Genomic DNA, 54,856 nt, shown 5'->3' on the forward strand with positions numbered 1-54,856 from the left:
TGGCCTCGATCTCGACGATGGCGTAGTCGCCGCCCAGGTCCAGGGTGTCCACGATGTTGGGCGTGGCAATCTGCCGCGCGAGGCGCACGCCCATGTCGTGCTCGGGCCGGATCACCAGGTCGGCCCCGATGCGCTCCAGCACCCGCCGCGCCATCTCGTCGATGGCCTTGGTCACCACATAGGGCGCGCCCAGGCTCTTGGCGTTCATGGTGGCGAGGATATTCGCCTGCACGTCGGTGCCGATAGCGACCACCACCACGTCGAACTCGGCCACCCCGATGGAGCGCAGGGCGCGTTCGTCGCTGGCATCCGCGACGGCGGCGTGCGTGACCAGGTTCATCACCCGCTCCACGTTCTCCTCGTTGTGGTCGATGGCGACGACCTCGTGGCCCATCTCGTAGAGGGTGGTGGCGACGGCGGTGCCGAAGCGGCCCAGCCCGATCACCAGGCATTGTTTGGTCTTCATGCGGGGGTCCTCTTTTCGTGGGAAGGGGCGGGCAGTGTCGAGGGTGGAGTGATGAGTGATGAGGGGGTGGAGTGGGGGTGCTTTTCCTCATCCCTCGTTGCTCATCACCCCACCCTGCCCTACCCGATCAGGATGTCCTTTTCGGCCGGATAGCGCACCAGATCGCCCGCCTCGCGCCGGTTGAAGGCGACGGCGAAGGTCAGCGGCCCGATGCGCCCCAGGTACATCAGCAGGATGATGACGATCTGCTGCTCCGGATTGAGCAGCGGCGTGGTGTTCATGCTCAGGCCCACGGTCCCGAAGGCGCTCACCGCCTCGAAAAAGAGCTGCACGAACAGCACCTGCGAATTCGTGTTCATCAGCAGCAGCAGGATGAACATCGTGTTCACCAGGCCAATGCTCAGTAGCCCGACCGTCATGGCGCGCAGCACCGTTTCCTGATCGATGCGGCGCTCGAACACGGTGGCGTCGCGGTGGCCGCGCACCATGCTCCAGGCGGAGGCCATCATCACGTAAAAGGTGCTGGTCTTGATGCCGCCGCCGGTGCTGCCGGGATTGGCCCCGATGAACATCAGGATGATGGTGATGAAAATGGTGCCCATCCCCATCGCGCCGTAGTCCAGGCTGTTGAAGCCCGCCGTGCGGGTGGTCACGCTCTGAAAGAAGCTGGCGAGCAGCTTGGTCCCGAAGGGCAGCGGGGCCAGCGTGCGCGGGTTGTTCCACTCCAGGATCAGGTAGGCCAGGGTGCCCAGCAGCAGCAGCGCGCCCATCATGGTCAGCACCAGCTTGGAGTGGACCAGCAACCGGTTGCGCCGGGGACTCAGCAGGTGCGCCACCACGTTCAGTTGCACCAGAAAGCCCATGCCGCCCAGAATGATCAGCAGCGCAATGACGCCGCTCACGATGGGATCGCCCACGAAGCCGATCAGGTTGTCGCTGTAGAGCGCGAAGCCCGAGTTGTTAAAGGCGCTGACCGAGTGGAACACGGCGTAGAAGAGGCCCCGCCCCCAGCCCTCCAGCGGCACGAAGCGGAAGGCCAGCACCGCGGCCCCGGCAGCCTCAATGACAAAGGTATACAGGAAGATATTGCGGATGAGGGGCACCACGTCGCCGGCGCTGAAGGCGCTGACCTGCTGCGCCAGCCGGATGCGCTCGCTGTAGTTCACCCGGCGGCGCGTGATCAGCGCGAAGACGGTGCCGAACGTGATGATGCCCAGCCCCCCCACCTGAATCAGCGCCATGATGATGATCTGCCCCAGCCGGTTGAAATCCTTGCTGGGGTCCAGCACGTTCAGGCCGGTCACGCACAGGGCGCTGGTGGCGGTGAACAGGGCCTGGAGAAAGTTGACGTGGCGGCCCGCCCCGTGGGTCAGCGGCAGCGCCAGCAGCAGCCCGCCCACCAGAATCGCTGCGGCGAACGACAGGGCGATCAGTTGCGGGGGGCTGATGCGCGCCAGCAGGGGTTTGCGGACCCGCGGCGCAGACGGGGGCGGGCCGGACGGGGGCGGAAGGGGAGGGCGCGTCATAGGAAACGCGCGATTCTACCACCGCCTTCTGCCGTCCCCGCCCGCCCGGCCGCTATACTGCCCTGCTATGCCGCGCCCCGCCCGCCCGAACAGCTCCCCGCCCCAGCGCCCCCGCAAACCCCGCGGCGACCACCGCACCCGCCAGCCCGCCCACGAGTATGTGCTGGAGGTGCTGCCCGGCCTGGAAGCCGTCGCGGAGGGAGAACTGGGGGCCGTGCCGCTGGCGCGCGACATCCGGGGCCTGCGCTTCTGGTATCCGGGCGACCCCGAGCGCCTGACGCGGCTGCGGAGCGTGGTGGCCGCCTACCGCGTGCGCGCCTGGGACGTGCCGCGCCCCCGCGGCCTGCTGGGGCACCAGCAGCTCGGGGAACTCACCGCGTTTCTGGCGGAGGTGGTGCGCTTCGGCGGGCACCGCTCCTTCCGCCTCGCCGCGGCGGGCCGCGAATCGAGCGTGATGGCCCGCCTGGCCGACGAACTCCAGGCCGCCCTGAATCTCCCCCATGACCCCGAGGAGGGCGAACTCCTGATCCGGCTGCGGCCCCAGGAGGACGGCCCCGGCTGGGAGGTGCTGGCCCGCCTGACCCCCCGACCCCTCAGCGCCCGCGCGTGGCGGGTGTGCAACCGGGGCGGCGGCCTGAACGCCACCATCGCCTACGCCCTGCACAAGCTGGCCGGCCAGCGCGACGAGGACCGCATCTTCAATCCCATGAGCGGCAGCGGCACCCTGCTGGTCGAGCGCGCCCTGCTGGGACCCTATGACGCGATGGTCGGCGTGGACCTCGATCCCGCCGCCGTCGCCTGTGCCCGTGCCAACCTCCAGGCCGCCCGCCGTGAGGTGGAGGTCGCTCAGGTGGACGCCCTGCACACAGGGTTGCCCGCCCGCTCCTTCGACCTGATTGTCAGCGACCTGCCCTGGGGCGACGCCATCGGCACCCACGGCGGCAACGCCGAGCTGTACCCCGCCTTCCTGAGCGAGATGCACCGCCTGCTGAGCCGCCAGGGCCGCCTGGTGGTCCTGACCCACGAGCTGAGGCTCTTCGAGCGCCTGCTGCGCGAACAGGACCGCTGGCACGCCCGCGAACTCTTCCAGGTCTATAGCGGCGGCCACCACCCCAAGGCGTACCTGCTGGGCAAACGCTGAGGGCAGGGCGCTGAGGCTGAACCCCGCGTCAGCCCGCCCTCACGCGGCCGGGCTTGCGAGGGGCGAGGCTGAAGCGTGCCCCGCTTGCTCCCGACCGCTGCCCTGCTCGCCCTGGGCCTGACCGCCGCTGCCGTTGCCGTACAACCCGCCTGGACGCTGAAGAAGACCTCGTTCCTGGGCTTTACGGATCGTGGCGAGGTGGTCACCCGTGCGGGGGCCGCGCCGGTGCTGGAGCGCCGCGACCCCCGCACGGGTGAGGTTCTGGGAACCGTCGTCTTTCCGGAGGCGGGGAATGACCTGGGCCTCCTTGCCTTCACGCCGGACCGGAAGACCCAGGCGTGGCTGAACCGGGCGGGCGACCGGCTGACCGTCCGCACCCCGGCAGGGCGCTGGGAGGCCAGCCTTCCGGGGGTGCGCGGTACCCAAGCGCTGGTCTTCAGCCCTGACGGGCGGACCCTGGCCGCCATGAACGCCTATGGCTATGTCCAACTGTGGGACGTGGCGGGGGGCAAGCGCCGCGCCACCCTGCGGCTGCACTCGCAACCGCGCAGCCTGACTTTCCATCCGTCGCGGCCCCTGCTGGCGGTGAACGAGGCTCTGGGGGCAGGCAGCGTCACCCTCTGGAACACGGACACCGGCCATCAGGTGCTGACCGTGCCGGGCCTGTCGGGCGTCCTGCACCCCTTCCAGTTCGCGCCTGACGGTACCCTGCTGGCGGGTGTGGGCTACAGCGCCGGGTTTCTCCAGCTCGGTCTGGATCGGCTGGGGCAGGGGGACTGGGGCGTGAGCCTGCGGAAGCTCCCCACCTACACCGAACCCTGCCCACCGCGCAGCCTGGCGAAGGTCTGCGCTCGCGGCGTGCGCTCCGCCAGCTTCAACGCCGACGGAAGCCGGGTGCTGCTGAACATTTCCCGCACCGTGCAGAACATCCCGGCAGCCCTGCTGTACGACAGCAAGACCGGTAGGCTTCTGAAGACGATAGACGGCACCGATGCCTGGGCCACCCTCACCCCCGACGGCCGGGGCCTGATCCTGAACAACTGGGAGGGCAAGGTCCAGGGCGCGCCCCTGCCCTGACCCCTGATAAGGCTTCCGGTTGATCAGTTATGAAATAACTGGTTAACCCGACCGGAGGGAGAAGGAAAAACGGTGACGGATAGGAGTGGAGGTCCCGCAGCGTAGCGGAGGGGCCGTAACGGATTATCCGGAATCTGTATAGCTCCCTGGTTACTCCACCCCCAGCGCCGCCAGTTCCTCCCGGAGCTGCGCGGCGTTCTCGTACCGCACGGCGTGCATTCCCACCGAGCGGGCGGCCTCGGCGTTCTGCGGGCGGTCGTCGATCATCACGGCCTCGTCGGGGCGGACGTGGGCGAGGTCCAGCGCCAGGCGGTACATCGCGGGGTTGGGCTTGAGCAGGCCCAGGTAGCAGGAGGTGAAAAAGGCCAGCAGGAACCCGTCCAGCCCGTAGGTGCGGACGCGGTACTCGTTCAGGTCGCGGCCCTCGTTGTTCAGGGCGTACATCCGGTGCCGCTGCCCCAGGTCGCGCGCCAGGGCCAGGGCTTCCGCCTGCGGCTGGCTCTCGGCCTCCATCGCCGCCCGGAATTCTTCGGGTGTAAAGGCGCGCGGCGTGTGGAAGATGGTCTGGTCCAGGTACTCCGCGAGGCTCATGCGGCCCCGTTCCAGTTCCGGCACCGCCAGCTTGTGCCGCTCGGCAAAGTCCTCCGCGTCCAGCCCGAAGCGCGCCACCAGCCCCGCCCGCTGCTCGCGGTCCCAGCCGTTGGTGAGCAGCACGCCGCCGATATCCCAGAACACTGCGCGAATGGTCATGCCTGAGCGTATCCCAGCAGTCAGCTCTGAGCCATGAGCTGTGAAAAAGAGGGTTAGAGCCTGGGGCGGCCAGCTCATGGTTCACTGCTCAGGACATACGCGATTCAAAAGACGAGTACGTGTGGGAGAGTTTTTCAGCCCCTCTCCCCTTGCGGGGGACTTGTAAAGCTGCGGAGCAGGGGGGTTGGGGAGGGGGGTGGACGGCGCAGCCGTCCCAGAACAGGAAACTGCAACTTCTCTCGGCCGCAGAGAACCACGTTTCGCGTAAGTCCTAGGGCGGCGCTCCGTTGCGTTGCCGCAGGTCTCAGGCGTCCACTCCACTGCGCGCCGCCCTTTTTGCGTGACTCGCTTCGCTCGGAAAGGTTGCCAAAAGGCGGCAACCTTTCTGCGCCCCGCCCTAAGCTCGCGGCTCATCGCCCTTCACTTCGTGTCGTACCAGTTCGGCCCGGTGCCGACCTCCACCGCGAGCGGTACGCTGAGCTGCGCCGCACCCTCCATCACCTCGCGGGTCAGCCCCGCGATGGCGTCAGCCCGGTCCTCCGGCGCTTCAATCAGCAGTTCGTCGTGGACCTGAAGCAGCAGCCGCCCGCCCAGGGCGTCGAGTTCCTGGTCGAGGCGCACCATCGCGATCTTGATGATGTCGGCGGCGGTGCCCTGAATCGGCATGTTGTAGGCCAGGCGCTCGCCCGCCTCGCGCAGGGTGCGGTTTTGCGACTTCAGTTCGGGCACGTAGCGGCGGCGGCCATACAGCGTCTCGACGTAGCCGTGTTCGCGCCCGAAGGCGAGGGTCTGATCGATGTAGCGCCGGATGCCGGGATAGGTGCTGAAGTACACGTCGATGAAGTGGGCGGCCTCGCCGTAGGGGATGCTCAACTCGTTGCTGAGGCGGTGGGCGCTCATGCCGTACAGCACGCCGAAATTGACCGTCTTGGCGGCGCGGCGCTGGTTGGCGCTGATGGCGTCTTCTGCCAGCCCCAGCACCTGCGCGGCGGTGCGGCGGTGAATGTCCGCCCCCTCGCGGAAGGCCTGCTGCATCAGCGGATCGTCCGCGATGGCCGCCAGCAGCCGCAGCTCGATCTGCGAGTAGTCGGCGCTGATCAGGCAGTAGCCCTCGTCCGCGATGAAGCCCTTGCGAATCTCGCGGCCCGTCTCCGAGCGGATGGGGATGTTCTGGAGGTTGGGGTTCAGGCTGCTCAGGCGGCCCGTCGCCACCGCCGTCTGCGCGAAGGTGGTGTGCAGGCGGCCCGTGCGCGGGTTCACCAGATTGGGCAGGGGGTCGAGGTAGGTGCCGCGCAGTTTTTCCAGCTCGCGGTACTCCAGCAGCGCGGGGATAATGGGATGCTCGTCGCGCAGGGGTTCCAGGGCGCTGACGGCGGTGGAGCGCTTGCCGGTCAGCTTGGTCTTCTTGCCGCTCGCCAGCCCCAGCTCGTCGTACAGCACCGCTTCGAGCTGATCGCGGCTGCGGATGCTGAACTCGCGGCCCGCGTGGCGGTGAATCTCGGCCTCCAGACTGGCGATGCGCCCCGCCGTCGCCTCCGACAGCCCGCGCAGGTAGTCCGCGTCCAGGCGCACGCCGCGCACCTCCATGCGCTTCAGCACGGCGGCGAGCGGCTTTTCCACGTCCTCGTACAGCTTGCGGCGGGCGTCGTCGAGCTGCGGCGGGAGGTCTTTCAGCAGGCGGTCGGTGATGGCCGCGCGGGTCGCCGCGTCGTCCGGCCAGGTGGTGCGGAGGTAACGCTCCGCAACGACGGGCATGTTGGTGTTCGCGGGGTCGAGCAGGTAGGCGACCAGCAGCGGGTCTTCTCCCGGCTCCACCACCGTGCCGCGCACGCTGAGGTGGGCCGCCAGCGCCTTCGCCCCCGCCGCCGTCACCGTCCGCTGCCCCACGAACTCCGCCTCGTTCACGGTAGGGGGAAAGAGGGCGGCCTGGCGTTCGGCGGCCTTCTGCGCGGCCCGGGCGGCCTTCTCGGCGGCCTGCTGCTCCTTTTTGGTGAGCTTTTTGGAGCTTTCGTCCGGCGCGAGGTCGGTGAAGAGGGGGCCTTCCGGCGACGCGGCGTCCAGCACGGCCACGGCCGCCGCCGTACTGCCCGGACGTTCCTCCACCGGGGCCACCCGCGCCACCTTCCCGTCGAAGGTCGCCGCTGCGATCAGGTCGGCGGTCAGGTCGTCCTCGCGCGAGAGCACGTAGCCCCAGGTCATGCCGGGGCCGGGGGTGCGCCACTCGGCGAGTTCGGGCGTCTGGAAGGTGTCCGGGCCGGAAATGGCCTCCGCCTCTGCCTCCGGTGCCCCTTTGGTCAGCCCCAGCACGTCCTTTTTGAGGGAGGCGAGTTCCAGTTCGTCCAGCAACGCCTCCAGCCGCTCGGGGTCGCCCGCGCCGCGCGGCACGCCGAGTTCCACCTTCAGCGGCAGGTCGGTCACCATGCACGACAGCTCGCGGCTGAACAGCACGTCGGCCTCGGAGGCCAGCAGCTTCTCGCGGGTGCCCTTCGGTTCCAGGGTCCCCGCCTTCGCTGCCGCCAGCGCCGCGTCCAGCGTGCCGTACTCCTGAAGCAGCTTGGCCGCCGTCTTGGGGCCGATGCCCTTGGCCCCCGGAATGTTGTCGCTGGCGTCGCCGGTCAGGGCGCGGTAGTCCACCCACTGCCCCACCGTCACGCCGTATTTGGCGAGCACGTCCTCTGGCCCAATCAGCGAGAAGTCGCTGCTCAGGACGCGCACGTGGTCGTCGAGTAGCTGGTAGGCGTCGCGGTCGCTGGTGACGATGCGGACCTGAAAGCCGCGCCCCTCGGCCATCTTGGTGAGGGTGGCGATCACGTCGTCGGCCTCGTAGCCGGGTTCCTCCAGCCGGGGCCACCCCAGCGCGTCCACGATGTCGCGCACCCGGTTGATCTGCGCGGGCAGGTCGTCGGGCGTCTGCGCGCGGCCCGACTTGTAGCCGTCGTACTGCTCGTGGCGAAAGGTCTTGACCGGCGGGTCGAACACCACGATCACCTGATTGGACGCCTGCCGGGCCAGCCGCAGCGTGTGGCGCAGGAAGCCCAGAATCGCGTGCGTCGCCTCGCCCCGGCTGTTGTGCAGCGGGGGCAACGCGAAGTACGAACGGTACGCCAGCGCGTGCCCGTCGATCAGCACCAGCGTGTCGGGAGAGGAGGCAGTCATGGGAGGATTCTACTGTGGGCGTAACGCCTGGCCCGGAGAGGCGAGGGGGCCGGGGGGCAAGGAACAGGGAGCCGCGTGCATATGCTGCGGCTCCCTGTTGCTGTATGGCTGTGAAAGAGGCGGCTCCCGCTCAGGGGTTGATGATGCCGTCGGGCGTGATCAGGCGCTCCTTGATTTCCATGCCCAGCGACTGCGCGGCCACGTTGGGAATGGTGTAGGTGTCGGCGGCGGCGTAGTTGACGGTGTAACCCAGATCGGCCAGCGCGCCCAGCGTGATCTTGCTCATGGGCATGCCGCTGCGGCTGGCAAAGCCGGTCATCAGCTCGGTCTGGAACACCGATTCCTTCCAGTGGCCGCACTTGGTGCCTGTGCCGTACTGGTCCTCGACAGGTACGCCCGCCGCCTGGCCGCCCAGGTTCCGGTACTCGCGCAGGCCGTTGGTGCCGCCGTACTGCACCTTGGTGGCGCTGGTGCAGGGCGAGGCGTCGGCGTTCAGGAACTTGTTCCACAGCGTGCCGATGCCCAGCACGTGGCCCATCTCGTGCAAGATCACGCCCTGAAGGGTACCGTTCGCCTCCATGCTCGCCAGGTCCGCCGTGTCGAACTGCATCTCGCCCCACAGCGGCAGGGTGGTGCCGCCGCGCACCTGACGGGGGCCAGCCTGCCCCAGCACGTTTCCGGCCCCGTCGATATCGGCCCCGCTGGCGACAATCGCCACGTCATCCACCGTGATCGTCTCGCCCGTGGAAATCCGCACGTTCGGCACGTCGGGCAGGCCCGCGGCGATGGCCTGCGACCAGCGGTTCGCCGCGCTGGTGAAGGCGGCCTTCTGTCCCTCGGTCAGCTTGCTGTCGGTCGGGAAGATCACCGTGATGTTGAAGGTGTCGCCGCCGGGGGTCGGCGTAGGCGTGGGCGTAGGCGTGGGCGTCGGGGTGGGCGTGGGCGTTGGGGTGGGGGCCGGGCTGGTGACGGTCACGGTCAGGCTGGCCTTCTTGCTGGTGTCCTGCACGCTGGTGGCCGTGATGGTGGCCGTGCCCGCGGCGACGGCGGTCACGCGGCCCGCGCCGTCCACCGTGGCGACCCCGCTGTTGCTGCTGCTCCAGGTCACGGCCTGGTTGACGCTGCCGGTGCCCTGCACGCTGGCGGTCACGCTCTGGCTGGCCCCGGCGGTCAGGCTGAGGCTGCTGCTGCTCAGCGTCACGCCCGTGACGACAGAGGTCGCGCCGCCGGTCACGGTGACCTTCATCTCGGCGTAGCTGCTGCTGCTGGTGCGGGCGCGCACGTAGGCGGTGCCCGCCGACACGCCCGTCACCGTGAAGCGGCCGGTGCTCGTCGCCGTCACGCGCGCCACCGCCGCGTTCGTGCTGGTCCAGGTGGCCCCGGCGACGTAGGTGCCGCTGACACTCTCGCCCACCGCCAGGCTGAGGTTGTACCCGTCATAGCGGTAGGCGCTCGTCGCCGTGGTGTCGGTGGGGGCCAGCGGAATGCTGGCGCTGCTGCCGCCACCACTGGGCGTCGTGCTGCTGCTGGGCGAAGTGGTACCGCAGGCCACCAGGCCGAGCGTCAGGGCGAGGGTGAGGCCGAGGGCTTTTTTCACATTCTGCATATGTCTCCTTGAGGGCACCGAGAAACCCCGCTCCTGCACAGGGAACCTGCGTTGTGGCTATGAAGTGAAGATAAAATGAAGGCCTTCCTGAAGCATAAGTTTTCTATGAGTTATCTAAGAACTCCTTAAGCCCTGCTTGAAGCCGTCTCTAAAAAGGCGAGAAATACGTACGATATTTCACTCCAAGCCTATAAGATTTTTCACATTTATAAAGAGTGGCTGGTGAGGGACGGTGTCTGCCAGCCTGTTTTCAGATACTGTGGGGAAAGCACAATACTTCTGGTACTATGGCGGCCCTCCGGATGACTGTCTAGACAGCCCGGGAGCTGGGTGTCGGCCTCCTGGCTGAACGGGAGGGCCGGGGTGTAAGGCTGGCGCTGCTGCGGCTTCGGGAGGCGAGGGGGTACGAAAAAGGCGGGGAGGCCGTTTCACCTGACCCCGCTCCCCGCCGCCTGTCATGCTGTAGTCGCGTGCCGCGCCCTCTGTTCAGGCCCCGACCTTGCCCCGTTCCTCCACCACTGCGGCCAGTTGCGCGGCCACCTCGTGAATCTCGGCCTCGTCGGGACCCTCGACCATCACGCGGATGAGGTTCTCGGTGCCGCTGGGGCGCAGGTTGACGCGGCCGCGGCCGTTCAGGCGCACCTCGGCCTGACGCACGGCGGCCTGTACCGCCTCGTCCTGGGCAATGGCCTTCTTGTCGCCCACGCGCACGTTCACCAGGGTCTGCGGGAACATCACCAGTTCGTCGTGCAGGGCGTCCAGGGTGGTGCCGAGCTGCTTCATCGCGCCCAGGGTCAGCAGCGCGGTCAGCACGCCGTCGCCGGTGGGAGCCACGTCGAGGAACAGCACGTGGCCGCTCTGCTCGCCGCCCAGGGTCAGGCCCTGCTGGTGCAGGCGCTCATGCACGTAGCGGTCACCTACAGCGGTGCGTTCCAGCGGGATGCCCGCCTCGCGCAGCTTCACCTCCAGGGCCATGTTCGCCATGATGGTCGTCACCACCGCGCGGTCCTGGCGGGCGCGGGCGTTCAGCAGCAGCATGTGGTCGCCCTGCACCACGTTGCCGCGCGAGTCCACGAACAGCGCGCGGTCGGCGTCGCCGTCAAAGGCCACGCCCAGGTCGTAGTCGCCCTCACGCACGATGCGCTGGAGGTGCTCCAGGTGCGTACTGCCGCAGCCCCGGTTGATGTTGCGCCCGTCGGGCGTGGTGTAGACCGCGAACACGTCCGTGCCCGCCGCCTGGAAGACCTTGGGGCCGACCCGGTACGCCGCACCGTTCGCACAGTCCAGCGCCACCTTCAGCCCGGTCAGGTCCGGCGCGTGCCCCAGCAGGAAGTTGATGTACAGCCGCTCGGCTTCCGTGTAGTTGGTCACCGACCCCAGGTCCACGCCCGTCACCGGGGTGAAGTGCGGCACCTCGTCGATCGCGGCCTCGATCTCCAGTTCGGTCGCGTCGCTGAGCTTCTGGCCGTCTGCCCCGAAGAACTTGATGCCGTTGTCCTGATAGGGGTTATGCGAGGCGCTGATCACCACGCCCGCGCCTGCCCCCAGGTGCCGGGTGAGGTAACTGACGCCGGGGGTGGGCAGCACGCCCACGTGAATCACGGTCACGCCCCGGCTGGTCAGGCCCGCCGCCAGGGCCGCCTCCAGCATGTCGCCGCTCTGGCGGGTGTCCTTGCCGATCACCACGCTGGGCCGCTCGCTCTGCCTTTTCAGGACCTCGCCTGCCGCCGCCCCGAGGTTCAGCACCCACCCGGCGGTCAGCGGAAACTCGCCCGCCACCGCGCGCACGCCGTCGGTCCCGAAATACTTCCGTTCGCTCATGATGCGGCCATCATACCCGCGTGAGTCAGGTGTGCATGTTGCTCATGTTTTGGGGACCGGGAACCCGCGGCGCGTGACCCGCGTAACAACAGGCATGAGCGGATTTTCCGGCGGTTCCTTCTCGTTCGGTCACAGTCACAGCCACCGGCGCGGGCGTGGGCGTTCCGGCTACCGGGGCCACAGCCACAGCAGTGGGCACCGGGGCGGGTTCCTCGGCGGCGTGATGGGGCACAGCCACAGCAGCGGCCAGCGCGGGCACTACGGGCGCGGGGGGCATTACCGGCAGGTGTCCCAGCGGCGCGGGCTGGGCTGCCTGGGGGCGTTCGTGGCGGGCGCGGCCCTGGTGGGCGGCTCGCTGGCCGGTCTGGTTTCGCTGCTCGCTTGAGCCTGTTCCGCTTCGCGGACGGCTGGGACGCACTGCGCGGGCGGGGGCCTGCCCTCTCTTCCCACCTCTGGCCGCGGGAGCTGCGCGCCGCCTTTCCCGGCCCCCGTCGTCGCGTGGAGGCCTGGGTGGGGGAGGGGGCCGCCTTTGCCCGCTACGCGACGCCCCACGGCCCCCTCTTTCTGAAGTACCTCCCGGCGGGCTGGCGGGACGAACGCGCCTTCCGCCGCCTGGCCCGCGAGGCCGCCTATCTGCGGGACCTCGCGCCGCTCTCGCCGGTGCCCCACGCGCCGCTGCTGCACGCCGCCCTCGACCCCGGCCCCCCTGACCGCCGCCACTTCCGCGCACACCTCGTGACCCGCGACCTGACGGACGAGACGACGGGGTGGGGGGCCTTCGGGGCGGACGCGGAGCGGGAAGCTGCCCTGCTGGAGGTCGCGCGCCTGCTCGCCCGGCACCACGCGTTCTGGCACGGTCGCCCCGAACTGGTGGGCGAGTGGGGCTGGGACGCGGCGCAGGCCGTTCGCCGCGCCCACCGGACGGCCGCCGCGCCGGGCTGGACCTCCGACGACGGGCAGGCCGTGCGTGAGGCCGCCCACGCGCTGCCCGCGCTGCTGGAGGAGACGCGGGGCGTGACGCTGGCGCACGGGGATATTCACGCGGGGCAGGTGCTGTGGCCGGTCGGGGGCGGCCCGCCCATCCTGATTGACTACGGCCAGGCCCACGCCGCTCCCCTGGGAGAGGACCTCGCCCACCTGCTGTCTGTCCGTCTGGACGCCCCTGACCGCGCCCGCCTCGGCCCCGGCCTGCGGGAAGCGTACCGGGCGGAACTCGCCGCGCACGGCCATCCCCTCACGCCCGCGCAGCTTGCTGCCGAGGAACGCGCGGGCCTGGCCCTCAACCTGCTGACCACCGCCCGGCAGGCCCGGCGGGAGGCCGGCAGCGCCGTGCGGGCGGCGCTGCAGCGGGTGGCCGGGGCGTGGAAGGAAGGCGTGAGGGATTAGGGATTAGGTGTTAAGGGCTTGCCCTGTCCAGGCCCAGGAACCTCCGGTAGCGTTCCAATTCCGTCTCCACCCCTTTCTTCAGTGCTGCCGTCTGGCGCACCCCCGGCACGAACTGCACGTCTGCACCCAACTCGCCGCCCTCCACCTTCATGTTGGCCCAGCCCACCGCGCGCTCGGCCTGAAAGACGGGCAGGGCGTAGTAGCCGAACTGCCGTTTCGCGGCGGGGGTGTAGGCCTCGAAGCGGTAGGTCCAGCCGTGCAGGTGGGCGAAGCGGCGGCGGTCCCAGACCAGCGGGTCGAAGGGGCCGACCATCCGCACGCCGCGCACGGTGGGGAGGGCGTCCGCGTCCCACTCGGCCGGCCACACGTAGCGCACGCCGTCCACCCGCGCGCCCGTCAATTCCTCCCGCAGCGCCGCCCGGTACGCCCCGCGCAACTCGGCGTGCAGGTGCGGCAGCCCGAAGCGCGAGAGGCCGACGAGGTAGCCCAGGCTAGCTTCCGGGAGGGGGCCGTAGAGGGAAGCCAGCAGATGCACCGCGCCGCGCACCCGCTCCGGGGTGGGGAGCGGCGCGGCCCGCAGGGCGGCCAGATGCGGGGCTGGGCCATACAGCCGCACGCCGCCCACCCGCCGCGTCACCCGAACCTCGCCCCGGCGGTGCAGGGCGTCCAGTGCGCGGGTCGTGGCCGCCGACTGCCCTCCCCAGGCATTCACCACCCGGCCCCGCCCCACCGCCGCCGCCACTTCACGCGGGTGAACCTCCGGCCCCGCCTCCACCAGGGCGCGTACCTCGGCCAGCAGGCCCGGATGTTCCCGCTCCACCCGCGTCTCGCCGGGTTCGCGCGGATGCAGCAGCGCCTGCACCGGCCGCGTCACGAAGCCGTAGTTCGGCAGCATGTCCTCCTCGGCATTCAGCGTGGGATAGAGCCGTTCGAGGTCGCCCGCCCGGTAGCCGCGCACCCGCCCCATCAGCGTGAGGTCCTGCGCCCGCGCCGGGGCACGGATCGGGTCGGCCTGCACGAAGCCCAGGCTGTCCAGCGCCTCCTGAAGCGAGGGCCGCCGTTCCAGCGTCCGGAAGGCAAAGGCGCGCAGGGCAGCGGGGGTGAGGGGCGCGGGGTGGTCGGGCATGGGGGGAGGGTAGCGTGGGGGCGGTCAGCTTTCAGCGATCAGCGGTCAGCAGCGGCTTTTCGTCCCTCATGCGGAATGAAAATGAGTCCTCTGCATCTGTGAGGCGTGCAAGCTGCCCCGTCGCCCCCTCTCCCCAGCCCTCTGCTGGGCAGCTCTACGAGTCACTCGCAAGGGGAGAGGGGGCAGGCCATCCATCTTGATGTCAACGAATCAACTTCATCCCGTAGCACTCTGCTCCTTCGCCTGACTCCCGAGGCCTCCGGAACCCCCATCCAGCCCCCTCCTGGGCTGATGGCTGAAGGCTGAGTGCTGAAAGCTCTCTAAAGCTCCATGCTCGGCACCCCCGGCGACACCCAGGGACTGCCGCGCAGCAGAAAGCGCCAGGGCAGGTTGCGGCCTTCCTTGATGCCGACGCGGGCGGTGATGAGCACGGCCTCGTCGGGCACGGGCGCGGCGGGTGGAAGCAGATGCAGCGCGGGGCTGTCCACCCGTGTATGTGCCACCTCCGCCGGATTCAGGCCCAGGGCGTAGACGAGCTTGGCGGGGCCGCTGGTGAGGTCGCGTTCGCGGGTCACGGGGCGGTGCGTGAGCATGGTGCCCAGGCCCGTCAGCGGCTCCAGTGCCCGGATCAGGACGCTGGCCGACACGCCCTCCTCGCGGCAGGCCACCTGGAGGAGCGGGTGGCCGTGGGCCATCCAGAACAGCCAGTGGCCCGGCGCAATCGCCATCTCGGCGCTGCGGGCGGCGTGAAAGCGTCCGGCGGTGCAGGCAGGGTCGCGCGGGCAGTCGTAGGCCTCGACCTCCACCACCCGGCCCGAGAGCACCTCGCCGCCCGGCAGCGTGCGCACCAGCGTGCCGCCCAGCACCTTGCGGGCCACGCGCACCGGGTCGCGGGCAAAGAAGGCGGGGGAGAGGGGTGAGGGCATGGGGCAGAGATTAGCGCCGCTGCCGGAAACTCAGCAGGGAAACGAGCGCACCCGCGCCTGCCAGCAGGAGCAGAGGTAGCCACAGCACCGAACCCTCCCGCAACACCGGGCCAATGTTGTTTGCCATAACCAGCAGACCCATGCCCCGGACCACCAGCGAGGTTGCCTGTGCCTCGCGGCCCTGCCAGTCTCGCAGGACGCCCAGGCCAGCCACGGCCACAGCCAGGAGGTCCAGCACCACGGCGGGCCAGATGGGAGGCGTGGGGGTTCGGTCCAGCAGGAATAGCAGGCTGAGGGCCACGACGCCCAGGCCCAGCAGCGTCCAGACACTGCCCCATCCCCACCTGCTTCGCCGCGCCCCCCGCACCTGTGGATCGCCATCCAGGCCAAAGGCTCCCTGTTCGCTCATGCCTCAGCTTATGGCTTGCGGGCGGCTGCGGGTTCACACCCCGTCACCTGAAGGAACTTTTATACTTCTCACCTGTGCGTCTGCTGTCCCTCGTTCTGACCCTGCTGTCCCTGCTGGTCCTGACCCTGCCTTTCCCGGCGCGGGCGGGGAACCTGACCCTGGTCTATCACCAGATCGGCGGCCAGGGCGGGGTGACGCTGGGGGTGCAGGCCGACACCCTGCGGCGGCGGGTGCTGGAGCTGCGGGCGCGGGGGTATGTCTTCGTGACCAGCAGCGAGGTACTGACGTATCCGCGCCACGTCAAGACCGCCTCCTTCCGCTTCGACGACGGCTTCGAGAGCGTCTACCGGGTGGCCTTTCCGGTGCTGCGCGAGCTGGGGGTGCGGGCCACCGTCTACCCGATCCTGGACCTGATCGGGCAGCCCGGCCACATGACGCAGGCGGAACTGAACGAGCTGCGCGCCGCCGGGTGGGAGGTCGGCTCGCACACGCGCACGCACGCGGCCCTGATCGACCTGGCCCCCCACCGCCTCGCCTGGGAGCTGGCCCCGCACGACGCGGACGTGCCGGGGTGCGTGGCCTACCCCTTTTACCTGCAAGACGCGCGGGTGCGGCGGGTCGCCCGGCACACTTTTGCCTGTGGCGCGGGGGGGGCCTTTGGTGTGCGGGGCGAACAGTATGCGCTGCCCGGCCCGCTGGCCTCCCCGTGGGACGACTGGCTGCTGCCGCTGCGGGCGGGGGCGGGCCTCGACCTGCGGGTGCCGGTCCTGCTGGGGCTGGGGGGCAACGTGCTGCTGGGTTCGCCCGACGCCGAGTCGGCCGCCCCACCGCTGTGGAATCCCGCCGCCTTTGAACTGGTCGGGTCGGGGGCGCTGGGGTTCGTCTGGCAGGAGGGCGTGCGCGATACGCGCCTGCTGGTGCGCCAGCGTGACCTGATGCTGGGGCTGAACTTCCTGCGGGGCCGCGAGACGTACAGCGGCGCGACCCTGGCCTATAACCTCGCCCCGGTCACGCTGGCCGTGGGCTACGGCACGCGCGGCCCAGTGGCGGGGGTGTCCGTGGCGCTCGGCGGGTACGGGGAGGTCTGGGGCCGCTATCTGGAGGGCGCGCCTGCGGTGGGAGCCGAACTGATTCCGCTGAACTACCTGCGGCTCAGGGCCGAATACACCCTGGCCCCGGCCCGGCCCCTCACGGGGGGCACGCTGCGGGGCGAGGCCCAGTACGCGCTTCCCCTGTTGCCCGGCGAGGGCCGTCCCGTGCGCGTGCTGCTGGGCTACGACCGGGGCTGGTACGGGGGCGGTACCGTCCGACTGGGGGCGCACTCCGCCTCCCTGACTTCCCGCCTGGACCGCCTGAGCTTCGGCGTGCGGGTGCAGACCCTGTGGTGAGACGGGTCAGCGCCGCCTGAGCGGTTGCCAGGCGGACCACAGATACCACACAGCCAGCAGCAGCGGCAGGAGCCGGAGCGGTTGCCCCAGCAACCAGGCCTGAAGATTGCGGCCCAGCAGCATCAGCAGCAACCCGGCGCTGGCCCACAGGTTGGCCCGGCGGTCCTGTCCGCGCCAGCCGCACCAGAGGCCCCAACCTGCCAGCACGGCACCCAGCAGGGTGGCCCCCCGCTCCAAAGAACCATCTGCCAGCAGGAACAGGAATCCTCCCAGGCACAGGACGGTGAGGCTCCAGAGCAGGCCCCAGCCCTCCATGAACACCCTCCGCCGCCCCTTCCGCACCCGCGGGTCGCCTTCCAAGCCAGCAGGCCGCTCCTCGTGCATAGCTCAGCTTACGGTCCCCAGCCACCCTTCCCCAGCCAGCCGCCTGAAACGTCAGCGAAGCCTCAACGCGGGCTGTCCTTTGGAAGGTGGCTGGGCAGTACGCTGCACGGTGGACAGCACTTACCTTGCACCCCAGGAGGAACCTCACATGATGGACATCTTCAACATGCTCGGCGGGATGGGTCAGGCCCAGCAGACGGTCAGCAGCCAGCTCGGCACCTCGCCCCAGCAGACGGAGGCCGCGCTGGAAGCCGCCGTGCCGCTGTTGCTCGGCGCGATGACGCGCAACGCCCAGGAGCCGCAGGGCGCGCAGGCCCTCGCGGGAGCGCTCGACGGGCACGACGGGCAGGCGCTCGACCTCTTCGGCCAGGGCCAGGTGCCCAACATGCAGGAAGGGCAGCAGATTCTGGGCCACGTGTTCGGGGGGCAGCAGCAGGCCGCCGCCAATGCGGTCAGCCGCCGCGCGGGGATCGACCCGCAGCTCGCCATGCAGCTTCTGGCGATGGTCGCGCCGCTGGTGCTGGGCTACCTCAGTCGCCGCCGTCAGGGAGGCGGAACCTGGGGTGGGCAGGCCGGGAGCCAGACGGGCAGCCAGACCGGGGGCATGGGCGGCATCGACATCGGCAGCGTCCTCGGCGGCCTGCTGGGTGGGGGCGGCCTGGCCGGCATGTTCGGGGGCAGCCAGCCCCAGACCCCCCAGCCCCAGCAGATGCCCACCCAGGGCGGTGTGCTGGGCGGCGGCTCGGTCCTGCCCGGCTATCCCCAGAATGAGTATTCCCAGAATGCGGAAGTGCAGAACCCGGTCGGTCAGCCGGGCCACGCCGGAACAGGGCAGATGGGCGGCAATCTGGGTGGCATGATCGGCACGCTGAACAGCGCCCTCGACCGCGACGGCGACGGGAATGCCCTCAACGACCTGATTGGGATGTTCGGGGGGCGGCGCAGGTAGGGGAGCGGTCAGCGTTCAGCCGTCAGCGGTCAGAACGGGAGAAAGGGCCGCCCGGCAAAATCGGTGCGGCCCTCTGGCTTGGGGCGGTGCTCAGTGAAGTTGCCGCCCAGGACATACAACGACATAACAAAGCACCGCCCTATTTCTGTGCGGCCTCCAGCTTCTCGCGCGAGTAGGGCCGGTAGCCCGGCGGGGTGCCGGTCTGCTGGTCGTCATACAGACTGGTCGTCAGGTAACGCGCGCCCGTATCCACCGCGATGGTCACCACGCGCCGACCCGGCCCCAGGCGGCGGGCGACTTCCAGGGCGGCCCAGACCATCGCCCCGCTGCTCATGCCCACGAAGATGCCTTCCTCGCGGGCCAGGCGGCGGGCCAGGGGGTAGGCGTCCTCCTCCCAGACGGGGATCACCTCGTCGATCACGCTGCGGTCGAGGTTGTCGGGGATGAAGCCCGGCCCCATGCCCTGAAAGCCGTGTTCGCCGCGTTCGCCGCCCGAGAGGACGTTGCTGCGGGCGGGTTCCACCGCGATCACCCGGATGTCCGGGTCCTGCCGCTTGAGGTAACGGCCCACCCCGCTGATAGTGCCGCCCGTCCCGGTTCCGTACACGAAGGCGTCGATGCGCCCGTCCATCTGCGCCCACAGTTCGGGGCCGGTGGTGCGCTCGTGGGCGGCGGGGTTGGCCGGGTTGCTGAACTGCCCCAGCATCACCGCGCCTTCTTCCCGCGCGATACGCTCGGCTTCCTCGATGGCGGCCAGCATCCGGCGCTCCGGGTCGGTCAGGACCAGCTCGGCCCCGTAGGCGGTCAGGGTGCGTTTGCGTTCCTCGCTCATCTGGGCGGGCATGCACAGAATCAGGCGGTAGCCGCGGGCCGCCGCCACCTGCGCCAGCCCGATGCCGGTGTTGCCGCTGGTCGGCTCCACGATGGTGCCGCCGGGCTTCAGAAGCCCCCGGCGCTCGGCGTCCTCGACCAGCCCCAGGGCGGTGCGGTCCTTGATGCTGCCGCCGGGATTCTGGCCCTCCAGCTTCACGAACACGTCCGCCATCTCCGGCGTAACCACCCTTCGGAGCTGCACGAGCGGCGTGTTTCCTACCAGCGCGTCAATCATGGGAAGAAGCATAGAGCGGGCAGCCGTCAGCGGTCAGCGTTCAGCCGTCCATTTCCCTGATCGCTGATGGCTGATACCGACTTGCTCTGATTCCAGAACATCCGGGAAAGCACCAGATGTTCTCCAGGGGCCGGAGGCTCAGGGGCGGCCCCTCGCCTTTCTTGCTGGGAACCCTGTAGGCTGACCCGCTCATGGTCCATCGCCGCCAGCCGGTATTTTTTGCTGCTCGCTCTGCTGCGCAGCTTTGCAAGTCCGCTCGGTTGATTCTTGCGAATCAACGCAATTTGGTATGAAAGCTGCCTGCTCCCCTAGAATGCGCCCCGTGCGCCTGGCCCTGATCGCCGACATCCACGGAAATGCTGACGCCCTGGGGGCCGTGCTGGCCGACGTGGACGCGCAGGGGGTGGACCGCATCATCGTGAACGGTGACGTGGTGAACCGGGGGCCGGATTCGGTGGAGGCGCTGGAGCTGCTGCTGGCGCGCGGCGACGTGACCTTTACCCTGGGCAACCACGACGATCTGGTGCGGCTGTGGCACGCACGCAGCGACACCCTGCCGGGGGACTGGTTCACCGATCCCTTCTGGGGCGCGACCGACTGGAGTGCGGCGCAGTTGGGCCGAGCGGGGCTGCTGCACGTGCCGCAGGACTGGCCCATGACCCTCACGCTGAGCGAGCCGGGCCTGCCCGACGTGCTGGTCGCGCACGGCACGCCTGCCCACTACCGCGAGAGCCTCAGCGAACGCACCGACCCCGCACGGGTGGCGGAACTGGCGGGCGGCGCGGGCGTGCTGGTCGGCTCGCACATCCACCGTCCGGCGCAGGCGACCCGCGGCGGCGTGCTGGTGCTGAACACCGGGGCCGTCGGCGCGCCCGCCAATGGGGACCCCCGTGCGCAGTACCTCCTGCTGACGGCCACGCCCGTCGGGTGGGTGCCTGAGTTCCGCGCCGTCCCCTATGACCGCTCGGGCGTCCTGAGCCGTTTTGAGAGCAGCGGTCTGCTGGACACCGGCCTGAGCGCCGAGATCTTCCGCGACGAGATTCGCAGCGCCCGCAGCCTCTACACGCCTTACTGGATGTGGACCGAGGCGAACGCCCATCCCCGCAACGCCGACACCTGGGCGGCCTTCCAGCGCGAACATCTGCTGCCGCGCGGCTGAGCCGGCGAATGATGAGGGCAGTGCTCCGTTCGACAACCTTCCTGAGCCGAACGGAGCACCACTCTCGCTTCCCCATAGATCAGAAAACCGCCCGCAAGGGGCGGACGGTCTCTGGCGAAAGGGAGGCTTAGCGGGCGGGGGGCATCAGCACGGTGTCAATCACGTACAGCGTGCCGTTGCCCGTATCGATGCTCGAACCACCGGTGATGATCGCGTTGCCGATCATGTTGCGCTCGGGGTTGTTGGTGCGCGTCAGCGCGAGGGCACCACCCTGCACACTGGTCAGTTGCGGGCTGCTCGCCAGCGCGGTTCCCGTGATACGCCCCTGAACCACGTGGTACAGCAGGACCTGGCGCAGGCGGGCTGGGTCGGCGCTCAGGGCCGTCAGATCCGCCGGGGCCACCTTGTTGAAGGCCTCGTTGGTCGGGGCAAAGATGGTGTACTCACCGCTGGCAAGGGTGTCGGCCAGCCCGGCCTGACGGACCAGTTGGGCCAGGGTGGTGAAGCGCGGGTCGCTGGCGATCAGCGTGGCCAACGTGGTGTTGTTGGCCGAAGTGGTGCCGCTGGTCGAAGTGCTGCCCGTCACGGGAGGCGTCGTGGTAGTCATTGCCGCCGTCCCGGTTGTGGTGGTCGTGCCGGTCGTCGCAGTGCCCGTCGCAGGAGTGGTCGTCGTGGTACCGGTAGCAGCCGTTCCCGTCGCGGGGGTTGTCGTCGTGGTGCTCGTTCCCGCTGCGGGCGTCGTGGTCGTCGTTGCCGCCGTGGTGGCCGGAGCCGCCGTGCTGGACGAGGTCATGCCAGCCGGCATCAGCACAGTGTCAATCACGTACAGCGTGCCGTTGCCCGTATCGATGCTCGAACCACCGGTGATGATCGCGTTGCCGATCATGGTGCGCTCGGGGTTGTTGCTGCGGGTCAGCGTCAGGGCACCGCCCTGCACGCTGGTCAGTTGCGGGCTGCCTGCGAGCGCCGTGCCCGTGATACGTCCCTGGACCACGTGGTACAGGAGGACCTGCCGCAGGCGGGCGGGGTCGGCACTCAGGGCCGCCAGATCCGCCGGGGCCACCTTGTTGAAGGCCTCGTTGGTGGGGGCAAAGATGGTGTATTCACCACTGGCGAGGGTATCGGCCAGTCCAGCCTGACGGACCAGTTGGGCCAGCGTGGTAAAGCGCGGGTCGCTGGCAATCAGCGTGGCCAGCGTGGTGTTGTTGGCCGAGGTGGTGCCGCTGGTCGAAGTGCTGCCCGTCACGGGAGGCGTCGTGGTGGTCGTTGCCGTCGCCGTGCCCGTAGCGGGGGTGGTGGTTGCGGGCGTGGCAGTGGTCACCGTAGCCGTGGTTGTCGTCGTGGTGGTAGCGGTGCCCGTCGCCGCCGTACTGGTATCTGCCGGGGTCGTGCTGGTGGAGGTCTCCGTCGTGGCTGCGGGCAGAGTCAGGCCGGGGGGCATCAGCACCTGGTTGATGACGTAGATGGTGCCGTTGCTGGCCGTGGTGACCGTTCCCGTCACGCCAGCCGTGCCGATCATCTGCATGTTGCCGTTCATGCTGGTGGGAAGGGCACCGCCCGCCATAGCGTTGAGGGACGTGCCGCTCGCAAGCTGGCCCGCGCTGACGCGGCCCTGCACGATGTGGTAGGACAGCACCTGCCGTAGCAGCTCGGGGTTGGCTTCCAGCGTCGCCAGGGTGCCTTCGGGCAGCGCGTCAAAGGCCTCGTTGGTGGGTGCGAAGATGGTGTAATCGCCGTCAGTCAGCGTCTCGGTCAAGCCCGCGTCGCTCAGCAGGTCGCGGAAGGTGCTGAAGCGGTCGTCCGCCACGATCACGTCGTACAGCGTGTTTTCCTGAACCGTCGTCGTGGCCTGGGCCGTGGTGTCGGTGGTAGCGGTCGCCGTGTCCGTGGCCGTCCCAGTGGTGGTATCGGTGGTCGTAGTGGCCGTCGTCGCGGTGCCCGTTGTCGTGGTGCTGGTCGCCGCGGTTCCGGTGGTCATCGTCGTACCGGTCGTGGTGGTCCCCGTAATGGTGGTGCCCACCGTGCTGCCGCTGACCGTCGCGCCGCTGAGCGGAAGGGCGGGAATCCGGCTGATGTCGGTGCCCATGGGCGCGGTGGGGGCCGCCGGAGCAGGAGCCGCCGGAGCCGGGGTGGTCGCCGTGGGGGCCGGGGCAGGGGTCATCGGCATGGGGGCCGTCGCCATCATGGCGGGGGGCACCAGAACCGCGTCGATCACGTGGATCACGCCGTTGCAGGCGGTGATGTCGGCGCGCGTCACGTTGGCACTGCCCACCATCACGCGGCTGCCGTTCATGCGGACGGCCAGGTTCGCGCCCTGCGAGGTCTTGATGTTCTTCACGCCCATCACCTGACGGGCGGTGACCTTGCCGGGAACCACGTGGTAGAGCAGCACGCTGCCCAGCATGTCCGGGTCGTTGAGCACCTGGGCCAGCGTGTCGCTGGGCAACTTGGCAAAGGCCGCGTTGGTCGGGGCAAACAGGGTGTACTGCCCGCCCATCAGGGCCTGGGTCAGGCCCGCGGCCTCCACGGCAGTCCGCAGCGTGCTGAACTGCGGGTCGGTCATGACGATCTGCGCGATGCTGCGGCAGGTGGCCGGGGTCGTCGCGCGGGGAGCGGGCGCACCCGCGCCGCCAGCAAGAGCGGGCGTGGCGAGCATCAGGCTGAGCGTGATCAAGCTGGTCTGCTTCTTCATGAAATCACCTCTGGGTTGAACTGTCCGCTTCCCAATCTCTACCAAGGCTTCCCGGAAAGCAACCTGCGCCGCGATTCGGACAGAAGACCTAAACAATCCCCCGATTCGACTTGGGTTTCGGCTCATAGAAGGCTCATTGGAGAGGAGGTGACGGCCGTACCGCCAAAAGAGCAGCGGCGAGCCACCTTGCGGGGGCCGCCGGGCTGGAAGTCAGTGTCTCTGGAAGCTGGCCCTACCGGCCGAAGTATTCCGGCAGGTCGGCTTCCGTGATCAGCACCTCGCGCGGCTTGCTGCCCTGGTGCTTGGAGACGATGCCCATCGCCTCCAGCATGTCCATCAGCTTGCCCGCCCGCGCGTGGCCGACCGAGAGGCGGCGCTGGAGCCGCGACACGCTGCCCTGGCCCTCCTCGATGCAGATCAGCGCGGCCTGACGCAGGTGGGGGTCGCTGAAGTCCATGTTGCCCTTGTCGAGGCTGGGGCCGCTCGCCTCCACCATGCCGTCGAAGTCGGTGCCGTAGGCTTCCCCGAAGGCGTCGTCGAACACCTGCCGCCGCAGCTCGTCGGTGATGCGCGCCGACTCGACCTCGGAGATGTAAGGCCCCTGGAGGCGCAGCGGCTTGATCAGGCCCGGCTGATAGAACAGCATGTCGCCCATGCCGGTCAGGCGCTCGGCCCCCACGCTGTCCAGAATGGTGCGAGAGTCGTGGCTGGAGCTGACCGCAAAGGCGATGCGCGCGGGCACGTTCACCTTGATCAAAGAGGTGAGGATGTCCACGCTGGGCCGCTGGGTGGCGAGGACGAGGTGCATCCCGGTCGCGCGGGCCATCTGCGCCAGGCGCATGATCGCCGACTCAACCTCCTTGGGCGAGGTGATCATCAGGTCCGCCAACTCGTCGATGATGATGACGAGGTGCGGGAGTTCCGGCTCGCCCACCTGGCGCATCTTGGCGTTGAACTGCTCCAGGTTCTTCGCGCCGACCTGGGACATCATTTTGTAGCGGCGCTCCATGTGGGCCACCGCGCCCAGCAGCACGCCCGCCGCGTCCATCGGGTTGGTCACGACCGGGCGCACCAGATGCGGAATGCCGTCGTAGGGCGTGAGTTCCACCATCTTGGGGTCCACCATCAGGAAGCGCAGCTCCGTGGGCAGGTAGCGGTACAGCAGGCTGGTGATCAGCGTGTTCACGCAGACCGACTTGCCCGACCCCGTGCTGCCCGCGATCAGCAGGTGCGGCATCTTGGCGAGGTCGCCCACCATCAGCTCGCCGTCGATGCTCTTGCCCAGGATGATCGGCAGCCGGGCGCGCGTGTTCCGAAAGGAGGGGGCCGCCGCCGCCTGGTGGAACGTGACCGGCTCGCGCTCGGCGTTGGGCACCTCCAGGCCGATCACGCTCTTGCCGGGCACTGGGGCCTCCACACGCACGCCGCCCACGGCCAGGGCGCGGGCCAGGTCATTGCTGAGGCTGGCGATGCGGCTGATCTTCTCGCCGGGCGCGGGTTCGATCTCGTAGCGGGTCACGGTCGGCCCCCGCGCGAAATCCACCACCTTCGCCTGGAGGTTGAAATGCCGCAGCGTCTGGTCGATCACCGCCGCCCGCTGCCGCGCCGCCACGTCGAGCTGCGCGGTATTCATGGCCGCCGCCGGAACCGGGTCCAGCAGGTCATAGCCCGGCAGCGCGAGGTCCACCGCACCCTGGGTGGGGCGGCGGCGCTCCGGCTGGGCGCTTTCCCAGGGGGCGGCCTGGTCGGCAGCGTGGTCGTCCTCGTCCTGCGTCTTCAGGGTGGCCTGGGCCGTGCTGGTCTGGGTGGCCGGACGGCTGGGCGCGCTGGCCTGCACCCCGCCCGTGCCCAGCAGCGGCTCGGGAGTCGGCGCGACCGCGGTGAGGACCGTGGCCGGGGCAGGGGGGACAGAGGGGAGGGGAGAGGCCTCCGCGTGCCGGGCTTCCTCCGCGGTGCCCGCTTCCGGCAGGTCAGAACTGGCGGTGAAGTCGAAGTCGAGGGCGGGGACCGCTTCCTCGCCTGAGGGCATGGCCGGGGACTGGACGGCCATCGCCTGGGCACGTTCCAGCGCCTCCTTCTGCGCGCGTTCCAGGCGGGCGCGCCACTCTTCCTGGGCGCTCAGGGTGCCGTCCGGGTCGGCGGCGAGGGCCTCGGCCAGCGCGGCGGCCAGCTCGGTCGGGGCGCGGTCGAAGGCGGCGGCGAGATCGGGCCAGCCGGGATAGTGCTGCTCGCGGCCCCGCCAGCTCGTGAAGTCCTCGGCCAGGTCGCGCCAGGCCTTTTCGCGCTCGCGGTGGGCGGGGAGTTCGCGGGCCAGCACGCCCGCGTCGGGTTTGGCGAGGGCCTTTTCGGCGGCCTGGCGTTCGCGTTCCAGCTTGCCCGCCCGCGCGGCCAGGCGTTGCAGGTCGGTGACCATGCCGCGGCGCAGCCGCTCCAGCGCGGCGCTCGCCAGCGTGCTGGCCAGTTCCACCCGCAGCTCGTGACGTCCGGCACGGACCTCGTTCGCCACGGCCTCGGCGTTCGCGCCCGCACCCGCGGCCTCGGCGGCCACCTGGTCGCGCAGGTCGCGGGCCGCGTGGCTGGTGAAGGTGGCGGTGGCCTCGCGCCAGGCGGCCAGGTCGCGCTCCAGATGCTTCAGGCCCGTCTCGTCCAGGCCGCGCAGCTCGCGCCCGGCCCCGCGGAGTTCCTCCTGCTGCACCTTCAGCTCGCGGGCGTCGGGGTAGAGCCTGCGAAGCTGCTCCAGGTCGCGGGTATGCGCCGCGAGGCCCTGGCGCAGCGGCTGCCGCGCCCGGGCCGAATCACGCCCGTCCTGCCGCGCCTCGATGGCCCCCTGCACCTGGGAGGTGGCCCCGCCCAGCAGCACGCTCAGGCCCCGGAACAGGGCCTTGAGCAGCGTGAAGGCCGGGTAGCGCAGCATGATTTCCAGCCCCAGCGTGAGGGTCACGAGGGGCAGCAGCGCCGCCGCGTAGCTCAGGGCCGCCGTCAGCGGGGCCATCGCCCGCGCGGCCCCCTCGCCCGCCGCCCCCGGCACGAAGACCTCGTGCAGCGCCAGCAGCGACGCCACCACGACCACGCCGCCCAGCACCCGCCGGGTCAGCCCGGCCAGATCGCGGCCCAGAAACACCAGCACGCCGTACGCGACCGGCAGGACCGGCAGCAGGTACGCGGCCCAGCCCAGCCAGCCGATCAGCGCCGCGCGCGCCTGCGCCATAAAGCCGCCCTCCGTGAACTGCGGCAGGGTCAGGGTCACCGCCAGGAAGATGCCCAGCGCGAACAGCACCAGCCCCAGCGCCTCCCCATCGAAGCGGTTCACGGGTGGAGCTACCTTTGCACGAGCCTTCGCCATGCCGCCCAGTGTACCTGAACCGCCGTCCCTGCTGGTCCGGTTGCTCCGCGCCCAGCGCGGTTTTCTGGGAAGTTGCCTCCGCCTCTCCCGGCCCCTCTGCGCGCCGCCTTCATCACGGTTTCTCACTCTGTTCGGCCTAGAAAGGCGCGGCAACCTTTCTGCGCCCCGCCCTAGAGTGAGGGCGTGGCCCTGTTCCTGCCCTCCGTGCTGGTGACTGCCCTGTGGGCACATGCCGAACGTGAAGCTCCCCGCGAGTGTGTGGGGGCGCTGGGCGGGCACCCGGCCGGCGGGGAAGCGGCCGAAGCCGTCGCCCTGTACCCCCTCGCCAACCTGTCCCCCGACCCCGAGCGCACCTACCTGGCCGACCCCGGCCACCTGCTGCGCGCGCTGCGGGCGATGGAGGCGGGCGGCCTCACCCTGGTGGGCCTGTACCACAGCCACCCGCGCGGCCCGGCCTGGCCCAGCCCCACCGATGCCCGGCTGGCCGCGTACCCGGTGCCCTACGTGATTGCCGACCTGCGCACCCGCATGCTGCGGGCCTACCGCCTGCCCGAGGGAACGCCGGTGCCGCTCCGGCTGGAAGGCCCCCATGCCTGAGGCGCGCATTCACGCCCTGCACGGCTTTATCGGCAGTGGCAAGACCACCTTCGCGCGGCGGCTGGAGCGTGAGGTGCCGGGCCTGCGCCTGACCAGCGACGAGTGGATGGTCGCCCTGTATGGCCAGGACCCACCCGCCGAGCTGTTCCCGGTCTACCACGCCCGCGTGATGGCGGTCATGGAGGCGCAGTGGACCCGCGCCCTGGAACTCGGCGTGCCCGTGATTCTGGACCACGGCTTCTGGACGCGGGAGAGCCGGGACGCGCTGCGGGCGAAGGCGGCGGCGCTGGGGGTGCCCCTCACCCTCTACGCCCTGACGCTGCCGGAGGAGGAGGCGCGGCGGCGGGTGCGGGAACGAAACGAGCAGGTAGGGACGCTCTATATCGCGGACGCGACCTTTGAGCTGTTTCGCGCCCGCTTCGAGCCGCTGGGGGCGGAGGAGGAAGCGGTCCCGATCCCGTCTCCACGCTTCTCCCTTGAGATGGGTGATGCGGGTAGCCCTCCCATGTAAGAAAAGTGCGATGTGCACGGCTTTTTCTCCCGCAAGGGGAGAGGGGTGCCCGCCGCCAGGCTGCCCTCAGCCAGCAATCGGTCAGCTCTTGGCCCGAAGCCCGCCCCGCTGTCGGACTCTCCGCTCAGGGCAACCGCCCCAGCCGTTCCAGCAGCAGCTCGAAGAAGGCCGCGTCATCCACCCGCATCCCCACCTGCACGTTCGCGGGCTGGTCCGTCACGCCGTACAGGTCGCACACCGTCCGCCCGAAGTTCAGGCCCTCCTGCGTTTCCACCTGCACGTTCATGGGCTGCATCTGAAAGAGGTCAGGGCGCAGGACGGCGGCGACGGCGGCGGGGTCGTGGAGTGCCCCGCCCGGGAGGCCGTAGCGCTGGCGGTAGAAGCCCGCGTAGAAGGTGAGCAGTTCGGCACTGACGGTTCCCGCGCGGTTGCCCAGCGTCCGCAACCTCTCCACCCGCTCGGGCGTGGCGATGGCCTGCATGGTCACGTTCAGGCCGAACATCCGTACCCTGGCCCCCGCCTCCAGCACGACCCTCGCTGCGTGCGGGTCGGCCAGCGCGTTGAACTCGGCCGCAGGGGTGCGGTTGCCCTGCGCGGTGCCGCCGCCCATCCACACGACCTCGCGCAGCAGGCCCGGCAGATCGGGGGCCAGGCGGAAGGCCAGCGCCACGTTCGTGAGCGGCCCGGTCGCCACCAGCGTCACCTCGCCGGGCCGCTCGCGCACCGTGCGGATGATGAAATTCACCCCGTGTTCCGCCTCCGGGGCGCGCTCCGGTTCGGGCAGGTCGGAGGCGGGCAGGCCGCTGTCGCCGTGAACCTCCGGTGCTGTCAGGGGCACGCGGACGAGGGGGCGGTCGGCTCCGGCAAAGACGGGTACCTCTGCCCCCGCCTCACCCGCCAGCGCCAGCGTCACCCCGGCGTTGTGCGTGGTGAGCTGTAAGCCCACGTTGCCATGCACGGTCGTGACGCCCAGCACCTGCACCTCCTCCGGGCTGGCGAGCGCGAGCAGCCAGGCGATGGCGTCGTCGAGGCCGGGGTCGCCGTCCAGAATCACGGGGAGGGGAGCGGGGGTCATGGCGGGCATTCTAGGGCGGCGCTCCGTTGCGTTGCCGCATGTCTCATACGGGATAAAGTTGATTCGCTGATATCAAGATAGCTTGCCTGCCCCCTCTCCCCCTGCGGGTGACTCGTAGAGCTGCGCAGCAGAGGGCTGGGGAGAGGGGGCGACCGGGCAGCTTGCACGCTTCCTGGATGCCAAGGACTCATTTTAATCCCGTCTCAGGCGTCCACTCCACTGCGCGCCGCCCTTTTTGCGTAACTCGCTTCGCTCGGAAAGGTTGCCAAAAGGCGGCAACCTTTCTGCGCCCCGCCCTAGGCTTCCCGCTCGCGGTAGCCGTGGGGCGGGATGCCACCCGCGGGCACATCCAGCAGGTTGAAGGTGCCGCGCGTGAAGTGCGTGACCGTGCCGCCGAAACTCTGGGTGAGGGTCCGGGGGCGTTCGGGCGTGCTGAGGCGCAGGCTGGCCCGCAGCAGCTCCAGTCCTGGCCCGTCCAGCAGTTCGATCGGGTCGCTGCTCGCGCGCAGGCCGCCCACCGTGTCCAGCAGGCCCAGCAGGGTATGGCGCTCGGTGTGCCCCAGCAGGCTGAGTTCGCGGCGGGCGATCATCACGTCGGGGTCGGGCTGATACCAGGCGTGCTGATACCAGCGCGCGAGGCTGGTGTGGACCGCGTTGCGCGTGCTCGGCCCGCTCGCGTCGCCCAGCCAGAGGCGGCGGGATTCGTCGTCCCACAGGGGCGCGACGTCCGGCCCGGTCCGCATGGCGTCCACCAGACCGATGCTGGCGGCCAGCGGTGCGCCGCAGCCCAGCAGGAAGGCGTCCTCGCCCGCTCCTTCCCGCAGCGCCGTCAGCCCATTGCGATATGCCTGCGCCCGCCCCACGCTGGGGTCATGGCGCACCCCCGGCAGCGCCGCCCCGTACAGGAAATCCAGCTTGAGGTACGGGAAGCCCCAGCCCCGCACGGTCCGCGCCAGGTCACGCAGCCAGTCCAGCACCTCCGGGCGGGTCGTATCCAGCGTGAAGTACGGCCCGCCCCAGTTGTGGCCGACGGGGAGAGGGGAGCCGTCCTCGCCGCGCAGCATCCAGTCCGGGTGGTCCCGGAAGAGGCGCGAGGTGGGGGCGGCCAGAAAGGGGGCCAGCCACAGCCCCGGCGTGAAGCCCAGCTCCGCCAGCCGCGCGGGGAGATCCTGCACGTGGCCGCCGAAGGAGAGGCGCGGCTCCAGCCAGTCGCCCAGGTCGGCCTGGAAGCCGTCGTCGAGCTGAAACACGTCGAAGGGGAGGTCCAGCTCGCGGGCCAGCCGGGCGTTGTCCAGCACGGCGTCCAGCGTCACGTTCCGGTAATACGAGTACCAGGAGCACCAGACCCGCAGCGGTGCGGGCGTGCGGGCGTTCATGCGGCGGCCCAGGTCGGCGCTCAGGCGTTCCACCGCCCCGATGACGTCCGGTGTCTCCTCCCAGGCGACCTCCACGGGCGGTCCCTCTAGGGTGCAGGTCACGCGCACGCCGTTCCCGTCCGCGCGGGCCTCCCAGTGCGTGAAGGTGGAGGCGGCATCCAGTGCGCAGCCCACCCAGCCGCCCCCGTCCGGGCGAATCAGGGCCAGCAGCGTATGGCTGCGCCACACCCCCGCCTCGCCGCTGGGCAGAAAGGCCGGGTCGTGTCCCTGCTGCCAGCGCCAGGGCATCAGCGGCACCGACTGGCGGTCGAGCAGGGGCCGCAGTTCCGCCTCGCTCCACGACTGGTAGCCGCTCACCAGCACGCGCAGGTCGGTGGGGGAGCTGGGAAGGGTCCATTCGGGCATGGCCCAGCGTGGCACAGCGGCGTGGGGCGGGGGGCCGTGAATGCCGCTTCACGCCCGGCACATGTGCCCCGCCGCCGCCACGCCTACCCTCCTGCCATGACCGGACGCCGTGATGACGAACAGACCGACGTGGCCCTGCCCCAGCGCGCCACCGACTCCGAGAGTGCCACCGAGTCGACCTTTCCCACCCCGCAACAGAGCAGCGTCGTGCAGGACAGCCCCGGCAACCCCAACGTGACGCTGGAGGGCGGGAGCATGCTCGACGATCAGGGCAACTACCAGACCGGGGACGACATCGTCGACGACGAGGACGGCAGCGGCCAGAACAGCTGAGGGCAGAACGGCTGAGGGTGGCTGCTCTAGCAGCGCCCCGCTCCGGACTCCGGGCGGGGCGCTGCTTTCTGGCTTTTTGTGCGGGACTTCAGGCCCAGGGCGTCAGCGCACGTCCATCAGTTCCACGTCGAAGATGAGGGTGGCGTTCGGCGGAATCACGCCGGGCACCCCCGCCGCCCCGTAGGCGAGGTGGCCGGGGATGGTCAGGCGGGCCTTGTCGCCCACGCGCAGCCCCGCAATTCCCTGGTCCCAGCCGGGGATGACGTACCCGACGCCCAGCGGAAACTCGATGGGTTCGCCGCGGTCGCGGCTGGAGTCGAACTTCTGCCCGTTCTCCAGCGTGCCGGTGTAGTGGACGCGCACCATCTTGCCCGCCTGGGCGGGCGTGCCGCTCCCCTCGTGATACTTGTCGACCTTCAGTTCCTGAGCCGTCATGCGGCCCAGCCTACTCGCTGCCCCGCGCTCTTCCCCCTGAGTCTGAAGCGTGGGTGAAGGTGGGCGGGCCGGGCTGCTACCATGCCCCGCGTGAGGTGGTTGCCGTCCAATCCGTTATCAAATCGGGAAAGCGCCGATTCGATAACTCCTTTCCCGGCGACCGTTTCTTTCCTGCTCGCTCTGCTCGGGTTGAACAGTTTTGTCACTGTTCAACCGGAGTTCATATGACCCATGCGCCCGCCCCGCCAGCCCGTGACCCCGGCGGGTTCCGTGCGTTCTGGCGGGTGTGGGTGCTGGGTGCCCTGCTGCCGGTGTGGCTGCTGACCACCTTCGTGGCGACCTTCGCGCGGGTGGACGGCAACAGCATGAATCCCACCCTCCAGAGTGGCGACCTGCTGCTGCTGCTGAAATACCCGCGCTGGCTGCGCGCCTGGGGCCTGCCCACGCCCTACCCGCGCCGCGGCGACCTGCTGATTTTCAAGGCCCCGGCAGACAGCCCCTACAGCTACGAGACTCTCTACGGCGTGCGCCACCGTCCCTACAACGTCAAGCGTGTGCTGGCCCTGCCCGGCGAGACGGTCGCCATCGAGGACGGTCGCGTGGTGGTGGACGGGCGACCCCTGGCCGAGAGTTACGTGAATGACGGCGTGCTGAGCGACCAGCCGCCCCAGCGCGTGCCCCCCGGCAAGGTCTGGGTGCAGGGCGACAACCGCCTGGTGGGCGAGAGCCTGGACTCGCGCACCTACGGCCCGGTGGACCTGCGGGACGCCGCTGGCCCGGCCAACCTGCGCCTGTGGCCGAATCCGGGTCTGGTCGGTCGCTGAGGGAGCTTCTGGCCTTGTGCCGTTGGCAGCCCCAGGCTTACGGCTCCGGGCGTTCCTCCGGCAGCCGCTCGCCTGCCCGCACCGGCGGCGTGAGCCAGTTCTCGCGGGGGGGTAGCGGGCAGGTCCAGCCCTCGCCGTAAGCGCAGTAGGGATGGTAGGCGAGGTTGAAGTCGAGGTGGGCTTCCAGGCCACCTGGCGTCTGCGTCAGCGGCGCGTCCAGATAGCGGCCCGCCCCGTAGGTTTCCGGGCCGCTCGTCGCGTCACGAAAGGGCACGAACACGCGCGCCGGGGCCTCGTCGCCGGGGGGGGCGTAGAGGGTGAGGGTCTGCGGGCCGTCCGGCAGGTCCACCCGGACCGTCCCGAAGCGGGCCATCGGGCGCTCCTCGCCGGTGTTCGTGCTCAGCGTGACCTCCGCGCCGCCTACCCGCTCCACCGGCACCGTGAAGGTCCAGGCCGGGTCGGGCGGGTAGTAGCTCAGGCCCCGGAAGCCCTCCAGCGCACTGGCCGGGAGTGGCCCATGTCCGGCCCTGAAATGCTCGTCCTTGCGCCGCCGGAAGTCGGTGATGGCCTCCGCGTACCCGGCCGCCTGGCCCCCCGAGCCGCTCACCAGTCCACCCGCACGCGCTCGCCCGCGTACTCCACCACGTCGCCCCGCCGCAGCTTCTTGCGCCGCCGCGTCTCGACCACGCCGTTCAGCCGGACCTCGCCGCCCTGCACCCGGAACTTTGCCTCCCCGCCCGTCTCGACCAGCCCGCGCAGCTTCAGGAAGTCTTGCAGGTCGATGGTGTCGCGTTCGTCGCTTGTCATGGGGGCAGGGTAGCGCCTGGCGCGCCTGCGGCGCAGTCTGAAGGTCAAACCGTCTGACCGTCCAACCGCTTTGGCTTCCCAGGCGGTTAGATGGTCAGACTTTTAGACGGTTTGACCGGGCCGCCAGGCCCCTACGGCCGGTACTGCGTGCTGAACAGCCGCAGGTCGGCGTCGTCCACCTTGCGGTCCTGGTTGAGGTCGCCCACGGTCACGCCGCTCTTGCCGTAGTTGTTCATCAGCAGGGCGAGGTCGGTCAGGTCGATTTTGCCGTCGCCGTTCAGGTCGGCCCCGCTGAGGCGCAAGCGGGCGGCGGTCGGGGTCCAGTCCTTCAGGCCGAGTTCCTGGGCGAGGGCGTCGCGCACGGCCTGCGCCAGCGGCACCGGCCCCTGCGGGTTGAACTCGATGCGGCGCTCGCTCCCCGCGCTCAGGGTCCGGGCCACCACGTCCGGGCTGAAGGGCACGGCGGTGGCCCCGCTGCCCCCCAGCGTCAGAAGGGGGCCGCTGCTGGTGTCCAGCGTGACGGGCGTCTCCTTGGTGCTGATGGCCGCCAGCGCCTGCTGCACCAGCCGGGTGAGTTCCGGACCCTGGGGCCGCAGCTTGACGGTCGCCGCCTGCGCGCCCCCCAGCAGCGCGAGGGCCAGCAGTGCCCCCCACGACAGGCGCTTCATTTCGCCCCCCGCGCGGCGCGCAGGGCGTCACGGAACTTCGCCGGGTCGCTGAGGGGGTCGTCGGTGGCGGGGGCTGTGGCCGGGGAGGCGGCCGGATTCGCCGCACTGCCGGTTCCGGGGGTGCTGGCCGGGCTGGAGTTGCTGGGGGTGCTGGCTGAAGTGGGAGTGCCGGTCGCCCCAGGTGTGGCCGGGGTCGGGGAGGTGGATGTGGAAGGCAGCAGCGGTGGTGTGGTCACGCCGGGGGACGCCGGGGTGGTGGCCGGACTGGTCGTGCCCGCCGGGGCGGCTGGGCCAGAGGCGGGAGCCGTCAGGGGCGGCGAGGTCACGACCGGGGAAGCCGGAGTGGTCGCTGTGGCCGTTGCGGTGCCGGGAGTGGGTGGAGTCGTGGCCGTGCCGGGCGATATACCCGTGGGCGCGGCCGAAGTGGTCGTGATATCCGCGGCAGCAGTCGTGGTGGCTGCCCCGCCGGGCCGCACGACCTTCCCGTTCTCGATGGGGTAGAGGCCCTGGTTGAAGCCCACAATGGGGCTGTCGAGCCGCTTGCTGTAGAGCAGCAGAAAGGCTTCCTGTCCGGCGCGCAGATCGGGCAGGCCCTCCAGACCGGGCAGCACATACAGCACCGGCTGTCCGGCCTGCTGCGGCAAGCTGGCCGCGTCCCCGGCCACGGTTTCGGTGACCGTCAGGGGATAGACCAGCCACGTCACCTCGCCCTCCTTCACGTTGCTGGGCGTCCCGATTTTGGCGCGCACGATCACGTCGGCCTTCTGCGCCTGCTGCGTCAGCGTGAGCGTCGGGGCAGTGGTCGCGTGGGCCGACAGCGGCGCGGTACTCAGAGCCAGCGCGGCCAGAATCGCGAGCGCCCGCCTCACGACCCGCCTCCGGGGGCAGGTGGGGTGGGCGTCGGCGTCACCGGGGGCGTGGGGGCCGGGGTGCCCGGATTCGCCGGGTCAGCCGGGGGCGTGGTAGGCGTCCCCGGCGTGGTTCCGGGGGTGGTGGGCGCGGCCGCAGGCGTCGCCGGGGTCCCCGCCGGGGTGGGGCTGGCCGGGGCTGTCGTGGCGGGGGTCGTGGGGGCCGGAGCTGCTTTGGCCGGGGCGGGCGGTGCGGGGGGTTCGGGCAGCTTGACTTCCGCGAGCATCTTGCCCTCGCCGTCGCGGGCCTCGTAGGCAAAGCGGGCGGTGTCGAGGGTCACGACCTTCTGCGGCTTGAGGCTGACCAGGGCCACGCGCGTCCCCGAGCGCGGCACGGCCTTGAAGCCCAGGTCCACCGTCAGGGTGCGCCCCGCCTGCTTCCAGAACAGCACGCCGCCCGCGTCGGCCGGCTGCACCCGCGTGACGCTCACGCCCTCGGGCAGGTCCCAGGTCACGCGCGCCGCCCGCACGGTCCGGGGCGCGACGATGTTCAGCGGAATGCGCGTCTCGCCGCGAATCTCGCCGCCCGGCAGTTGCGGCTTCAGGGCCAGCGGCGGCAGTTCGTTCACGTTCAGCGTGTACGGCTGGACCTTGCTGCTGAGGTTGGCGTCGGAGGCTTCCAGCGTGAAGGTGTAGGTGCCCGTCTTGGTGGGCGTGCCCACGAGGTGCAGGTTGCGCAGGCTCAGGCCGGGGGGCAGGCTGCCCGCCGCGAGCCGCACGCCATACGGCCCCGTGCCGCCCGCCACCGTCACGGGCGCGTCGTAGTTCTCGGAGAGATACCCGACCGGCAGATTGGTGGTCGTGAAGTACAGGGCGTCACGGGCACTGGTCGTCCCGTTCGCGGTGGTGGGGGTGCTGCCGCACGAGACGAGCAGCGCCAGGCCAGCCAGCAGTGCCCCTCCGGGGAAGGCTTGTCGCATGCCCAGCAGTCTAGCGGCCTCTCATGAGGGAGAGGGGGGAGCGATGAGCCATGAGCTATGAAAAAGATGGCTGACGCCAGAAGCAGAAGCTCGCGGGTGCCCGTTCATAGCTCATCGCTCAAAGCCCGGAACCTCCCCGCGTTAGACTTCCCCCCATGACCACCACCGAACGCCTTCCCGCGCTGCCCGCCGCTGGTGACCGGCTGGGCCGCTACACCGTCGAACGTGTGGAGGCCCTGCCGGAGATGCAGGGCACGCTGGTGCTGCTGCGCCACGACCTCGGCGCGCGCCATGCCCACGTGAGCCGCGACGACGACAACCTCGCCTTCGGCGTGACCTTTCCGACCGTGCCGCAGGACAGCACCGGCGTGGCGCACATCCTCGAACACGTCGTGCTGATGGGCAGCCAGAAGTACCCGGTGGCCGACCCCTTCTTCGCCATGATCCCGCGCTCGCTGAACACCTTCATGAACGCGATGACGGCGAGCGACTGGACCACCTACCCCTTTTCCACCCGGAATGAAAAGGACTTCTACAACCTGCTGGGCGTGTACCTCGACGCTGCCTTCTTTCCGCTGCTGCGCTACGAGAGCTTCCGCCAGGACGGCCACCGCTTCGAGTTCGAGACGCCCGACGACCCCAGTACGCCCCTGAAGCTCCAGGGCGTCGTCTACAACGAGATGAAGGGCGGCATGGCCTCAGCCGGCGCGGTGATGTGGCGCGCGTTCGGCAAGGCGCTGTACCCCGACCTCACCTACGCCAACAACTCCGGCGGCTCGCCCGAGGACATCCCCAACCTCACCTACGAGGGGCTGCGGGCCTTCCATGCCGCGCACTATCACCCCAGCAACGCCTTTTTCTACACCTACGGGCGGCTCGACCTGCCCCGCGTGCTGGACGAAATCGAGACGCACGTGATGAGCAAGTTCAGCCCGCAGACGCTGGACGTGAGCATCCCCGACCAGCCCGACTTCGCCCAGCCGCGCCGGGTGGACGTGACCTACCCCGGCAGCGACGTGGAGCGCGGCGGACAGGTCAGCGTGGCCTGGAAGCTGGGCCACACCACCGACCCCGACGGGAACCTGCGCTGGAGCGTGCTGAGCGACGTGCTGCTGGGCAACCCCGCCGCGCCCCTCACCCGCCCGCTGATCGAGTCGGGCATCGGGAGCGCGCTGGCCGACCTCTCCGGCTACCGAGACAACTTCCGTGAGGGGGCCTTCGCGGTGGGCCTCAAGGGCCTGAGCGCCGGGAAGGCCGCCGAGGTGCAGAGCCTGGTGCTGGACACCCTGGCCGCCATCGTGCGTGACGGCATCGACCCCGAGCTGATCGAGAGCAGCCTGCACCAGTTCGAGATCGGGCAGCGCGAGGTGTCCAACAGCGGCTATCCCTACGGCCTGCAAGTGATGTTCCGCCTGCTGGGGCCGTGGCTCTACGGCGGCGACCCGGTGACGGGCCTGCGCCTGGACGCCGAACTGGATCGCCTGCGCGCCGACCTCAAGGCCGGGCGGGTCTTCGAGCCGATGCTTCAGCGTGACTTGCTGGACAACCCCCACCGCGTCACGCTGGTGCTGGCCCCCGACCCCGACCTCGCCGCCCGCACCGAGCAGGCCGAGCGCGAACTGGTGCAGCGCCTGAGCGAGGGCTTCACCGACGAGGACCGCGCCCGCATCGTCCGCGAGAGCCTGCAACTCCAGTCGCTCCAGGGCCAGGAGAGCAGCCCCGACGTGCTGCCTACCCTGACCCTGGCCGACGTGCCGCCCACCGTGCCCCGCGTGCCCTACACCACCGAGGAGGCGGGCCGCGCGCTGATCGGCCGCGTGCCCCAGCCCACCGGCGGCCTGACGTACCTGGACGTGCAGGTGCGGCTGCCCGAGCTTCCCGCCGACCTGCTGGACACGCTGCCGCTGTACGCCTATGCGGTGACTCGCAGCGGCGCGGCCGGGCAGGATTACCTCGCCCTGGCCCGCCGCATCGAGGCCGTGACGGGCGGCGTGAGCGCGAGCGTGGGCGTGGGCGGCAAGCCCGACGACCTCGACACCCTGCGCCTGTCCCTCACCTTCAGCGGCAAGGCGCTGGCCCGCAACGGGGGTGCGCTGGTGGAGGTGCTGCGCGACATCATCGCCGCGCCCGAGTTCACCCGCGAGCGGCTGGAGCAACTGCTCAAGCAGCGCCTGGCGGGCCTCAAGGCCAGCGTGGTGAACGCCGGGAACGCCTACGCCGAGCGCCTCGCCGCCGCCCAGGTCAGCCCCGCCGGAAATATCGAGGAACACTTCAGCGGCCTCACCGCCCTGGAGAACCTCAAGCAAATCGTGGAGGGTGGCGGGCTGGACGCCCTGCTGGAGCGCCTGAACCGCGTCCGCGACCTGCTCTTGCAGGGCAAGCCCCTGCTGTGCCTCACCGCCACCGAGGACGACCTGAACCTCGACCTCACGCCGGTCACGCGCGAATTCACCGGGGAAGCGCCGGTCGGCCATCCCCACCCCGGCACGCTGGCGGGCGGCCCGCGGGCGCGGCTCACCGATTCGCCGGTCGCCTTCAATGCGGTCGCCTTCCGCACCGTGCCCTACACGCACCCCGACAGCCCGGCGCTGCTGGTGCTCTCGCGGCTGCTGCGCAGCGAGTACCTCCTCAAGGAAATCCGCGAGAAGGGCGGTGCGTATGGCGGCGGCGCGGCCTTCGATGCCCGCGGCGGCGTCTTCAGCCTCAGCTCCTACCGCGACCCACACATCACCCGCACCTACGAGGTCTTCCGCGCGGCGCGGCAGTTCCTCGACACCGAACTCGGGGAGCGCGAACTGACCGAGGCTATCCTGGGGGCCAGCAAGACCCTCGACCCCCTCACCAGCCCCGACACAGCGGGCCGCCTGCGCTTCTACGGCGACCAGGCCGGCTACACCCCCGAGGTGCAGGAGGCCTACAAGGCCCGCTTGCTGAAGGTCAGCTTGGACGACCTCAAGCGCGTCACGGACGCCTGGCTGACCCAGGACCACGCCGGATACGCCCTCGTTGCGGGTCGTGACCCGAACGCCGAGACGGAGGCGCTGGGGCTGCGGTTCGAGGTGGAGACGATCTAGGGTTGTGGGCTATGGGCTGTAGATTGTAGGAGAAAAAGCGGGGTGGGAGACGGAATCTGCGTCTCCCACCCCCTCTTTTCCCACTGCCCACAACCCACACCCCACAACCCCCCTTCACATCCTCCTCGCATGACCCTTGCCCACACTCTGAGCATGAAGCGACTGGGGAAGGTGATGGTGCTGGCGGCCCTGCTGGGCAGCGCGGCGGGGGCGGAGCGGTTCGGCGTGCAGGCCGGAGTGACGGGGGGAAGCGGGAACCTGGGCCTGCACGCGGGGGCTTACGGGCGGGTGGCGGGCTTCGGCCCGGTGCAGACCGAGTTGCGCGGCACGCTGGATACCGCGCTGCTGGGCCAGGGCGGCCTCCAGGTGGGCGCGGACGCCCTGCTGAGCGTGAACCTGCTCCTGCTGCGGCCCTACGCGGGGGTAGGCGTGACGGTGCCCCTCAACTCCGGCACCACGTCCCTGCACACCACGCTGGGCGCACGCTTCGGGCTGCCCGGTCCCTTCGACGCCTTTGCCGAGGGCAACTTCGGGCGGCAGAACGTGTACCGGGCGGGGGTGGTGGTGAGGTTCTGAGGAGGGTTGTGGGGTGTGGGCTGTAGGTTGTAGGAGAAAAAAAGCGGGGTGGGCGGCGTGAAAAGCGTCTCCCACCTTGTCTTTTCCCACACCCCACAACCGACAACCCACAGCCCCTCACCCCCGGTGATACGGCTCCCCCGCGCTGATCGTCGCCGCCCGGTACAGCGCCTCCAGCAGCACGATCATGGCGAGGTCGTGCGGCAGGGTGAGCTGGCCCAGGCTCCAGAGCCGGTGCGCCCCCGCGCGCAGGGTCTCGGTATGTCCCTCCGGCCCGCCGATGGCGAAGGCGAGTTCGCCCACTCCCCCCAGCGCCTGTGCGTCCAGGTAGGCACTCAGGCCCTCGCTGCTGAACTGCCCCCCGCGCGGGTCGAGCAGGATGAGGGGCGTGCGGCCCGCCGATTTTGCAATCGCTTCGGATTCCTGCGCCTGCGTTTTGCCGCCCACCCGCGTCACCTGAAGTTTGTGATACCGCCGCAGCCGCTTCTCGTACTCGTCCCAGCCGGCGCGGGCATAGGCGAGCTTGGGTTCGCCGACGGTGATCAGGTGCAGGCGCATGGGGAGGAGGATAGGGTGCGGGAAGCCGGGAGTGGGAAGGGGTGAGTGGGCAGTGGACTGGGAGTCTTTCCCACTCACCCCTCACCCCTAGAGCATTTGTCATCAAAAGAACCCCTCTCCCCTTGCTTCGCAAGGCCCTCTCTGCTCCGCAGCTCTACGAGTCCCGCAAGGGGAGAGGGTCAAAAAAGCAGCCATCTTTACAACCAATGCTCTAACCCCTGCCCATTGCCCACTCACCGCACGCTAAACTGTCCCCCATGCTCGCCTTCCTGCCGGGGCTACGGTGAACTACGCGGCGACGCTGGCGGTGCTGGTGGTGCTGGCCTTTTGCTTTCCGTTGACGGTGCGGCTGGGGCTGCAACTCGGCGTGCCGGAGGTCTACACGGCCTCGGTGCTGGGGGCGCTGCTGATCTTCGCGCTGGCGACCTATCTGGTGCGCTGGCAGGTCAACCGCCACCGCGATACGCTGGCCCGCCTGGACGCGGCGCGGGCGCAGGTGCTGGCCGACCCGGAAAACCCCCGCGCGTATTTCGTGGGCGGCGAACACCTCGGCACGCTCCTGCTGCGGCTGGACCGGCGGCGCGAGGCGTCGGAGGTCATCGACCGCTACGCCCGGCTGGGCGGGGCGCGCGAGAGCGAGATTGTCTCGCTGCGTGAGGCCCTTTCCAGCGCCGAGCGGCGGCAGCGCCGGGCACAGGGGGAACAGGCGTGAGCCGCGGGTGGGGACGCCCCGGGGCGGGCGGGCATAGAGTGGGGGACATATGAGGGCCTACAAGGGCATCGTGGAAGATGGCGTGGTCGTGCTGATCGGGGCGCGGCTCCCCGAGGGCACGGTCGTGACCGTGACGGTCGGCGAGGCGGAACTGTTGCGCGCACGCATCACCAGCGCCCTGAACCGCCCCCGCAAGGTCCGCATCCGCCTCAAGCCCACGCCGGGCCTGGTCGCGGAGGCCGTGCCCGCACTGGGCGGCGTGGGCGATGGGGGGAATGATTAGGAGCGGCCAGCGGCCAGCAACCAGCAGTCAGCTTTTCCGGCTGGCCGCTGGCCGCAGGTTGCTGGCCGGTCATGGAGGCCCCCCATGACCGGCCAGCCTTCTTCCCCCCACGTCTGGCTGGTGCCGACCCCGGTGGGCAACCTGGGGGACATCACCTTGCGGGCGGTGGAGGTGCTGCGTGGGGCGGACGCCGTGGCCTGCGAGGACACCCGGCGGACGGGTGCGCTGCTGGCGCATCTGGGCATCGGCAGACCCCTGGTGCGGCTGGACGCCCACACCATGCACCGCGCGCCGCAGGTGCTGGAGGAATATCCCCGCCTCGCCTACGTCAGCGACGCGGGCACGCCCGGCATCAGCGACCCCGGCGCGGAGCTGGTGCGGGCGGCGGTGGCCGCCGAGATTCCCGTGGAGGTGCTGCCGGGCGCGACGGCCTTTGTTCCGGCCCTGGTGCTGTCGGGCCTGCCGAATGCCCGCTTCACCTTCGAGGGCTTCCTGCCTCGGTCGGGCCGCGAGCGCAAGGAACGCCTCGCCGCTATCGCCGCCCGCCCCGAGACCACCGTGCTGTACGAGAGTCCGCACCGCCTGGGGGCCACGCTGTCCGACCTCTCGGGGGCCTGCGGCGAGACGCGCCCGGCCAGCGTCACCCGCGAACTCTCTAAGAAGTTTGAGGAAACGGCGCGCGGCACCCTGTCCGACCTCGCCGCCCGGTTCGCGGAAGGTGTGCGCGGCGAGATCGTGGTGGTCGTCTCGGGCCGCCCGGTGGGGGAGGCTGTTCCCGGCGAGGAGGCGCCCGACCACGCCGCCCTTGCGCGGGCCTGGGCAGAGGAGGGCCGGGGCGCGCGGGAAATCCGGGAATTGCTGATGGCGCAGGGTTTGCGTAAGAATGACGCTTATGCGCTGGCCCTCCAGGTCACGCAGGACGCCTGAGACGGCCCCCATCTGTTCTGGGGTTGCCCCGGCCACCTTTCGGGGTCCGTCTGACCTTCGCCGCGCCCTTTTCGAGACGTTCTTCGAGGAGTTCCCCGTGACCGACCTGCCCCACCTGACCGACCACCCCAACCCCGCCGGCATTCAGCGCCTGGCCGTCCTGACCAGCGGTGGCGACGCGCCCGGCATGAACGCGGCCATTCGCGCCGTCGTCCGCACCGCCACGCACGCCGGGCTGGAGGTGGTGGGCGTGCGCCGGGGCTTTTCCGGCCTGCACCGGGGCGACATGCGCCTGATCGGCCCCCGCGATGTGGCGAACACCATCCAGCGCGGCGGCACCCTCCTGCTGACCGCCCGCTCTCATACCTGGCGCACCCTCGAGGGCCGCGCCCGCGGCGCACAGCACCTGCGCGACTGGGGGGTGGACGGCCTGATCGTGATCGGCGGGGACGGCAGCTTTCACGGCGCACACTTCCTTCAGGCCGAACACGGCATCCCCGTCATCGGGATTCCCGGCACCATCGACAACGACCTGTACGGCACCGACCACACCATCGGCTATTTCACCGCCGTGGAGACGGCCCTGGACGCGGTGGACAAGCTGCGCGACACCGGGGCTTCTCACGAGCGCATCTTCGTGATCGAGGTGATGGGCCGCCACGCCGGGCACATCGCGCTGGAGGTCGCCGTGGCGGGCGGGGCCGAGGAGGTCTTTATCCCGGAAGACCCCAAGCCGGTGGACGACGTGGTGCAGATCGTGCAGGGCAGCGTGGCGAAGGGCAAGGCCAGTTCCATCATCATCGTCGCGGAGGGGTATCCGGGCGGGGCACTGGGGGTCAGTCAGGCCATCGAGGCGGGCACCGGCCTGGAAACCCGCGTCAGCATCCTGGGCCACATCCAGCGCGGCGGCTCGCCCGTCAGCAGCGACCGCGTGCTGGCGAGCCGGCTGGGCGAGGCCGCCGTCTACGCCCTGATGGACGGGCGCAGTGACGTGATGGTCGGGCGCGTGAACGGCGAGGTCGGCTACACGCCCCTCCATGAGACTTGGGAGAAACGCAAGGACGTGAGCCGCGACCTGTACCGCTGTGCCAAGACGCTGAGTGTGTAGCCGGTCGCCGTGACGGGCCAGTCGCGCCGCCTCCCCGCCCTCTCGCTGGCGTTCGCCCTGCTGGCCCTCGGCTGGGGTCTGCTGACCCGCGCCCGCTCGGAGACGTGGTGGTGGGTGGCAGGGCTGGACAGCCTGCCCCCGCAACTTCTGCTGCCGGTGCCGCTGGGGCTGGCCTGGGCCGCCTGGAGGAAGCGGAGGTGGGCCTGGGCCGCGCTCAACGTGGCCATGGTGCTGGCGTTCACGGCCGGGCAGGTGGGCTTCGTGCTCCCACATGTAGGAACGGAGGCGAGCGGCGTCCCCCTGCGCGTCCTCACGCTGAACGCCGACTTTGCCAGCGCCGATCCGCAGCGGCTGGCCGCCCTGGCCCGGCGCGAGGGAGTGGACCTGCTCACCCTTCAGGAGGCCCTGGGCCGGGACCGGCGGGTAGTCTACGAGGCGCGGGTGCGGGCGGCCTTCCCCGGCTGGAGCCTCACCCGCCACGACGAGCTGCTCACGCTCTCGCGCCTGCCCGTGCTGACCTCGCGGGCCGTGACCTTTCCGCGCTCGCCCCACGCCGTCCTGCTGACGCGCGTGCGGGTCGGGGATCAGGCCGTCACGGTCGTCAATACGCACCTGCCCACGCTGGCCCTGCTGCCCAGCGCGAGTGACATCCGCCTCCGCCGTTCCCTAGCAGCGCGCATGAGCCGCCGCCTCGCCGTGCGGCGGGACTTCGTGGGTGTCATGGCAGGCGTGCTGCGGGAGGCCCCCGGCCCGGTCATCCTCGCGGGGGACCTGAACGCCCCGCCGCGCGGCGAACTGCACACGCGGCTGGAGGCGCTGGGCCTGACCGACACCTTCCGGGCGGCAGGCAGCGGCCCCGGCTTCACCCACCACGCCCGCTTCGGCCACTCGCGGATTGACTACGTGTGGGCGCGGGGGGCCGCTGCCGTCCAGACCTCCACCCTCCCCGACGTGCTGAGTGACCACCGGGCACTGCTGGCCGAGGTGCGGCTGACCCCTCGATAGGAAGGGGGCCGCGAGCATCCGCCCCGGCCCCCTTTCCCCTAACCCCTCACTCAGTCCCGCCCGACGTTCCGCAGGAAGGCAGGAATGTCGTAGTCCTTGGGGTCGTAGCTGCTGCCGCCCGACTGGCCGCGCACCGGCCGCACGATGGTGTCGATGCTGGTGCCGCGGCTGCCCGCCTTGCCCAGCCCCAGGCCGGTGGGGAAGGTCCCCTCGTTGAAGCCGGTGGCGATGACAGTGACGCGCACCTCGTCCCCGGCGGCCTCGTCGGGCGTGATGCCGAAGAGGATGTCGGGGTCCTCGAAGCCGGTGGCCTCGCGGATCTTTTCCACGATCTCGTTGGCGTCGGTCATGGAAAGGTCGAAGCTGCCCGTCACGTTGATCAGGATGCGGCGGGCACCCTCGATGCCGCGCTCCAGCAGCGGGGAGTGGATGGCGCTCATGGCGGCTTCCTCGGCCACCTTCTCGCCGCGGCCCGCGCCGATGCCCATCAGCACCGTACCCGAGTTGGAGAGCATGTTGCGCACGTCCGCGAAGTCGAGGTTGATCATGCCTTCCACGTTGATCACGTCGCTGATGCCCTTGACGCCGTAGTACAGCACGCGGTCGGCGATCAGAAAGGCCTCGCGGAAGCTGACCTTCTTGTCCACCGCTGTGAGCAACTTCTCGTTGTTCACCACGATCATGCCGTCCACGCGCTCGGTCAGCTTGGCGATGCCCTCTTCGGCCACGCGCTGGCGCTTGGGTCCCTCGAACTTGAAGGGCCGGGTCACGATGGCGACCGTCAGGATGCCCATCTCGCGGGCGATCTCGGCCACGACCGGCGCGCTGCCCGTGCCGGTGCCGCCGCCCATCCCGGCCGTGATAAACAGCATGTCGGTGCCGTCGAGGTATTCCTTGATGCGCTCGCGGTCCTCCAGGGCAGCCTTCTCGCCCACCTCGGGGTCGGCCCCGGCTCCCAGGCCGCGTGTCAGGCGGTCGCCGAGCTGGATCCGGACCTCGGCGTGGCTCTTGGCGAGCACCTGCGCGTCGGTGTTCCCGGCGACGAATTCGACGCCCTCGAGTCCCGATTCGATCATGCGGTTCACGGCATTGTTCCCCGCCCCACCCAAGCCAATCACGCGAATTCTGGCCGCTTGCATCATGTCTCCTTAGGGCAGCGGCCCGCCTCTGGGGGCGACCACTGTCATGCGCTGTAGTTTAACGTAGCGTAACGCCCAAAACCCGAACATCCAGAACCTGAAGACCCAGAACTTGAAGACCCAGAACCTGCCAGAAGTCATCCGGCAGGGGAAGGAGGCTTACAACCAGTCCTTGAAGATGCCCTTCATGCGCTCCATGAAGCTGCCCTTGTCCTTTTTCTGGGGTTCGGGAGCCGGGGCGGGAGCGGGCGTCACAACCGTGACCTCCGGCTGCACCGCCGCCTGCGGGCCGCTGCCCTTGCCGCTGGTCGGGGCCGGGGCGGGCGCAGGTGCGGGGGCCAGTTCGGGTTCGTCGCGGAAGACCGAGAGGGGCACCTTGCCGTCCTGCCCGATGCCGTACAGCACCAAGCCGACGCCGGTCGAGTGCGCGGGGCCACTCACGATGTCGGTCAGGCCGCCGATCCCGCGCGGGCGGCCCAGGCGTACCGGCAGGCGGAAGCGGTCGCGGGCCAGTTCGGGCGTGCCGCGCAGCAGGCTCGCGCCGCCGGTCAGGACCACGCCCTGCGCGACCAGTTCCACCGGGCCGAGGGCCTGATCGATCTCGTCGCGGATCATGCCGAAAATCTCCGCGAGGCGCGGTTTGATGATGCGCGAGAGTTCAAAGGCGCTGATGGCGTGCGTGGCCCCGTTCGCGCTGGTGATCTCCAGCGTGAGGTCGGGGTCGGCCAGCTCGGGAACGGCGGCCCCGTAGCGGTGCTTGACATTCTCGGCCTCCTCGTGCGGAATCTTGAGAATCTGCGCGAGGTCGTTGGTCACGTGCTCGCCGCCGATGGGAATGACGGCCGAGTGCGCGAGGTTGCCGCGCTTGAACACGCCCACGTCGGTGGTGCCGCCCCCCATATCGATCACGATGACCGTCTGTGCCTGCTCGGCGGCCTCCAGCGTGGCGAGACCCGAGGCCAGCGCCTGAAGTACGAAGCCCTCGACCTTCAGCCCCGCCTCCTGCACGCAGCGGCGCAGGTTCAGCAGCGGCCCGGCGGTCCCGGCCACGATATGCACGTCCACCTCCAGCCGGACGCCGTGCATCCCGACCGGGTTCTTGATGCCCTCCTGGCCGTCGACGACGTATTCCTGCGGCAGCGTGTGGATGATTTCCAGATTGGGGTCCAGCGGCACGGCCCGCGCGTTCTCGATGGCGCGGTCCACGTCGGCCTGGGTGATTTCCTGATTGCGGCGGATGGCGGCGAGGCCGTGGCTGGTGATGGCCTTGGCGTGGTTGCCCGCGACCGACACGAAGACGGTCTGCACCCGCACGCCACTCACGCGCTCGGCGTTCTGCACCGACTGCCGGATGGCCTGGGTGGCGCGTTCCAGATTCACGACGGCACCGCGTTTCATGCCCTCGCTGGGCACGCTGCCCTCACCGATGATGTCGACGGTGCCATTCGGCGCGACCTCGCCGATGACGGTGGTGATCTTGGTGGTGCCGATATCCAGCCCCACGATAATCGGGTTGTCCTTCATTCCTGGACGCTCACCCCCCAGGGGTAGATGTGGATTTCTTTGCTGGGATATTGCACGACGGCCCCAGCATACTTCAGCAGATTGTTGAGGTCGCCACTCCAGACCGTGCCGCTGGCAGTGTGGGCCGTGATGCCCGAAGGCGTGTAAGCGACCGACTGAACATTGTAACGCTGTAAGGCGCGGGCGACGAACAGCGCGTCTTTCACCCGGCCCGGTCCCCAGCCGCTCAGCAGCGGCAACGCCCCCACCCCGGCCGCCCCCGGCAGCACCCGGCCGTCCTCGGCCAGCGTCACGACGCGGCCGTCGGGCCGCTGCCAGCGCGCGAAGGGGACGCGCTCGGTCACCCGGACCTCCACCGTGTCCGGAAAGCGCCGCGTGACCACTGCGGAACGAATCCAGGGACTGCGCGCGAGCTTCTGCGCCCGCCACGCCCCGTAGTACGGCCACGCGAAACCCGGGGTCAGGCCCGCGAGTTGCCGCACCTGCGCCTCCGAGAGCCGCCCGTTGCCCTCGACCTTGACGGTGCGGATGGGCAGCGCGAACCAGCTCGCCGCCAGCAGCCCGGCCACCAGCACGGCCCCCAGGCCCCACCACACGCGGCCCCAGTTCACCCTGCGGCGCGGCGGCGGTGCAGACTCGGCGGGTTCCTCGGGCGGGGGGGGCGGCGCTGGGTCGGTGGTCACGGGGTCCGGCACGTCGGCGACCACAGTGATTCTGCGGTTCCTGGCGCGCGGTGAAGGGTCGGTCATGGGGCCTATCCTGCCATGAGCGGTCGGCCGTCAGCTATCAGCGGTCAGCTTGGTGCAAAGAGGCTGGGGCTGTTGCCCAAGACGAAGACGTGCGGGACGCCTTTTCCCAGCGTCCGGCAGCCGTTTTGCTGGCGGCTGAAAGCTGACCGCTGAGAGCTTCCCCTTCAGCCCTGTTCGGGCCACAGTTCGTATTCCAGCTCCAGCGGTACGCCCACGCGCTCCCGGATCAGGGAGAGCAGGGCGTGAACGTCGCGGCTGCTCGCGCCCCCCAGGTTCACGATGAAGTTGGCATGTTCGGGGGCGATCATCGCGTTGCCGACGCGGGTGCTCTTGAGGCCCGCCTCGTCGATGAGCCGCCCCGCCGAGACGCCGCCGGGGTTCTTGAAGGCGCAGCCGGGTGTCTTCATCTTGGGCTGGCCCTTGCGGGCGGTGTCGGCGAAGTCCATCTTCGCCAGGACTTCCTCCGGGGCGGCGCGGCGCAACTTCAGGCGCACGCGCGACACCACGTGGCCGCGCGGAATGCCGCTGCGGCGGTAGCCCCAGTCCAGGTCAAAGGGCGTGACCTGCCGCGTGCCCCCCGGCGTCACGATTTCCAGCGTGTGCAGGCCGTCGAACATCTCGCCGTAGCGGGTGCCCGCGTTCATCCACACGGCTCCGCCCACCTGTGCGGGAATGCCGACGGTGCCCTCCAGATTGGACAGCCCCAGCTTCTGGAGTTTGCGAATCAGGCCGGGGAGGGGCACACCGCCGCCCACCCAGCCGGTCACGACCGTTTCGCCGTCGCTCAGGGCGGGGTCGGGCGTCAGGTCGGTTTCCGCCAGCGGGCCGGTCAGGCGCAGGACGCGCTCGGGCACGCCCTCGTCAGCAATCACGAGGTTGCTGCCGCCGCCCAGGACGCGGTAGGGCTGCTCCATCGCCTCCGCGAGTTGCCCGGCGCTGCCCACGAACCAGACCTCGGCCTCGCCGCCCACGCCCAGCGTGGTGAAGCGCGCGAGCGGCAGGCGCTCGACCCGTGCGCCCGTGCGGCTGGAGGTGACAGGCAGCGTGGTCACGCGCCCACCCCCGCCAGTTCGCGCGAGAGCTTCCACACGTCGCCCGCACCCATCGTCACGATGATGTCGCCCGCGCCCGCCGTCTCGCGCAGGTAGCGCACGACCTCGCCGCGGTCGGGCAGGTAGCGCACGCCGGTATGCCCGCCCTGACTCATGCGGTCGCTGACCAGGGTGGCGTGAATGCCCGGAATCGGCGTCTCGGAGGCGGCGGCTATGTCCAGCAGCAGCACCTCGTCGGCGGCCATCAGGGCGTCGGCCAGGCGGGGCCAGGACTGCTGGGTGCGGAGGTAGCGGTGGGGCTGGAACACCACCCGCACCCGCCGCCCGGTCTGCCGCGCGGCCTGCACCGCCGCCGCGACCTTGGTGGCGTTGTGTGCGTAGTCGTCGACCACCAGCGCCCCGTTCAGTTCCCCGATGCGCTGCCAGCGGCGGCCCGGTCCCCGGAAGGCGGCCAGCGCGGCGGCGGCGGCCCCGAAGTCCCCGCCGTACAGGTCGGTCACGGCCAGCGCGGCGAGGGCGTTCAGCACGTTGTGGGTGCCGGGCAGCCCGACCCGCGCCTCGCCCAGCGGCTCGCCCCGGCGCAGGACCGTGAAGGTGGTGCCGTCGGCGTCGGGGCGCAGGTCCGCGGCGCGGTAGTCGGCTCCCTCGGCCTGGCCGTAGCTCAGGCGTTCCCGTGCCCCCGCGCTCAGCTCCGCCAGGCCCGGCCAGTCGGCGCAGTACAGCACCCGCCGGGCCTGCCCCACGAAGCGCGCGAAGCCCGCGTGCTGTTCCTCCACCGTCTCCCAGTAGGTGGCCTGGTTGCCGCCCACGTGGTCGTCCTCGGCGTTCGTGAAGACGGCCGTCTCGCATGCGAGGGCCGCGAAGCCCCGGTCGGACTCGTCCACCTCGGCCACGAAGGGACCCTCTCCCAGGCGGGCATTGCTGCCGAACTCGGGCACGATGCCACCCACGAAGGCGGCCGGGTCCAGGCCCGCGCCCTGCATTGCCACGGCGATCATGGAGGTGGTGGTGGTCTTGCCGTGCGTGCCCACCACGCCCACCGAGGGGGACGCCCGCAGCAGCTCGCCTAACAGGGCCATGCGGGGCCGCACCTCCACTCCCGCCGCCCGCGCCGCCACCAGTTCCGGGTGGTCCTTGGGCACCGCTTCGGAGGCAATCAGCACGTCCACGCCCTGCACGTGGGCGGGGTCGTGGCCGGTCGCCACGGGGATGCCCTCGCGCACGAGTTGCTCGGTGAGTTCGGAGGGCTGCTCGTCGCAGCCGCTCACCTGCACCCCCCGCGCCGCGAGCAGCCGCGCGAAGGCACTCACGCCGATGCCGCCGATGCCCATCAGGTGATAGTGGGGTCGGGAGAGGGGGTCGGGGCGGGAGGCCGGTTCGGGGGAGCGGGGGGAAGAGTCAGTCATGGTTATGAAGGTCCGGGGCACCTGGAAGCGGGGCGCTCAGCGCAACTGCCGCTCCACGAGGTCGGCAAAACGGCCCGCGGCACCGGCGGGCGAGCGCCGCAGGGCGGCTTCCCGCATCGCCGCGCGCGTGCCGGGCACCGCACACTCTAGCACCGCACTGGCCAGTTCCCCGGCCAGCCTGCTCTGCTCGGCCACCCGCCCGGCCCCCGCCTCCTGCACGCTGAGGGCGTTGTGGTACTGGTGGTTCTCCGCCGATTCGGGCAGCGGCACCATCACCAGCGGCACGCCGTGGAAGGCCGCCTCCGCCAGCGTGCCCGTCCCCGCGCGGGTAATCGCCAGGTCGGAGGCCGACCATGCTGCCACCGCATCCGTGTAGCCCACGGGCCGGTACCAGGGCAGGTCGGCCACCCGCGGGGCCACCTCGTCCAGCCAGCGCGGCCCGGTGGAATGCAGCACCTGTACGGGGCCTTCCGGCGAGCGGCCCTGCGGCCCGAACACCTCGCGCAGAATGTTGGGCACGGCGTTATTCAGTGCGAGCGACCCCTGCGAGCCGCCCATCACCAGCAGGGTGAGGGGGCCTTCCCGCAGGCCCAGCCGCGCCAGCGCCTCGGTACGCGGCAGACGCTCCTCGCGGACGGGCATCCCGACCATCGTCGCCTTGTTCTCGGGCAGCCCGATAACTGTGGGGTACGCTGTGCCCACCGCCCGCGCCCGCCCCACCGCCAGCCGCTGCGTGAGGCCCAGGCGGGCGTTCTGCTCGTGCAGGACGGTGGGGAGGCCCAGGCTCTGCGCGGCCAGCACGCCGGGCAGGCTGGCAAAGCCCCCGAAGCCCACGACCGCGCCCGGCCCGGCCTCCTTCAGAAAGGCCCGCGCCTCCGCCACGCCGCGCACGGCCCGCAGCAGTTCGCGGGGGTCGGGGCGGCCCTGCCCGCTGCGGGCAAGCTTCCCGGCGTCCACCCCGTGAAACGCGAGGCCCTGTTCGGCGGCCACCCGTTCCTCCATGCCGCCCCGCTGTCCCAGCAGCACCGCGTCATGCCCCCGCGCCATCAGTTCCCGTGCGGTGGCGACCGCCGGGTAGATGTGCCCCCCGGTGCCTCCCGTTGCCATCACGACCAGACTCATCGGGGGAGTGTAGCGGGAAGAGGGGGACGCGGTACGCAGGAGGCGGTACGCGGGCACTGCCTTCACCGCGTACCGCGCACCGCTTCCCGCGCCCTTCAGTCGAACAGGTCCCCCAGACTCCGCCCCCCGCCTTGCCCCTCGCCCCCCAGGCCCTGCTCGAACTCCTCGTAGGGCTGCACGACCACGAAGCCGTCGCCCTGAAAGACCATCTGGTACGTCTCGCCGCCGCCGCGCCCGAACATGCTGCGGAGGCTGGCGTCCATGCGGAGCTGGGGCTGGAGGTTGCCGCTCCAGGCGACCGTCGCGTTGGGGTCGGTGAAAATCGGCTCGTTCGGCGTCACGCGCAGCGTCAGCGGCTTGCCGTGGCTGAGGATGGCGACCAGCCCGCTCCCCTGGAGCCGCACGCTAAATAAGCCGCCCGCTGCCATCCCGGCCACCCGGCGGTGCATCGTGATGTCGTAGTTCACGCTGTCCTCGAAGGCGAGCAGGTCGTTGCCGTTCACATTCAGGCTGTCGCCCGCCAGGCGCAGAATCTGCACCTCCTTGCCCTGGTCGGCCAGGTAGGCCACGCCGCGCCCCTCGATCTTGGCGAGCGGACTCATCTCCTGGCTCACCGCGCGCTTGAGGGCCTTCATCAGCCCGCCTTCCAGGGTGCCCTCGCGCTTGAAGGAGAGGTTGCCCTTGTAGGCCACCATCGCGCCCAGCTTGCTCCAGATGCGGCCCTGGACCTTGACCTCCAGCATCTTGCTGCTTTCCAGCTCGAACACCTCGCCGGGCTGGTCGCGCTCGGCGGTCTGGGCCAGAAAGTCGCGGAGGCTGGAGCTGCCGTCACTGTTCGTCATGCTCCCTGGTACGGCGTGCGGCTCCCGGAGGTTCCCATTCCAGGGGTTCCCGGCGCGTTTCGCCTTACCCTGGACCGCGTGTCTGTCCTGCCTGACCTGCCCGAACCGCTCGACCTGCTGACCACCATTCACGCCCGCCGCACCGTGGACCTGGCCCGGCTGCGGCCCGACCCTATTCCCCGGGAGACGCTGCTGACGCTGCTGGAAGCCGCCAACTGGGCACCCAGTCACGGCCGCACCGAACCCTGGCGCTTCGTGGTCTTTACCGGCGAGGGGCGGATGCGGCTGGCGGAAGTCCTCGCCACGTCGCTGGCCCGGCTGAAGGGCGAAGAGCAGGCTGACCCGGACGTGTTGCGCACGCAGCGGGAGCGGCAGCGTCTCGCGCCGGTCTGGCTGGCGGTCGCCGTCCAGCCCGCCGAGAAGCCCCGGATGCCGCTTTACGAGGACCAGTGGGCCGTGGCCTGCGCCGTGCAGACGCTGATGCTGGCGGCGCGGTCGCTGGGTATTGGCAGCAAGTGGATTACCAACGCGGCCAGTCTGCACGAGCACACCGCGCAGGCGCTGGGGTTTGGGGAGGGAGCGAGCATGATGGGGCTGGTGTATCTGGGGTTTGTGGATGGGGAGTGGCCGGTGGGGGAGCGGCGGCCGATGGGGGACAAGGTGCGGTGGGTGGAGGAGACGTAGGGGTTTACAGGGCATCTTGTAGCGAGCTTCCCCCCGCCCCCCCAGCCCCCCTACCCCCCATCGGGGGGCAGGGGGGAGCAGCGTTGCGCTGGGCAAGGGGGTTCCTGGCGGTTCTGGGCCTGCCAGGCTTCGCCCCGGTTTCCCACTGGTTGCCATGCCTGGCCCGCCGGGCGGCCTCGGGCCTGGCGGCCCGAACGGCTCGTCTTCCAGGCCTGACCGCTTGCAAGGTGGGACCTGGGCGTCGGCTCCAAAGTTTGAAGGGACAGGGGGGGCAGGAGCTTTGGCTTTTTCTGGGAACGGAAGAAAAGTGCGGGCTGAACTGTTTTTTTCTCCTCCCCCCTTGCGGGGGAGGCTGGGAGGGGGGTGGACGGCGAAGCCGTCCCAGCGGAGGAACCTGTAACTTCCTACTTCTGCCGAAGACCCCATTTCGCGTAAGTCCTGTGCTTTTACCCGCCGCCAAAAAGGAACCCCCACCGGGGCAAGGGCTTTTGAAGCTGGTCGGAATCGGGCGAGCGTCAGGTGGGGTTGTTGTGTTCCCGGTCGCGGCCGATTTCGCCGTCGGCAATTCGGCCCAGGTTGCCGTCGGTGGTGCCGCCGACACCGCTCGCGGTGTCCTGCGTGGTGCCCGTGGCCTCGTCGGTGGTTCCGCCTTCAGCAGCGATGTCTCCCGCGCCTGTGGCTGTGCCAAGTGACTGGCCGGTGGTTCCGCCCTCGGCCGCCGTGTCCGTCGTCTCGCTGTTCTGGTCCCTGCGGTTGTCCGTCATGGATGTTGCCTCCTTGTGCCTTCCAGCGTAGGTGGGGTCTCGCTCGAAGAGGGCCGGGGGAGCTAAAGGCCTGTTGGGATGCCCCACATCCGGGTAAGGCGGCGCGGAGCGGCCGGGTTCAGTCCGCCAGCATCTGGCCGATGCGGTGCAGCACTTCCTCGATGTTGTCCAGGCTGGTCGCATAGCTGAGGCGTACCTGACCCGGCGCGGCGAAATCGGTGCCGGGAACCACGGCCACGCGGGCCTGGTCCAGCAAGAGGCGGGCGGCTTCCAGCTCGTCGGGGTGGATGCGGGCGGTGTCGGCCATCACGTAGAAGGCCCCCTGTGGCGTGGGCGTGGGCAGGCCCAGGGCATTCAGGCCCGCCACGATGCGGTCGCGGCGCTCGCGGTAGGCGTGGCGGGCCTGCTCGATAAAGCGGGCCGTCTCCTCGTGCTGGGTCAGGGCGGCCAGCGCGGCGGCCTGGCTGACGCTGCTCGCGTTGCTGGTGCTCTGGGATTGCAGGGCGTTCATCGCGGCAATCACGGCCCCCGGCCCGCCCGCGTAGCCGATGCGCCAGCCGGTCATGGCGTAGGCCTTGCTCGCGCCGTTGACCGTCAGCGTGTGGTCCGGGGCATACCGCCCGATGCTGACCTGCTCGGCGTCGTACACCAGATGCTCGTACATCTCGTCGGTCACGATGACGAGGCCGTGGCGTTGCGCGACCCCCGCCACCGCCTCCAGCACCTCCGGGGGAAAGACCGCGCCGGTCGGGTTACCGGGGCTGTTGAGTACGATCATGCGGGTGCGGGGAGTCACGCGGGCCGCCAACTCCTCAGGGTCAAGCATGAAGCCGGATTCGGGCGTGGTGGGTACCGGCACGGGCACCGCTCCCGTCAGCGCCACCATCTCCGGGTAGCTCACCCAGTACGGCGCGGGAATCAGCACCTCGTCGCCGGGATTCAGCAGCGCGAAAAAGGCGTTGAAGAGGGCCTGCTTGCCGCCGCTGGTGACGGTCACGGCATCGGGGGTGTAGGTCAGGCCATTCTCGCGCGCAAATTTGGCGCTGATGGCCTCGCGCAGTTCGGGAATGCCGCCCACGGGCGTGTACTTGGTCTTCCCAGCCTCGATGGCCTCGATTGCGGCCGCCTTGATGTGGGGCGGCGTGTCGAAGTCCGGCTCGCCCACGCTCATGGAAATCACGTCCACGCCGGCCCGACGCAGCTCCAGCGCCCGCGACGTGACGGCCACCGTCGCGGAGGGCTTGAGGCTCAGGGCACGCGCAGAGAGCCGGAAGGGGGAGGAGACAGGGGAGCCGCTCATATCACCGAGGGTACCGGCCGGGACGGGGGGAGAAGTAGGCGCGGCCTAGCTGTACCGGAGAAGGCCGGGCAGTTCTACAATCGCCGCATGAAAGCCTCTGTCACGCCCCGGACAGGCTGGCAAGCCCTGGCAAACCTGCTGAAGCGCGGCGCACTGTACGGCGGCGCTGCGAGTGTTCTGGGCGCGCTCCTGGGGGACTTGCTGATTCAGCACGGCCGGCACGGTGTCCTGACGGGGCTGAATCTTGCGGGCATCCTTCTGTGCATCCTGGCCGGCTCGTTTGCCCAGGGTTCGTTTGGCGTCCAGAGTGGCGTCGCCATGTCACAGGCCCGCCTGGGCACTGCTGCGCCGCAGATGCAGTGGCCGCTGGCGTCCATGCTGGTCGCTCTCCTGGCCGCGGGTGTCTGTTTCCTGCTGGCCTGGCTGGGCAGCGGCTGGCGCTGAAACCTGCCCGGCCGCGGGCCAAGAGTGAGGGGACAGCATCTCCGGCTGTCCCCCATCCCCCTGCCCCGGCCTCACCCCAGCAGACCGATACTGCGTGCTCGGCTGACGGCCTCGGTGCGGTCCCCGGCGTCGAGCTTGGCGTACAGGCGGGCCAGGTGGTCCTTGACGGTGTCGGGGCTGACGCCCAGGTTCTTGGCGATTTCCTTGTTGGAAAAGCCCTGGGCCAGCAGCGGCAGCACCTCGGACTCGCGCGGGGTCAGGCGGGGCACGTCGACCTGGGGCAGGCGGTCGATCTCGGGATGGGCGGCGATGTCG

52 protein-coding genes (2 of these 52 only partly in view) are annotated in these 54,856 nt (G+C 70.2%); 20 read left to right on the forward strand and 32 right to left on the reverse strand.

The genetic code is table 11. The features are described 5' to 3' along the window. Together ABEA67_RS01155 and ABEA67_RS01160 are read right to left on the reverse strand one after the other, a co-directional pair. Window positions 1-466, reverse strand: the 5' portion of a protein-coding gene (locus tag ABEA67_RS01155) for a potassium channel family protein (RefSeq protein ID WP_345459617.1). 194 nt of this gene lie to the left of the window's left edge; 466 of the gene's 660 nt are visible here — the first part of the coding sequence; its start codon is at window positions 464-466; its stop codon lies off the left edge, out of view. A 119-nt stretch (window positions 467-585) separates the two neighbouring features. Further along, a complete protein-coding gene (locus ABEA67_RS01160) occupies window positions 586-1,992 on the reverse strand; it encodes a TrkH family potassium uptake protein (protein ID WP_345459620.1) in 1,407 nt (468 codons plus the stop codon). A gap of 67 nt (window positions 1,993-2,059) precedes the next feature. Between ABEA67_RS01160 and ABEA67_RS01165 the strand changes: the two genes are divergently transcribed. Then, window positions 2,060-3,133, forward strand: a complete 1,074-nt coding sequence (locus ABEA67_RS01165; RefSeq protein ID WP_345459623.1) for a methyltransferase domain-containing protein — start codon at window positions 2,060-2,062, stop codon at window positions 3,131-3,133. Between the two features lie 75 nt (window positions 3,134-3,208). Continuing rightward, the gene (locus tag ABEA67_RS01170; protein ID WP_345459626.1) at window positions 3,209-4,210 is read left to right on the forward strand and encodes a WD40 repeat domain-containing protein; all 1,002 of its coding nucleotides are present in this window, start codon (window positions 3,209-3,211) and stop codon (window positions 4,208-4,210) included. A 150-nt stretch (window positions 4,211-4,360) separates the two neighbouring features. Here ABEA67_RS01170 and ABEA67_RS01175 read toward each other — a convergent pair whose 3' ends face one another. The 4 genes from ABEA67_RS01175 to glmM all read right to left on the reverse strand — a co-directional run bounded on the left by ABEA67_RS01175 (window position 4,361) and on the right by glmM (window position 11,543). Beyond that, complete coding sequence (locus ABEA67_RS01175) at window positions 4,361-4,960, reverse strand: HAD family hydrolase (protein WP_345459629.1); 600 nt, start codon at window positions 4,958-4,960, stop codon at window positions 4,361-4,363. Between the two features lie 420 nt (window positions 4,961-5,380). Further along, entirely contained in the window at window positions 5,381-8,116 is a 2,736-nt protein-coding gene (polA, locus tag ABEA67_RS01180; RefSeq protein WP_345459632.1) for a DNA polymerase I, read from the reverse strand. Between the two features lie 130 nt (window positions 8,117-8,246). Beyond that, window positions 8,247-9,722 (reverse strand): Ig-like domain-containing protein, encoded by a 1,476-nt coding sequence (locus ABEA67_RS01185; RefSeq protein ID WP_345459635.1) that lies wholly within the window; start codon window positions 9,720-9,722, stop codon window positions 8,247-8,249. Window positions 9,723-10,208: 486 nt separating this feature from the next. Next, window positions 10,209-11,543: a phosphoglucosamine mutase gene (gene glmM, locus ABEA67_RS01190; RefSeq protein ID WP_345459638.1), complete on the reverse strand. Its 1,335-nt coding sequence runs from the start codon at window positions 11,541-11,543 to the stop codon at window positions 10,209-10,211. Window positions 11,544-11,637: 94 nt separating this feature from the next. Between glmM and ABEA67_RS01195 the strand changes: the two genes are divergently transcribed. Together ABEA67_RS01195 and ABEA67_RS01200 are read left to right on the forward strand one after the other, a co-directional pair. Then, window positions 11,638-11,928: a hypothetical protein gene (locus ABEA67_RS01195; RefSeq protein ID WP_345459641.1), complete on the forward strand. Its 291-nt coding sequence runs from the start codon at window positions 11,638-11,640 to the stop codon at window positions 11,926-11,928. Continuing rightward, window positions 11,925-12,929: a phosphotransferase family protein gene (locus tag ABEA67_RS01200; RefSeq protein WP_345459644.1), complete on the forward strand. Its 1,005-nt coding sequence runs from the start codon at window positions 11,925-11,927 to the stop codon at window positions 12,927-12,929. The genes ABEA67_RS01195 and ABEA67_RS01200 overlap by 4 nt, the downstream gene beginning before the upstream one ends. 10 nt (window positions 12,930-12,939) lie before the next feature. Here ABEA67_RS01200 and ABEA67_RS01205 read toward each other — a convergent pair whose 3' ends face one another. From ABEA67_RS01205 to ABEA67_RS01215, 3 genes are all read right to left on the reverse strand, one after another. Next, window positions 12,940-14,055, reverse strand: a complete 1,116-nt coding sequence (locus ABEA67_RS01205) for a DNA glycosylase AlkZ-like family protein (RefSeq protein ID WP_345459647.1) — start codon at window positions 14,053-14,055, stop codon at window positions 12,940-12,942. 320 nt (window positions 14,056-14,375) lie between these two features. Beyond that, complete coding sequence (locus ABEA67_RS01210; protein WP_345459652.1) at window positions 14,376-14,981, reverse strand: DNA-3-methyladenine glycosylase; 606 nt, start codon at window positions 14,979-14,981, stop codon at window positions 14,376-14,378. 10 nt (window positions 14,982-14,991) lie between these two features. Next, complete coding sequence (locus ABEA67_RS01215; protein ID WP_345459654.1) at window positions 14,992-15,390, reverse strand: hypothetical protein; 399 nt, start codon at window positions 15,388-15,390, stop codon at window positions 14,992-14,994. A 74-nt stretch (window positions 15,391-15,464) separates the two neighbouring features. On the opposite strand from ABEA67_RS01215, the gene ABEA67_RS01220 reads away from it, so the two are divergent. Continuing rightward, window positions 15,465-16,778, forward strand: a complete 1,314-nt coding sequence (locus tag ABEA67_RS01220; RefSeq protein ID WP_345459657.1) for a polysaccharide deacetylase family protein — start codon at window positions 15,465-15,467, stop codon at window positions 16,776-16,778. 6 nt (window positions 16,779-16,784) lie between these two features. Here ABEA67_RS01220 and ABEA67_RS01225 read toward each other — a convergent pair whose 3' ends face one another. Then, window positions 16,785-17,093 (reverse strand): hypothetical protein, encoded by a 309-nt coding sequence (locus tag ABEA67_RS01225; protein ID WP_345459660.1) that lies wholly within the window; start codon window positions 17,091-17,093, stop codon window positions 16,785-16,787. Between the two features lie 217 nt (window positions 17,094-17,310). On the opposite strand from ABEA67_RS01225, the gene ABEA67_RS01230 reads away from it, so the two are divergent. Then, entirely contained in the window at window positions 17,311-18,111 is an 801-nt protein-coding gene (locus ABEA67_RS01230) for a DUF937 domain-containing protein (protein WP_345459662.1), read from the forward strand. Between the two features lie 139 nt (window positions 18,112-18,250). Here the strand turns inward: ABEA67_RS01230 and cysK are convergent, their stop codons facing one another. Continuing rightward, complete coding sequence (gene cysK / locus ABEA67_RS01235; protein ID WP_345459665.1) at window positions 18,251-19,219, reverse strand: cysteine synthase A; 969 nt, start codon at window positions 19,217-19,219, stop codon at window positions 18,251-18,253. A gap of 313 nt (window positions 19,220-19,532) precedes the next feature. On the opposite strand from cysK, the gene ABEA67_RS01240 reads away from it, so the two are divergent. Continuing rightward, window positions 19,533-20,378, forward strand: a complete 846-nt coding sequence (locus tag ABEA67_RS01240; protein ID WP_345459668.1) for a metallophosphoesterase family protein — start codon at window positions 19,533-19,535, stop codon at window positions 20,376-20,378. A gap of 127 nt (window positions 20,379-20,505) precedes the next feature. Here ABEA67_RS01240 and ABEA67_RS01245 read toward each other — a convergent pair whose 3' ends face one another. Both ABEA67_RS01245 and ABEA67_RS01250 read right to left on the reverse strand, forming a co-directional pair. Continuing rightward, entirely contained in the window at window positions 20,506-23,070 is a 2,565-nt protein-coding gene (locus tag ABEA67_RS01245; RefSeq protein ID WP_345459670.1) for a fasciclin domain-containing protein, read from the reverse strand. Window positions 23,071-23,302: 232 nt separating this feature from the next. Further along, window positions 23,303-26,413 carry a DNA translocase FtsK gene (locus tag ABEA67_RS01250; protein WP_345459672.1) on the reverse strand — a complete coding sequence of 1,037 codons (3,111 nt, stop codon included), beginning with the start codon at window positions 26,411-26,413 and terminating at the stop codon, window positions 23,303-23,305. Between the two features lie 183 nt (window positions 26,414-26,596). On the opposite strand from ABEA67_RS01250, the gene ABEA67_RS01255 reads away from it, so the two are divergent. Together ABEA67_RS01255 and ABEA67_RS01260 are read left to right on the forward strand one after the other, a co-directional pair. Beyond that, window positions 26,597-27,010, forward strand: a complete 414-nt coding sequence (locus ABEA67_RS01255; protein ID WP_345459674.1) for a M67 family metallopeptidase — start codon at window positions 26,597-26,599, stop codon at window positions 27,008-27,010. Continuing rightward, a complete protein-coding gene (locus tag ABEA67_RS01260) occupies window positions 27,003-27,521 on the forward strand; it encodes a P-loop nucleotide/nucleoside kinase family protein (RefSeq protein WP_345459677.1) in 519 nt (172 codons plus the stop codon). Before ABEA67_RS01255 ends, ABEA67_RS01260 begins: the two co-directional genes overlap by 8 nt. A gap of 124 nt (window positions 27,522-27,645) precedes the next feature. Here the strand turns inward: ABEA67_RS01260 and ABEA67_RS01265 are convergent, their stop codons facing one another. Together ABEA67_RS01265 and ABEA67_RS01270 are read right to left on the reverse strand one after the other, a co-directional pair. Next, entirely contained in the window at window positions 27,646-28,605 is a 960-nt protein-coding gene (locus ABEA67_RS01265; protein WP_345459679.1) for a nucleoside hydrolase, read from the reverse strand. 287 nt (window positions 28,606-28,892) lie between these two features. Then, window positions 28,893-30,377 (reverse strand): glycoside hydrolase family 36 protein, encoded by a 1,485-nt coding sequence (locus tag ABEA67_RS01270; RefSeq protein ID WP_345459682.1) that lies wholly within the window; start codon window positions 30,375-30,377, stop codon window positions 28,893-28,895. Between the two features lie 96 nt (window positions 30,378-30,473). Between ABEA67_RS01270 and ABEA67_RS01275 the strand changes: the two genes are divergently transcribed. Then, window positions 30,474-30,710 (forward strand): hypothetical protein, encoded by a 237-nt coding sequence (locus tag ABEA67_RS01275; protein WP_345459685.1) that lies wholly within the window; start codon window positions 30,474-30,476, stop codon window positions 30,708-30,710. 102 nt (window positions 30,711-30,812) lie between these two features. Here the strand turns inward: ABEA67_RS01275 and ABEA67_RS01280 are convergent, their stop codons facing one another. Next, window positions 30,813-31,145, reverse strand: a complete 333-nt coding sequence (locus ABEA67_RS01280; protein WP_345459688.1) for an FKBP-type peptidyl-prolyl cis-trans isomerase — start codon at window positions 31,143-31,145, stop codon at window positions 30,813-30,815. 224 nt (window positions 31,146-31,369) lie between these two features. Here ABEA67_RS01280 and lepB point away from each other — a divergent pair, with 224 nt between their 5' ends. Then, window positions 31,370-31,969, forward strand: a complete 600-nt coding sequence (lepB, locus tag ABEA67_RS01285) for a signal peptidase I (protein ID WP_345459690.1) — start codon at window positions 31,370-31,372, stop codon at window positions 31,967-31,969. A gap of 37 nt (window positions 31,970-32,006) precedes the next feature. On the opposite strand, the gene ABEA67_RS01290 is transcribed toward lepB, so the two are convergent. From ABEA67_RS01290 to ABEA67_RS01310, 5 genes are all read right to left on the reverse strand, one after another. Next, on the reverse strand, window positions 32,007-32,576 hold the full coding sequence (locus ABEA67_RS01290) for a DUF1684 domain-containing protein (RefSeq protein ID WP_345459692.1): 570 nt from the start codon (window positions 32,574-32,576) through the stop codon (window positions 32,007-32,009). Beyond that, a complete protein-coding gene (locus ABEA67_RS01295) occupies window positions 32,573-32,776 on the reverse strand; it encodes an RNA-binding S4 domain-containing protein (RefSeq protein WP_345459695.1) in 204 nt (67 codons plus the stop codon). Before ABEA67_RS01295 ends, ABEA67_RS01290 begins: the two co-directional genes overlap by 4 nt. Before the next feature lie 131 nt (window positions 32,777-32,907). After that, window positions 32,908-33,444 carry a hypothetical protein gene (locus tag ABEA67_RS01300; RefSeq protein WP_345459698.1) on the reverse strand — a complete coding sequence of 179 codons (537 nt, stop codon included), beginning with the start codon at window positions 33,442-33,444 and terminating at the stop codon, window positions 32,908-32,910. After that, window positions 33,441-34,313 (reverse strand): hypothetical protein, encoded by an 873-nt coding sequence (locus ABEA67_RS01305; RefSeq protein WP_345459701.1) that lies wholly within the window; start codon window positions 34,311-34,313, stop codon window positions 33,441-33,443. The genes ABEA67_RS01300 and ABEA67_RS01305 overlap by 4 nt, the downstream gene beginning before the upstream one ends. Beyond that, window positions 34,310-35,272 (reverse strand): Ig domain-containing protein, encoded by a 963-nt coding sequence (locus tag ABEA67_RS01310; RefSeq protein ID WP_345459704.1) that lies wholly within the window; start codon window positions 35,270-35,272, stop codon window positions 34,310-34,312. Before ABEA67_RS01310 ends, ABEA67_RS01305 begins: the two co-directional genes overlap by 4 nt. Window positions 35,273-35,427: 155 nt before the next feature. On the opposite strand from ABEA67_RS01310, the gene ABEA67_RS01315 reads away from it, so the two are divergent. Then, window positions 35,428-38,346: an insulinase family protein gene (locus tag ABEA67_RS01315; protein ID WP_345459707.1), complete on the forward strand. Its 2,919-nt coding sequence runs from the start codon at window positions 35,428-35,430 to the stop codon at window positions 38,344-38,346. A gap of 153 nt (window positions 38,347-38,499) precedes the next feature. Continuing rightward, window positions 38,500-38,922 carry a hypothetical protein gene (locus tag ABEA67_RS01320; protein WP_345459710.1) on the forward strand — a complete coding sequence of 141 codons (423 nt, stop codon included), beginning with the start codon at window positions 38,500-38,502 and terminating at the stop codon, window positions 38,920-38,922. A 117-nt stretch (window positions 38,923-39,039) separates the two neighbouring features. Here ABEA67_RS01320 and ABEA67_RS01325 read toward each other — a convergent pair whose 3' ends face one another. Further along, window positions 39,040-39,480: a 23S rRNA (pseudouridine(1915)-N(3))-methyltransferase RlmH gene (locus ABEA67_RS01325; RefSeq protein ID WP_345459713.1), complete on the reverse strand. Its 441-nt coding sequence runs from the start codon at window positions 39,478-39,480 to the stop codon at window positions 39,040-39,042. Between the two features lie 283 nt (window positions 39,481-39,763). Between ABEA67_RS01325 and ABEA67_RS01330 the strand changes: the two genes are divergently transcribed. The 5 genes from ABEA67_RS01330 (at window position 39,764) to ABEA67_RS01350 (ending at window position 43,515) form a co-directional block, all read left to right on the forward strand. After that, on the forward strand, window positions 39,764-40,192 hold the full coding sequence (locus ABEA67_RS01330; protein ID WP_345459716.1) for a hypothetical protein: 429 nt from the start codon (window positions 39,764-39,766) through the stop codon (window positions 40,190-40,192). A gap of 49 nt (window positions 40,193-40,241) precedes the next feature. Further along, window positions 40,242-40,475: a hypothetical protein gene (locus tag ABEA67_RS01335; protein WP_345459719.1), complete on the forward strand. Its 234-nt coding sequence runs from the start codon at window positions 40,242-40,244 to the stop codon at window positions 40,473-40,475. Between the two features lie 84 nt (window positions 40,476-40,559). Beyond that, window positions 40,560-41,402 (forward strand): 16S rRNA (cytidine(1402)-2'-O)-methyltransferase, encoded by an 843-nt coding sequence (gene rsmI / locus ABEA67_RS01340; protein ID WP_345459721.1) that lies wholly within the window; start codon window positions 40,560-40,562, stop codon window positions 41,400-41,402. Window positions 41,403-41,499: 97 nt separating this feature from the next. Further along, window positions 41,500-42,510 (forward strand): 6-phosphofructokinase, encoded by a 1,011-nt coding sequence (gene pfkA / locus ABEA67_RS01345; RefSeq protein ID WP_345459724.1) that lies wholly within the window; start codon window positions 41,500-41,502, stop codon window positions 42,508-42,510. A 9-nt stretch (window positions 42,511-42,519) separates the two neighbouring features. Next, a complete protein-coding gene (locus ABEA67_RS01350; RefSeq protein WP_345459727.1) occupies window positions 42,520-43,515 on the forward strand; it encodes an endonuclease/exonuclease/phosphatase family protein in 996 nt (331 codons plus the stop codon). A 50-nt stretch (window positions 43,516-43,565) separates the two neighbouring features. Here ABEA67_RS01350 and ftsZ read toward each other — a convergent pair whose 3' ends face one another. From ftsZ to ABEA67_RS01385, 7 genes are all read right to left on the reverse strand, one after another. Next, entirely contained in the window at window positions 43,566-44,654 is a 1,089-nt protein-coding gene (ftsZ, locus tag ABEA67_RS01355) for a cell division protein FtsZ (RefSeq protein ID WP_345461764.1), read from the reverse strand. A 159-nt stretch (window positions 44,655-44,813) separates the two neighbouring features. Then, entirely contained in the window at window positions 44,814-46,178 is a 1,365-nt protein-coding gene (ftsA, locus tag ABEA67_RS01360; RefSeq protein ID WP_345459730.1) for a cell division protein FtsA, read from the reverse strand. Then, the gene (locus ABEA67_RS01365; protein ID WP_345459733.1) at window positions 46,175-46,927 is read right to left on the reverse strand and encodes a cell division protein FtsQ/DivIB; all 753 of its coding nucleotides are present in this window, start codon (window positions 46,925-46,927) and stop codon (window positions 46,175-46,177) included. The genes ftsA and ABEA67_RS01365 overlap by 4 nt, the downstream gene beginning before the upstream one ends. 164 nt (window positions 46,928-47,091) lie before the next feature. Next, a complete protein-coding gene (locus ABEA67_RS01370; protein ID WP_345459736.1) occupies window positions 47,092-47,979 on the reverse strand; it encodes a UDP-N-acetylmuramate dehydrogenase in 888 nt (295 codons plus the stop codon). After that, window positions 47,976-49,385 carry a UDP-N-acetylmuramate--L-alanine ligase gene (gene murC, locus ABEA67_RS01375; RefSeq protein ID WP_345459739.1) on the reverse strand — a complete coding sequence of 470 codons (1,410 nt, stop codon included), beginning with the start codon at window positions 49,383-49,385 and terminating at the stop codon, window positions 47,976-47,978. The genes ABEA67_RS01370 and murC overlap by 4 nt, the downstream gene beginning before the upstream one ends. Before the next feature lie 36 nt (window positions 49,386-49,421). After that, window positions 49,422-50,507, reverse strand: a complete 1,086-nt coding sequence (gene murG, locus ABEA67_RS01380) for an undecaprenyldiphospho-muramoylpentapeptide beta-N-acetylglucosaminyltransferase (RefSeq protein WP_345459742.1) — start codon at window positions 50,505-50,507, stop codon at window positions 49,422-49,424. Between the two features lie 95 nt (window positions 50,508-50,602). Then, the gene (locus ABEA67_RS01385; protein WP_345459745.1) at window positions 50,603-51,349 is read right to left on the reverse strand and encodes an AIM24 family protein; all 747 of its coding nucleotides are present in this window, start codon (window positions 51,347-51,349) and stop codon (window positions 50,603-50,605) included. 78 nt (window positions 51,350-51,427) lie between these two features. Here ABEA67_RS01385 and ABEA67_RS01390 point away from each other — a divergent pair, with 78 nt between their 5' ends. Further along, window positions 51,428-52,033, forward strand: coding sequence for a nitroreductase family protein (locus tag ABEA67_RS01390; protein WP_345459748.1), 606 nt, complete (start codon window positions 51,428-51,430; stop codon window positions 52,031-52,033). Window positions 52,034-52,548: 515 nt separating this feature from the next. Here the strand turns inward: ABEA67_RS01390 and ABEA67_RS01395 are convergent. Further along, a complete protein-coding gene (locus ABEA67_RS01395) occupies window positions 52,549-52,797 on the reverse strand; it encodes a hypothetical protein (RefSeq protein WP_345459751.1) in 249 nt (82 codons plus the stop codon). A gap of 118 nt (window positions 52,798-52,915) precedes the next feature. After that, window positions 52,916-54,097: a pyridoxal phosphate-dependent aminotransferase gene (locus ABEA67_RS01400; protein WP_345459754.1), complete on the reverse strand. Its 1,182-nt coding sequence runs from the start codon at window positions 54,095-54,097 to the stop codon at window positions 52,916-52,918. A gap of 87 nt (window positions 54,098-54,184) precedes the next feature. Between ABEA67_RS01400 and ABEA67_RS01405 the strand changes: the two genes are divergently transcribed. After that, on the forward strand, window positions 54,185-54,541 hold the full coding sequence (locus tag ABEA67_RS01405) for a hypothetical protein (RefSeq protein ID WP_345459757.1): 357 nt from the start codon (window positions 54,185-54,187) through the stop codon (window positions 54,539-54,541). A 71-nt stretch (window positions 54,542-54,612) separates the two neighbouring features. Here the strand turns inward: ABEA67_RS01405 and ABEA67_RS01410 are convergent, their stop codons facing one another. After that, window positions 54,613-54,856, reverse strand: partial view of a response regulator transcription factor gene (locus ABEA67_RS01410; RefSeq protein ID WP_345459760.1) — the end only. 341 nt of this gene lie beyond the right edge of the window; the window shows 244 of its 585 coding nt (coding positions 342-585); the start codon falls outside the window, past its right edge — the gene reads right to left on this strand; the stop codon is at window positions 54,613-54,615.

Source organism: Deinococcus carri (assembly GCF_039545055.1).
GTDB lineage: Bacteria > Deinococcota > Deinococci > Deinococcales > Deinococcaceae > Deinococcus > Deinococcus carri.

What these genes read in the sequence shown, in the direction of transcription:
- ABEA67_RS01270 (WP_345459682.1), bottom strand. Translation starts at nt 30,377, where the DNA reads ATGCCCGAATGGACCCTTCCCAGCTCCCCCACCGACCTGCGCGTGCTG.
- ABEA67_RS01260 (WP_345459677.1), top strand. Translation starts at nt 27,003, where the DNA reads ATGCCTGAGGCGCGCATTCACGCCCTGCACGGCTTTATCGGCAGTGGC.
- ABEA67_RS01185 (WP_345459635.1), bottom strand. Translation starts at nt 9,722, where the DNA reads ATGCAGAATGTGAAAAAAGCCCTCGGCCTCACCCTCGCCCTGACGCTC.
- ABEA67_RS01195 (WP_345459641.1), top strand. Translation starts at nt 11,638, where the DNA reads ATGAGCGGATTTTCCGGCGGTTCCTTCTCGTTCGGTCACAGTCACAGC.
- ABEA67_RS01280 (WP_345459688.1), bottom strand. Translation starts at nt 31,145, where the DNA reads ATGACGGCTCAGGAACTGAAGGTCGACAAGTATCACGAGGGGAGCGGC.
- ABEA67_RS01310 (WP_345459704.1), bottom strand. Translation starts at nt 35,272, where the DNA reads ATGCGACAAGCCTTCCCCGGAGGGGCACTGCTGGCTGGCCTGGCGCTG.
- murG (WP_345459742.1), bottom strand. Translation starts at nt 50,507, where the DNA reads ATGAGTCTGGTCGTGATGGCAACGGGAGGCACCGGGGGGCACATCTAC.
- ABEA67_RS01215 (WP_345459654.1), bottom strand. Translation starts at nt 15,390, where the DNA reads ATGAGCGAACAGGGAGCCTTTGGCCTGGATGGCGATCCACAGGTGCGG.
- ABEA67_RS01300 (WP_345459698.1), bottom strand. Translation starts at nt 33,444, where the DNA reads ATGAAGCGCCTGTCGTGGGGGGCACTGCTGGCCCTCGCGCTGCTGGGG.
- ABEA67_RS01325 (WP_345459713.1), bottom strand. Translation starts at nt 39,480, where the DNA reads ATGCGCCTGCACCTGATCACCGTCGGCGAACCCAAGCTCGCCTATGCC.
- ABEA67_RS01265 (WP_345459679.1), bottom strand. Translation starts at nt 28,605, where the DNA reads ATGCCCGCCATGACCCCCGCTCCCCTCCCCGTGATTCTGGACGGCGAC.
- ABEA67_RS01175 (WP_345459629.1), bottom strand. Translation starts at nt 4,960, where the DNA reads ATGACCATTCGCGCAGTGTTCTGGGATATCGGCGGCGTGCTGCTCACC.
- ABEA67_RS01205 (WP_345459647.1), bottom strand. Translation starts at nt 14,055, where the DNA reads ATGCCCGACCACCCCGCGCCCCTCACCCCCGCTGCCCTGCGCGCCTTT.
- ABEA67_RS01335 (WP_345459719.1), top strand. Translation starts at nt 40,242, where the DNA reads ATGAGGGCCTACAAGGGCATCGTGGAAGATGGCGTGGTCGTGCTGATC.
- ABEA67_RS01165 (WP_345459623.1), top strand. Translation starts at nt 2,060, where the DNA reads ATGCCGCGCCCCGCCCGCCCGAACAGCTCCCCGCCCCAGCGCCCCCGC.
- ABEA67_RS01400 (WP_345459754.1), bottom strand. Translation starts at nt 54,097, where the DNA reads ATGAGCGGCTCCCCTGTCTCCTCCCCCTTCCGGCTCTCTGCGCGTGCC.
- ABEA67_RS01320 (WP_345459710.1), top strand. Translation starts at nt 38,500, where the DNA reads ATGAAGCGACTGGGGAAGGTGATGGTGCTGGCGGCCCTGCTGGGCAGC.
- glmM (WP_345459638.1), bottom strand. Translation starts at nt 11,543, where the DNA reads ATGAGCGAACGGAAGTATTTCGGGACCGACGGCGTGCGCGCGGTGGCG.
- polA (WP_345459632.1), bottom strand. Translation starts at nt 8,116, where the DNA reads ATGACTGCCTCCTCTCCCGACACGCTGGTGCTGATCGACGGGCACGCG.
- ABEA67_RS01225 (WP_345459660.1), bottom strand. Translation starts at nt 17,093, where the DNA reads ATGGAGGGCTGGGGCCTGCTCTGGAGCCTCACCGTCCTGTGCCTGGGA.
- lepB (WP_345459690.1), top strand. Translation starts at nt 31,370, where the DNA reads ATGACCCATGCGCCCGCCCCGCCAGCCCGTGACCCCGGCGGGTTCCGT.
- rsmI (WP_345459721.1), top strand. Translation starts at nt 40,560, where the DNA reads ATGACCGGCCAGCCTTCTTCCCCCCACGTCTGGCTGGTGCCGACCCCG.
- ABEA67_RS01395 (WP_345459751.1), bottom strand. Translation starts at nt 52,797, where the DNA reads ATGACGGACAACCGCAGGGACCAGAACAGCGAGACGACGGACACGGCG.
- ABEA67_RS01240 (WP_345459668.1), top strand. Translation starts at nt 19,533, where the DNA reads ATGCGCCCCGTGCGCCTGGCCCTGATCGCCGACATCCACGGAAATGCT.
- ABEA67_RS01275 (WP_345459685.1), top strand. Translation starts at nt 30,474, where the DNA reads ATGACCGGACGCCGTGATGACGAACAGACCGACGTGGCCCTGCCCCAG.
- ABEA67_RS01295 (WP_345459695.1), bottom strand. Translation starts at nt 32,776, where the DNA reads ATGACAAGCGACGAACGCGACACCATCGACCTGCAAGACTTCCTGAAG.
- ftsZ (WP_345461764.1), bottom strand. Translation starts at nt 44,654, where the DNA reads ATGCAAGCGGCCAGAATTCGCGTGATTGGCTTGGGTGGGGCGGGGAAC.
- ABEA67_RS01230 (WP_345459662.1), top strand. Translation starts at nt 17,311, where the DNA reads ATGATGGACATCTTCAACATGCTCGGCGGGATGGGTCAGGCCCAGCAG.
- ABEA67_RS01250 (WP_345459672.1), bottom strand. Translation starts at nt 26,413, where the DNA reads ATGGCGAAGGCTCGTGCAAAGGTAGCTCCACCCGTGAACCGCTTCGAT.
- ABEA67_RS01385 (WP_345459745.1), bottom strand. Translation starts at nt 51,349, where the DNA reads ATGACGAACAGTGACGGCAGCTCCAGCCTCCGCGACTTTCTGGCCCAG.
- cysK (WP_345459665.1), bottom strand. Translation starts at nt 19,219, where the DNA reads ATGATTGACGCGCTGGTAGGAAACACGCCGCTCGTGCAGCTCCGAAGG.
- ABEA67_RS01245 (WP_345459670.1), bottom strand. Translation starts at nt 23,070, where the DNA reads ATGAAGAAGCAGACCAGCTTGATCACGCTCAGCCTGATGCTCGCCACG.
- ABEA67_RS01365 (WP_345459733.1), bottom strand. Translation starts at nt 46,927, where the DNA reads ATGACCGACCCTTCACCGCGCGCCAGGAACCGCAGAATCACTGTGGTC.
- murC (WP_345459739.1), bottom strand. Translation starts at nt 49,385, where the DNA reads ATGACTGACTCTTCCCCCCGCTCCCCCGAACCGGCCTCCCGCCCCGAC.
- ABEA67_RS01315 (WP_345459707.1), top strand. Translation starts at nt 35,428, where the DNA reads ATGACCACCACCGAACGCCTTCCCGCGCTGCCCGCCGCTGGTGACCGG.
- ABEA67_RS01160 (WP_345459620.1), bottom strand. Translation starts at nt 1,992, where the DNA reads ATGACGCGCCCTCCCCTTCCGCCCCCGTCCGGCCCGCCCCCGTCTGCG.
- ABEA67_RS01405 (WP_345459757.1), top strand. Translation starts at nt 54,185, where the DNA reads ATGAAAGCCTCTGTCACGCCCCGGACAGGCTGGCAAGCCCTGGCAAAC.
- ABEA67_RS01210 (WP_345459652.1), bottom strand. Translation starts at nt 14,981, where the DNA reads ATGCCCTCACCCCTCTCCCCCGCCTTCTTTGCCCGCGACCCGGTGCGC.
- ftsA (WP_345459730.1), bottom strand. Translation starts at nt 46,178, where the DNA reads ATGAAGGACAACCCGATTATCGTGGGGCTGGATATCGGCACCACCAAG.